General features: G+C 60.0%; 48 protein-coding genes (2 of these 48 running past the window's edge). 29 read left to right on the forward strand and 19 right to left on the reverse strand.

Annotation, left to right across the window (positions count from 1 at the left end):
• From purB to nuoN, 18 genes are all read left to right on the forward strand, one after another.
• Window positions 1–529 carry the 3' portion of an adenylosuccinate lyase gene (purB, locus tag AC1D2Q_RS01610; protein WP_007940861.1) on the forward strand. The gene continues 842 nt to the left of window position 1, outside the view, so the window shows 529 of its 1371 coding nt (coding positions 843–1371); the start codon falls outside the window, past its left edge; its stop codon occupies window positions 527–529.
• An 86-nt stretch (window positions 530–615) separates the two neighbouring features.
• Entirely contained in the window at window positions 616–1785 is a 1170-nt protein-coding gene (locus AC1D2Q_RS01615; protein WP_019580081.1) for a ribosomal protein uL16 3-hydroxylase, read from the forward strand.
• Window positions 1778–2203, forward strand: a complete 426-nt coding sequence (locus AC1D2Q_RS01620) for a GNAT family N-acetyltransferase (protein ID WP_019580080.1) — start codon at window positions 1778–1780, stop codon at window positions 2201–2203. Before AC1D2Q_RS01615 ends, AC1D2Q_RS01620 begins: the two co-directional genes overlap by 8 nt.
• Window positions 2204–2373: 170 nt before the next feature.
• Window positions 2374–3135, forward strand: coding sequence for a secretin N-terminal domain-containing protein (locus AC1D2Q_RS01625; RefSeq protein ID WP_477812026.1), 762 nt, complete (start codon window positions 2374–2376; stop codon window positions 3133–3135).
• A 515-nt stretch (window positions 3136–3650) separates the two neighbouring features.
• On the forward strand, window positions 3651–4976 hold the full coding sequence (gene aceA, locus AC1D2Q_RS01630; protein ID WP_018925513.1) for an isocitrate lyase: 1326 nt from the start codon (window positions 3651–3653) through the stop codon (window positions 4974–4976).
• Between the two features lie 557 nt (window positions 4977–5533).
• Complete coding sequence (locus AC1D2Q_RS01635; protein WP_007940868.1) at window positions 5534–5947, forward strand: NADH-quinone oxidoreductase subunit A; 414 nt, start codon at window positions 5534–5536, stop codon at window positions 5945–5947.
• 10 nt (window positions 5948–5957) lie between these two features.
• Window positions 5958–6632: a NuoB/complex I 20 kDa subunit family protein gene (locus tag AC1D2Q_RS01640; protein ID WP_007940869.1), complete on the forward strand. Its 675-nt coding sequence runs from the start codon at window positions 5958–5960 to the stop codon at window positions 6630–6632.
• Window positions 6633–6704: 72 nt separating this feature from the next.
• Window positions 6705–8489 (forward strand): NADH-quinone oxidoreductase subunit C/D, encoded by a 1785-nt coding sequence (gene nuoC, locus AC1D2Q_RS01645; RefSeq protein WP_019648471.1) that lies wholly within the window; start codon window positions 6705–6707, stop codon window positions 8487–8489.
• 2 nt (window positions 8490–8491) lie between these two features.
• On the forward strand, window positions 8492–8989 hold the full coding sequence (gene nuoE, locus AC1D2Q_RS01650; protein ID WP_007940871.1) for an NADH-quinone oxidoreductase subunit NuoE: 498 nt from the start codon (window positions 8492–8494) through the stop codon (window positions 8987–8989).
• Entirely contained in the window at window positions 8986–10341 is a 1356-nt protein-coding gene (nuoF, locus tag AC1D2Q_RS01655) for an NADH-quinone oxidoreductase subunit NuoF (protein WP_018925511.1), read from the forward strand. The genes nuoE and nuoF overlap by 4 nt, the downstream gene beginning before the upstream one ends.
• A gap of 137 nt (window positions 10342–10478) precedes the next feature.
• The gene (gene nuoG, locus AC1D2Q_RS01660) at window positions 10479–13193 is read left to right on the forward strand and encodes an NADH-quinone oxidoreductase subunit NuoG (protein ID WP_477812027.1); all 2715 of its coding nucleotides are present in this window, start codon (window positions 10479–10481) and stop codon (window positions 13191–13193) included.
• A complete protein-coding gene (gene nuoH, locus AC1D2Q_RS01665) occupies window positions 13190–14197 on the forward strand; it encodes an NADH-quinone oxidoreductase subunit NuoH (protein WP_477812028.1) in 1008 nt (335 codons plus the stop codon). The genes nuoG and nuoH overlap by 4 nt, the downstream gene beginning before the upstream one ends.
• Window positions 14198–14209: 12 nt before the next feature.
• Window positions 14210–14755, forward strand: a complete 546-nt coding sequence (gene nuoI / locus AC1D2Q_RS01670; RefSeq protein WP_007940875.1) for an NADH-quinone oxidoreductase subunit NuoI — start codon at window positions 14210–14212, stop codon at window positions 14753–14755.
• A gap of 9 nt (window positions 14756–14764) precedes the next feature.
• Window positions 14765–15268, forward strand: coding sequence for an NADH-quinone oxidoreductase subunit J (nuoJ, locus tag AC1D2Q_RS01675; protein ID WP_019580075.1), 504 nt, complete (start codon window positions 14765–14767; stop codon window positions 15266–15268).
• A 2-nt stretch (window positions 15269–15270) separates the two neighbouring features.
• Complete coding sequence (nuoK, locus tag AC1D2Q_RS01680; RefSeq protein WP_007940879.1) at window positions 15271–15579, forward strand: NADH-quinone oxidoreductase subunit NuoK; 309 nt, start codon at window positions 15271–15273, stop codon at window positions 15577–15579.
• Window positions 15576–17429 (forward strand): NADH-quinone oxidoreductase subunit L, encoded by a 1854-nt coding sequence (nuoL, locus tag AC1D2Q_RS01685; protein WP_477812029.1) that lies wholly within the window; start codon window positions 15576–15578, stop codon window positions 17427–17429. Before nuoK ends, nuoL begins: the two co-directional genes overlap by 4 nt.
• 40 nt (window positions 17430–17469) lie before the next feature.
• Window positions 17470–19002 (forward strand): NADH-quinone oxidoreductase subunit M, encoded by a 1533-nt coding sequence (gene nuoM / locus AC1D2Q_RS01690; RefSeq protein ID WP_028941267.1) that lies wholly within the window; start codon window positions 17470–17472, stop codon window positions 19000–19002.
• A 7-nt stretch (window positions 19003–19009) separates the two neighbouring features.
• A complete protein-coding gene (gene nuoN, locus AC1D2Q_RS01695) occupies window positions 19010–20473 on the forward strand; it encodes an NADH-quinone oxidoreductase subunit NuoN (protein ID WP_305409386.1) in 1464 nt (487 codons plus the stop codon).
• Window positions 20474–20540: 67 nt separating this feature from the next.
• Here the strand turns inward: nuoN and AC1D2Q_RS01700 are convergent, their stop codons facing one another.
• The 8 genes from AC1D2Q_RS01700 to AC1D2Q_RS01735 form a co-directional block, all read right to left on the reverse strand.
• Complete coding sequence (locus tag AC1D2Q_RS01700; protein WP_476212825.1) at window positions 20541–21005, reverse strand: GNAT family N-acetyltransferase; 465 nt, start codon at window positions 21003–21005, stop codon at window positions 20541–20543.
• 349 nt (window positions 21006–21354) lie between these two features.
• Complete coding sequence (locus AC1D2Q_RS01705; RefSeq protein ID WP_476212823.1) at window positions 21355–21555, reverse strand: co-regulatory protein PtrA N-terminal domain-containing protein; 201 nt, start codon at window positions 21553–21555, stop codon at window positions 21355–21357.
• 214 nt (window positions 21556–21769) lie between these two features.
• On the reverse strand, window positions 21770–23512 hold the full coding sequence (locus AC1D2Q_RS01710) for an ABC transporter substrate-binding protein (protein WP_477812030.1): 1743 nt from the start codon (window positions 23510–23512) through the stop codon (window positions 21770–21772).
• Window positions 23513–23559: 47 nt separating this feature from the next.
• Complete coding sequence (locus AC1D2Q_RS01715; protein WP_018925490.1) at window positions 23560–23832, reverse strand: DUF2160 domain-containing protein; 273 nt, start codon at window positions 23830–23832, stop codon at window positions 23560–23562.
• Between the two features lie 10 nt (window positions 23833–23842).
• The gene (locus tag AC1D2Q_RS01720) at window positions 23843–24643 is read right to left on the reverse strand and encodes a carbohydrate ABC transporter permease (protein WP_018925489.1); all 801 of its coding nucleotides are present in this window, start codon (window positions 24641–24643) and stop codon (window positions 23843–23845) included.
• An 8-nt stretch (window positions 24644–24651) separates the two neighbouring features.
• Window positions 24652–25518 carry a carbohydrate ABC transporter permease gene (locus AC1D2Q_RS01725; protein WP_477812031.1) on the reverse strand — a complete coding sequence of 289 codons (867 nt, stop codon included), beginning with the start codon at window positions 25516–25518 and terminating at the stop codon, window positions 24652–24654.
• Entirely contained in the window at window positions 25515–26612 is a 1098-nt protein-coding gene (locus AC1D2Q_RS01730) for an ABC transporter ATP-binding protein (RefSeq protein WP_477812032.1), read from the reverse strand. Before AC1D2Q_RS01730 ends, AC1D2Q_RS01725 begins: the two co-directional genes overlap by 4 nt.
• Entirely contained in the window at window positions 26612–27706 is a 1095-nt protein-coding gene (locus tag AC1D2Q_RS01735) for an ABC transporter ATP-binding protein (RefSeq protein WP_018925486.1), read from the reverse strand. The genes AC1D2Q_RS01730 and AC1D2Q_RS01735 overlap by 1 nt, the downstream gene beginning before the upstream one ends.
• 369 nt (window positions 27707–28075) lie before the next feature.
• On the opposite strand from AC1D2Q_RS01735, the gene AC1D2Q_RS01740 reads away from it, so the two are divergent.
• A complete protein-coding gene (locus AC1D2Q_RS01740; protein ID WP_477812033.1) occupies window positions 28076–29956 on the forward strand; it encodes a sigma-54-dependent Fis family transcriptional regulator in 1881 nt (626 codons plus the stop codon).
• A gap of 154 nt (window positions 29957–30110) precedes the next feature.
• Here AC1D2Q_RS01740 and cysS read toward each other — a convergent pair whose 3' ends face one another.
• Both cysS and AC1D2Q_RS01750 read right to left on the reverse strand, forming a co-directional pair.
• Window positions 30111–31493, reverse strand: a complete 1383-nt coding sequence (cysS, locus tag AC1D2Q_RS01745; protein ID WP_477812034.1) for a cysteine--tRNA ligase — start codon at window positions 31491–31493, stop codon at window positions 30111–30113.
• Window positions 31494–31513: 20 nt separating this feature from the next.
• The gene (locus AC1D2Q_RS01750; RefSeq protein WP_477812035.1) at window positions 31514–33211 is read right to left on the reverse strand and encodes a glutamine--tRNA ligase/YqeY domain fusion protein; all 1698 of its coding nucleotides are present in this window, start codon (window positions 33209–33211) and stop codon (window positions 31514–31516) included.
• A gap of 262 nt (window positions 33212–33473) precedes the next feature.
• Here AC1D2Q_RS01750 and AC1D2Q_RS01755 point away from each other — a divergent pair, with 262 nt between their 5' ends.
• Window positions 33474–33977 carry a peptidylprolyl isomerase gene (locus AC1D2Q_RS01755; protein ID WP_018925482.1) on the forward strand — a complete coding sequence of 168 codons (504 nt, stop codon included), beginning with the start codon at window positions 33474–33476 and terminating at the stop codon, window positions 33975–33977.
• A complete protein-coding gene (lpxH, locus tag AC1D2Q_RS01760; protein WP_477812036.1) occupies window positions 33974–34726 on the forward strand; it encodes a UDP-2,3-diacylglucosamine diphosphatase in 753 nt (250 codons plus the stop codon). Before AC1D2Q_RS01755 ends, lpxH begins: the two co-directional genes overlap by 4 nt.
• A 37-nt stretch (window positions 34727–34763) precedes the next feature.
• On the opposite strand, the gene AC1D2Q_RS01765 is transcribed toward lpxH, so the two are convergent.
• From AC1D2Q_RS01765 to AC1D2Q_RS01795, 7 genes are all read right to left on the reverse strand, one after another.
• Complete coding sequence (locus tag AC1D2Q_RS01765) at window positions 34764–36293, reverse strand: DHA2 family efflux MFS transporter permease subunit (protein WP_477812037.1); 1530 nt, start codon at window positions 36291–36293, stop codon at window positions 34764–34766.
• Between the two features lie 79 nt (window positions 36294–36372).
• Entirely contained in the window at window positions 36373–37569 is a 1197-nt protein-coding gene (locus tag AC1D2Q_RS01770; RefSeq protein ID WP_477812038.1) for an EmrA/EmrK family multidrug efflux transporter periplasmic adaptor subunit, read from the reverse strand.
• Window positions 37570–37584: 15 nt separating this feature from the next.
• Window positions 37585–39054 (reverse strand): efflux transporter outer membrane subunit, encoded by a 1470-nt coding sequence (locus AC1D2Q_RS01775; protein ID WP_477812039.1) that lies wholly within the window; start codon window positions 39052–39054, stop codon window positions 37585–37587.
• Entirely contained in the window at window positions 39044–39523 is a 480-nt protein-coding gene (locus tag AC1D2Q_RS01780) for a MarR family winged helix-turn-helix transcriptional regulator (RefSeq protein ID WP_223489863.1), read from the reverse strand. Before AC1D2Q_RS01780 ends, AC1D2Q_RS01775 begins: the two co-directional genes overlap by 11 nt.
• A 233-nt stretch (window positions 39524–39756) precedes the next feature.
• Window positions 39757–43431 carry a translocation/assembly module TamB domain-containing protein gene (locus AC1D2Q_RS01785; protein WP_477812040.1) on the reverse strand — a complete coding sequence of 1225 codons (3675 nt, stop codon included), beginning with the start codon at window positions 43429–43431 and terminating at the stop codon, window positions 39757–39759.
• A complete protein-coding gene (locus tag AC1D2Q_RS01790; RefSeq protein ID WP_477812041.1) occupies window positions 43428–45155 on the reverse strand; it encodes an autotransporter assembly complex protein TamA in 1728 nt (575 codons plus the stop codon). The genes AC1D2Q_RS01785 and AC1D2Q_RS01790 overlap by 4 nt, the downstream gene beginning before the upstream one ends.
• 65 nt (window positions 45156–45220) lie before the next feature.
• Window positions 45221–45871, reverse strand: coding sequence for a GNAT family N-acetyltransferase (locus tag AC1D2Q_RS01795; protein WP_428636168.1), 651 nt, complete (start codon window positions 45869–45871; stop codon window positions 45221–45223).
• A 229-nt stretch (window positions 45872–46100) separates the two neighbouring features.
• Here AC1D2Q_RS01795 and xthA point away from each other — a divergent pair, with 229 nt between their 5' ends.
• Window positions 46101–46913 (forward strand): exodeoxyribonuclease III, encoded by an 813-nt coding sequence (gene xthA, locus AC1D2Q_RS01800; RefSeq protein ID WP_477812042.1) that lies wholly within the window; start codon window positions 46101–46103, stop codon window positions 46911–46913.
• A gap of 152 nt (window positions 46914–47065) precedes the next feature.
• Window positions 47066–48406: a substrate-binding domain-containing protein gene (locus tag AC1D2Q_RS01805; protein ID WP_477812043.1), complete on the forward strand. Its 1341-nt coding sequence runs from the start codon at window positions 47066–47068 to the stop codon at window positions 48404–48406.
• A gap of 80 nt (window positions 48407–48486) precedes the next feature.
• Here AC1D2Q_RS01805 and AC1D2Q_RS01810 read toward each other — a convergent pair whose 3' ends face one another.
• Window positions 48487–49716: an acyl-CoA dehydrogenase gene (locus tag AC1D2Q_RS01810; RefSeq protein ID WP_008014296.1), complete on the reverse strand. Its 1230-nt coding sequence runs from the start codon at window positions 49714–49716 to the stop codon at window positions 48487–48489.
• Between the two features lie 220 nt (window positions 49717–49936).
• Between AC1D2Q_RS01810 and AC1D2Q_RS01815 the strand changes: the two genes are divergently transcribed.
• The 3 genes from AC1D2Q_RS01815 (at window position 49937) to AC1D2Q_RS01825 (ending at window position 52365) form a co-directional block, all read left to right on the forward strand.
• Entirely contained in the window at window positions 49937–50866 is a 930-nt protein-coding gene (locus AC1D2Q_RS01815; RefSeq protein ID WP_018925462.1) for a LysR family transcriptional regulator, read from the forward strand.
• 132 nt (window positions 50867–50998) lie between these two features.
• Window positions 50999–51400: a MerR family transcriptional regulator gene (locus AC1D2Q_RS01820; RefSeq protein ID WP_038982455.1), complete on the forward strand. Its 402-nt coding sequence runs from the start codon at window positions 50999–51001 to the stop codon at window positions 51398–51400.
• Between the two features lie 65 nt (window positions 51401–51465).
• Complete coding sequence (locus tag AC1D2Q_RS01825) at window positions 51466–52365, forward strand: hydroxymethylglutaryl-CoA lyase (protein WP_477812044.1); 900 nt, start codon at window positions 51466–51468, stop codon at window positions 52363–52365.
• A 579-nt stretch (window positions 52366–52944) separates the two neighbouring features.
• Here AC1D2Q_RS01825 and AC1D2Q_RS01830 read toward each other — a convergent pair.
• Window positions 52945–54639 carry an AMP-binding protein gene (locus tag AC1D2Q_RS01830; protein ID WP_477812045.1) on the reverse strand — a complete coding sequence of 565 codons (1695 nt, stop codon included), beginning with the start codon at window positions 54637–54639 and terminating at the stop codon, window positions 52945–52947.
• A 211-nt stretch (window positions 54640–54850) separates the two neighbouring features.
• On the opposite strand from AC1D2Q_RS01830, the gene AC1D2Q_RS01835 reads away from it, so the two are divergent.
• The 3 genes in view from AC1D2Q_RS01835 to AC1D2Q_RS01845 are tightly spaced (at most 13 nt apart) and all read left to right on the forward strand, a layout consistent with a single transcriptional unit that may run on beyond the window.
• The gene (locus tag AC1D2Q_RS01835; protein WP_007940933.1) at window positions 54851–56014 is read left to right on the forward strand and encodes an isovaleryl-CoA dehydrogenase; all 1164 of its coding nucleotides are present in this window, start codon (window positions 54851–54853) and stop codon (window positions 56012–56014) included.
• Between the two features lie 12 nt (window positions 56015–56026).
• Window positions 56027–57634: a carboxyl transferase domain-containing protein gene (locus AC1D2Q_RS01840; protein WP_477812046.1), complete on the forward strand. Its 1608-nt coding sequence runs from the start codon at window positions 56027–56029 to the stop codon at window positions 57632–57634.
• A 13-nt stretch (window positions 57635–57647) separates the two neighbouring features.
• Window positions 57648–57671: the beginning of a gamma-carboxygeranoyl-CoA hydratase gene (locus tag AC1D2Q_RS01845; protein WP_305409413.1), read on the forward strand. It continues 792 nt past the right edge of the window; the window shows 24 of its 816 coding nt (coding positions 1–24); its start codon is at window positions 57648–57650; the stop codon falls past the right edge of the window.

The following is a 57671-nucleotide window of genomic DNA, read 5'->3' on the forward strand; positions in this document are numbered from 1 at the left end:
CCTGGGTTATTTCAAACAGCGCACCATCGCTGGCGAAATCGGTTCGTCGACCATGCCGCACAAGGTCAACCCGATCGACTTCGAAAACTCCGAAGGCAACCTGGGCATCGCCAACGCACTGTTCCAGCACCTGGCGAGCAAACTGCCAATCTCCCGCTGGCAGCGCGACCTGACCGACTCCACCGTACTGCGCAACCTCGGTGTCGGCTTCGCCCACAGCGTGATCGCGTACGAAGCCAGCCTCAAAGGCATCAGCAAACTGGAGCTCAACGAGCAAAAGATTGCCGCTGACCTGGACGCTTGCTGGGAAGTATTGGCCGAGCCGATCCAGACGGTGATGCGTCGCTACAACATCGAAAACCCGTACGAGAAGCTCAAAGAGCTGACGCGCGGCAAGGGCATCAGCCCTGAAGCACTGCAAACTTTCATCGACGGCCTGGACATGCCAGCCGCCGCCAAGGCTGAGCTGAAACTGCTCACCCCGGCCAACTACATCGGCAACGCTGTGGCACAAGCCAAACGCATCTGATCGACCGCTCTACCCGTTTGAGACGCCCGGCGCCGCCGGGCGTTTTTATTCCCGTCTGAAAAGTGCATTTTTTCAATAGGTTACACATGAATCCTGATATTCCTCTTCAACTTCTGGGCGGCATCACGGCACGGGAATTCCTGCGCGACTACTGGCAGAAAAAACCGCTGCTGATCCGTCAGGCGATTCCTGATTTCGAAAGCCCGATCGACGCCGACGAACTGGCCGGCCTGGCGCTGGAAGAAGAAGTCGAATCGCGCCTGGTGATCGAGCACGGCGAGCGCCCTTGGGAATTGCGCCGCGGCCCGTTCGCCGAAGACGAATTCAGCAAACTGCCGGAACGCGAATGGACCCTGCTGGTGCAAGCCGTCGACCAATTCGTGCCGGAAGTTGCCGAACTGCTGGAAAACTTCCGCTTCCTGCCGAGCTGGCGCGTCGACGACGTGATGATCAGCTTCGCTGCCCCGGGCGGTAGCGTCGGTCCGCACTTCGATAACTACGACGTATTCCTGCTGCAAGGCCACGGCAAGCGCAACTGGAAAATCGGCCAGATGTGCGATTCCGAGAGCCCGCTGCTGCAACACGCCGACCTGCGCATCCTCGCCGATTTCGAAGCCACCGATGAGTGGGTGCTGGAACCGGGCGACATGCTCTACCTGCCACCGCGCCTGGCTCATTCTGGCGTGGCTGTCGATGATTGCATGACCTACTCGGTCGGCTTCCGCGCCCCGAGCGCCGCTGAAGTGTTGACCCACTTCACCGACTTCCTCAGCCAGTTCCTGACGGACGAAGAGCGCTACACCGACGCCGACGCCCTGCCGGCGGTCGATCCTCATCAGATCCAGCACGATGCCCTCGATCGCCTCAAAAGCCTGCTGGCCGAGCACATGAGCGACGAGCGCCTGCTGCTGACCTGGTTCGGCCAGTTCATGACCGAGCCGCGCTACCCGGAACTGGTGGTCGGCCCGGAAGAAGTCGAAGAGCAAGACTTCCTCAGCGCGCTCGAAGAAGGCGCCGTGCTGATCCGCAACCCGAGTGCGCGTCTGGCCTGGTCGGAAGTCGACGACGACCTGCTGCTGTTCGCCAGCGGCCAGAGCCGTTACCTGCCGGGCAAGCTGCGCGAGCTGCTGAAAATGATCTGCGCCGCCGACGCCCTGCATGTCGATAACCTCGGCCCATGGCTGAGCGACGAAGACGGCCGTGGCCTGCTGTGTGAACTGGTCAAGCAGGGCAGCCTGGGGTTTGCCGATGAATAAGATTCACGTACGTGTCGCAGACTGGCAAAAGGACAACGCTGAGATCCGGCGCATTCGTGAAGCGGTATTCGTCGCCGAGCAATCCGTTCCACCTGAATTGGAATGGGATGCCGATGACGCCACGGCGGTGCATTTCCTGGCCTTCGAAGGCGACTTTCCGATCGGCACCGCCCGCCTGCTGCCCGATGGCCACATCGGTCGGGTATCGGTGCTCAAAGACTGGCGCGGCATGAAGGTTGGCGATGCGCTGATGCAAGCGGTGATCGGTGAAGCCGAGAAGCGCGGGCTGAAGCAGCAGATGCTGAGCGCGCAAGTGCAGGCCACGGCGTTCTATGAGCGCCTGGGTTTCAGCATGGTCAGTGAGGAATTCCTGGAAGCCGGGATTCCGCATGTGGACATGGTGCGTCACTCGACTTGATTCCCTGTGGTGAGGGGGTTTGCCCCCTCACCACAAATACATATCAAGAAATCCACAAAACGCCCCGCCATTCTCGGATGCCGGGGCGTTTTGCTGTCTGTGATTCAACTCGCACCACGCCGGGCCGACAAACTGGCAATATCAAACCTTTGATTTGCGGAGAAATGGACATGTCCCTACGCACCCTGCTCACCACGCTGCTGCTGACCTGCAGTTTTTCGGTCATGGCCGCCACCGAGATCGTGCCCCTGAATTACCGCACCAGCGCCGACCTGCTGCCAGTAGCGCAGAATTTCATCGGCAACGATGGCAAGGTCAGCGCCTATGGCAACCAACTGATCGTCAATGCCGAACCCGGCAAGATCGACGAACTCAAGGCCTTCCTCGCGCAACTCGACACCGCCCCCAAACGCTTGCTGATCACCGTCGACACCAATGAAAACAACTTTCAGGGCGATCAGGGTTACTCGGTGAATGGCGCCGCACCGAATCAGACCCGCATCATCAATCGCAGCACCGACAGCCGTGAAGGCGGTATCCAGCAGGTTCAGGCCAGCGAAGGCGCACCGGCGCTGATCCAGGTCGGCCAAAGCGTACCGCTCACCAGCACCCAGACCGACAGCTACGGCGACCTGCGCAGCCAGACCGAATACCGCAATGTCACCCAGGGTTTCTACGTCACCGCCAGCGTCACCGGCGACATCGTTCACCTGGCTATCAGTACCAACCGTGACCGGATGAGCCAGGAACGTCCCGATGTAGTGAACGTGCAAAGTACCGACACAACTGTCAGCGGTCGACTGGGCGAGTGGATCACCCTGGCCGGCGTGAATCGTCAGACTCAGGCCGACAAACAGGGCCTGACCCGCAGCTACTCGACTCAGGGCCGGGATGACATGACTTTGCGGGTGAAAGTCGACACCTTGGACTAAAGCACCAAAAACTGACTGATTAGTCGTATTAGACTAAAGATGTAGTGCTTGAAAAAAAGCACTACAAAACGTTTGACGAGCCAAAAAAGCAAAGGCATGATGGCCTCGCTCCCGCTAATCAGAGGCCCTGGCAAGGGCTTTCGAGTCGCTGTTCGCACCCTACCCCGCGAGCCGATTCGTGTCTGTACCGCCCACAAGGTGTGTTTGACGAGGTTGCCGACTGGAACGAAGTTGTCCCGAGGGACGGAAGCGTAATTAGGTAACCCGGCTCCACACTGAAGTTCGCACCAAGGCCCACGACGCCCGAATGCGCTCGCCAGTTCGCCCTTACCTGCTCACCTCCCCCTCGAGCCCATCGTTCATCCCGTCGCCATCCCCGCCGAACCCGACTTGACCGCCTAAGCTTCTGGTCAGCGAGCAACCATGTACGCCCCCAACTGAATGAGCGTATTTGGCACGCAGGAATTGTTCACCCAGAACCATTTTCGATTAAAGACGCGACGAGGTTTATCTCCATGGCACTGACACGCGAACAGCAAATTGCAGCCCTCGAAAAAGACTGGGCTGAAAACCCACGCTGGAAAGGCGTGAAGCGCAATTACTCCGCTGCTGACGTCGTCCGTCTGCGTGGCTCGGTTCAACCTGAGCACACCTTTGCAAAAATGGGCGCCGAGAAGCTCTGGAACCTGGTGACCCAGGGCGCCAAGCCATCTTTCCGTCCTGAGAAAGATTTCGTTAACTGCATGGGCGCCCTGACCGGTGGCCAGGCGGTACAGCAAGTCAAGGCCGGCATCCAGGCGATCTACCTGTCGGGCTGGCAAGTGGCTGCGGACAACAACTCCGCCGAATCGATGTACCCGGACCAGTCGCTGTACCCGGTGGATTCGGTTCCAACCGTGGTCAAGCGCATCAACAACTCCTTCCGTCGTGCTGACCAGATCCAGTGGAAAGCCGGCAAGAACCCGGGCGATGAAGGTTACATCGACTACTTCGCCCCGATCGTGGCTGACGCTGAAGCCGGTTTCGGTGGCGTGCTGAACGCTTACGAGCTGATGAAAAGCATGATCGAAGCAGGCGCCGCCGGCGTTCACTTCGAAGACCAACTAGCCTCCGTGAAAAAATGCGGCCACATGGGCGGCAAGGTACTGGTTCCGACCCAGGAAGCCGTGCAGAAGCTGACCGCTGCTCGTCTGGCAGCCGACGTCGCCGGTGTACCGACCATTATCCTGGCCCGTACCGACGCCAACGCTGCTGACCTGCTGACGTCTGACTGCGACCCGTACGACCAGCCATTCGTGACCGGCACCCGTACCCAGGAAGGCTTCTACAAGGTTCGCGCCGGTCTCGACCAGGCCATCGCTCGCGGCCTGGCCTACGCGCCGTACGCCGACCTGATCTGGTGCGAAACCGCCAAGCCGGATCTGGACGAAGCCCGTCGCTTCGCCGAAGCGATCAAAAAGGAATACCCGGACCAACTGCTGTCGTACAACTGCTCGCCTTCCTTCAACTGGAAGAAAAACCTGGACGACGCGACCATCGCCAAGTTCCAGCGCGAACTGTCCGCCATGGGCTACAAGCACCAGTTCATCACCCTGGCCGGCATTCACAACATGTGGCACAGCATGTTCAACCTGGCGCACGACTACGCCCGCAACGACATGACTGCCTACGTGAAGCTGCAAGAGCAAGAGTTCGCTGACGCCGCCAAGGGCTACACCTTCGTGGCTCACCAGCAGGAAGTGGGCACCGGTTACTTCGACGACATGACCACCGTGATCCAGGGTGGCACGTCTTCGGTAACCGCACTGACCGGTTCGACCGAAGAAGAACAGTTCCACTGATCTGCTTCGCTTAAACAAACGGCCCTTGCGGACCGAATAAAAAGCTAACCGCAAAGCCGCTCATCTGACGCCCCGACTGGTTCGGGGCGTTTTTTTGCCTGCGATTTCTTGAACACCACAAAACCCTACAAGGGGAACGGCGGCAACCTGCGCAAAAACCTTGATCCAGAGCAGTTTCACGATCAGGAAAACAAGGTAAAACCACCCCGCGCGCTACTTGCAGTAACGCGCATATAAGACAACTTCCCGAACCGCTACCCGCTAAACAGTTTGAAAACCACGTCAAATAACATTGATTATCATTTAGCGCCAACTATGTTCGTTACATTCCCTACAAAACATATTTGACAAAACCCCCGCTAATGCCCTAACCGCATGGGCTGCAGGGCTTTGGAGGTGCGCCATGTCCTTATTCCAATAAATAATTTCGCTATAGGAATTTTACTTGCAGGGTGTTTAGCCATAAAATCAGCGGGATTGATTGCTGCGACATATCGTCACTGCCTTATTTCTTTATCAAGCTCAGAGACCTTTGCTCTCTGTTAAGGATTACCAGCATGCCCGAAGCGACCGGACTCATGGCCCACAACTGGGGCTTTGCCATTTTCCTTCTGGGTGTCGGCGGCCTTTGCGCCTTCATGCTCGGCGTCTCCAGCCTCCTCGGGTCAAAAGCCTGGGGCCGCAGCAAAAACGAACCGTTCGAGTCCGGCATGCTACCTACAGGTGGCGCCCGCTTGCGGCTCTCAGCCAAATTCTATCTGGTCGCGATGCTCTTCGTGATCTTCGATATCGAAGCCCTCTTTCTCTTTGCCTGGTCTGTGTCCGTCCGCGAAAGCGGCTGGACCGGATTCGTCGAAGCTCTCGTTTTCATAGCAATTCTGTTGGCAGGTCTTGTCTACCTATTTCGAGTGGGCGCCCTTGACTGGGCTCCGGCAGCTCGTCTTAAGCGGCAAGCGAAGCTGAAACAATGAGGCTTTGGCAATGCAATACAATCTCACCAGGATCGACCCCGATGCTCCTAACGAGCAGTATCCGATTGGCCAACGGGAAACCGTTTCCGATCCGTTAGAAGATCAAGTCCACAAAAACATTTTCATGGGCAAGCTCGAAGACGTGCTCAACGGCACGATCAACTGGGGGCGCAAGAACTCCCTGTGGCCGTATAACTTCGGTCTTTCGTGCTGCTACGTGGAAATGACCACCGCCTTCACGGCGCCCCACGACATCGCGCGCTTTGGCGCCGAGGTAATCCGGGCATCGCCGCGTCAGGCGGATTTCATGGTTATCGCCGGTACCTGCTTCATCAAGATGGCGCCGATCATTCAGCGTCTCTACGAGCAGATGCTCGAACCTAAATGGGTCATTTCCATGGGTTCGTGCGCCAACTCCGGTGGCATGTACGACATCTACTCCGTCGTTCAAGGGGTGGACAAGTTCCTGCCCGTGGACGTCTACGTGCCTGGCTGCCCACCCCGCCCTGAAGCTTTTCTGCAAGGCTTGATGCTGTTGCAGGAGTCGATTGGCCAGGAGCGTCGCCCACTTTCCTGGGTCGTTGGCGATCAAGGCGTTTACCGCGCCGAGATGCCTTCGCAAAAGGAACAGCGCCGCGAACAGCGTATTCAGGTAACCAACCTGCGCAGCCCCGACGAAGTCTGATCCAGATCTGCTTCTTTTATAGAACGAGAACCTGGCTTCATTCTTTACGTTGACCGAAAGCGATAAATAACCATGACTGCAGGCAGTGCTCTGTACATCCCGCCTTATAAGGCAGACGACCAGGATGTGGTCGTCGAACTGAACAACCGTTTTGGCCCGGAGGCGTTCACCGCCCAGCCTACCCGCACCGGCATGCCGGTGCTTTGGGTTGCCCGTGCCAAACTCGTCGAAGTCCTGACTTTCCTGCGCAACCTGCCCAAGCCGTACGTCATGCTCTATGACCTGCACGGTGTGGACGAGCGTCTGCGTACCAAGCGTCAAGGGCTGCCAAACGGCGTCGATTTCACTGTGTTCTATCACTTGATGTCGATCGAACGTAATAGTGACGTAATGATCAAGGTCGCCTTGTCCGAGAGCGACCTCAACCTGCCGACCGTCACCAGCATCTGGCCGAACGCCAACTGGTACGAGCGTGAAGTGTGGGACATGTACGGCATTCACTTTGCCGGCCACCCGCACCTGAGCCGCATCATGATGCCGCCGACCTGGGAAGGTCATCCGCTGCGCAAGGACTTCCCGGCCCGCGCCACCGAGTTCGATCCGTTCAGCCTGACCCTGGCCAAGCAACAGCTTGAGGAAGAAGCCGCGCGCTTCAAGCCTGAAGACTGGGGCATGAAGCGTTCCGGCCCGAACGAGGACTACATGTTCCTCAACCTGGGTCCGAACCACCCGTCGGCCCACGGTGCGTTCCGTATCATTCTGCAGCTGGACGGTGAAGAGATCGTCGACTGCGTGCCAGACGTCGGCTACCACCACCGTGGTGCCGAGAAGATGGCCGAGCGTCAGTCCTGGCACAGTTTCATTCCGTACACCGACCGTATCGACTACCTCGGCGGCGTGATGAACAACCTGCCGTACGTGCTCTCGGTCGAGAAGCTGGCCGGCATCAAGGTGCCCGAGAAGGTCGACGTCATCCGCATCATGATGGCCGAGTTCTTCCGGATCACCAGCCACCTGCTGTTCCTGGGCACTTACATCCAGGACGTCGGCGCCATGACTCCGGTGTTCTTCACCTTCACCGACCGCCAGAAGGCGTACACGGTGATCGAAGCCATTACCGGTTTCCGCCTGCACCCGGCCTGGTACCGCATCGGTGGCGTCGCCCACGACCTGCCGCGCGGCTGGGAAAAACTGGTCAAGGATTTCGTCGAGTGGATGCCCAAGCGTCTGGACGAATACCAGAAAGCCGCACTGGACAACAGCATCCTGCGTGGCCGGACCATCGGCGTCGCCGCCTACAACACCAAGGAAGCCCTGGAATGGGGCGTCACCGGTGCCGGCCTGCGTTCGACCGGTTGCAATTTCGACCTGCGTAAAGCTCGCCCCTACTCCGGCTACGAAAACTTCGAATTCGAAGTTCCGCTGGCGGCCAATGGCGATGCCTACGACCGTTGCATCGTTCGCGTCGAAGAAATGCGCCAGAGCATCAAGATCATCGAGCAGTGCCTGCGCAACATGCCGGAAGGCCCGTACAAGGCGGATCACCCGCTGACCACGCCGCCGCCCAAAGAGCGCACGCTGCAGCACATCGAGACCCTGATCACGCACTTCCTGCAAGTTTCGTGGGGCCCGGTCATGCCGGCCAACGAATCCTTCCAGATGATCGAAGCGACCAAGGGCATCAACAGTTATTACCTGACGAGCGATGGCGGCACCATGAGCTACCGCACCCGGATTCGTACCCCAAGCTTCCCGCACTTGCAGCAGATCCCTTCGGTGATCAAAGGCAGCATGGTCGCGGACTTGATCGCGTACCTGGGTAGTATCGATTTCGTTATGGCCGACGTGGACCGCTAAGCATGAACAGCCCGCTTATCCAGACAGACCGTTTCGCCTTGAGCGAAACCGAGCGCTCGGCCATCGAGCACGAGCTGCATCACTACGAAGACCCGCGCGCGGCGTCGATCGAAGCCCTGAAGATCGTCCAGAAGGAACGTGGCTGGGTGCCTGATGGCGCGCTCTACGCCATCGGCGAAATCCTCGGCATCCCGGCAAGCGACGTTGAAGGGGTGGCGACGTTCTATAGCCAGATCTTCCGTCAGCCAGTCGGCCGTCACATCATTCGCGTCTGCGACAGCATGGTCTGCTACATCGGCGGCCATGAATCGGTGGTCAGCGAAATCCAGAGCAAGCTGGGCATCGGCCTGGGTCAGACCACCGCCGACGGTCGTTTCACCCTGCTGCCGGTCTGCTGCCTCGGCAACTGCGACAAGGCGCCGGCGTTGATGATCGACGACGACACATTCGGTGATGTGCAGCCTGCCGGCGTTGCCAAATTGCTCGAGGGCTACGTATGACCCTGACTTCCTTTGGTCCTGCCAACCGCATCAAGCGTTCGGCCGAGACTCACCCGCTCACCTGGCGTCTGCGTGACGACGGCGAAGCCGTATGGCTCGACGAGTACCAGGCCAAGAACGGTTACGCCGCTGCGCGCAAGGCCTTCGCCGACATGGCCCAGGACGACATCGTCCAGACCGTGAAAGACTCCGGCCTCAAGGGTCGCGGCGGTGCAGGCTTCCCCACGGGCGTGAAGTGGGGCCTGATGCCCAAGGACGAATCCATCAACATCCGCTACCTGTTGTGCAACGCGGATGAAATGGAGCCGAACACCTGGAAAGACCGCATGCTGATGGAGCAACTGCCCCATCTGCTGATCGAAGGCATGCTGATCAGTGCTCGCGCGCTGAAAACCTACCGTGGCTACATCTTCCTGCGTGGCGAATACACCACCGCCGCCAAGCACCTCAACCGTGCCGTGGAAGAAGCCAAGGCAGCAGGCCTGCTGGGCAAGAACATCCTGGGCAGCGGCTTCGATTTCGAGCTGTTCGTCCACACCGGCGCCGGGCGTTACATCTGCGGTGAAGAAACCGCACTGATCAACTCCCTCGAAGGCCGCCGCGCCAACCCGCGCTCCAAGCCGCCCTTCCCTGCCGCCGTGGGCGTGTGGGGCAAGCCGACTTGCGTGAACAACGTCGAAACCCTGTGCAACGTGCCGGCGATCATTGCCGACGGCGTGGACTGGTACAAATCGTTGGCCCGCGAAGGCAGCGAAGACATGGGCACCAAGCTCATGGGCTTCTCCGGCAAGGTCAAGAACCCGGGCCTGTGGGAATTGCCGTTCGGCGTCACCGGTCGCGAGCTGTTCGAAGACTACGCCGGTGGCATGCGCGACGGTTACAAGCTCAAGTGCTGGCAGCCAGGCGGCGCCGGTACCGGCTTCCTGTTGCCGGAACACCTGGACGCACAAATGTACGCCGGCGGCATCGCCAAAGTGGGCACCCGTATGGGTACCGGCCTGGCCATGGCGGTGGACGACAGCGTCAACATGGTGTCCCTGCTGCGCAACATGGAAGAGTTCTTTGCCCGTGAATCGTGCGGTTTCTGCACCCCGTGCCGTGACGGTCTGCCGTGGAGCGTCAAGCTGCTGCGCGCGATCGAGAACGGTGAAGGGCAAGCCGGCGATATCGAGACCCTGCTGGGTCTGGTCGGTTTCCTCGGCCCAGGCAAGACCTTCTGTGCTCACGCACCGGGTGCCGTGGAGCCGTTGGGCAGTGCCATCAAATACTTCCGTCCAGAGTTCGAAGCCGGCATCGCGCCTACCCGCGCCGTCGTCCCGCCTCTGGCAAAGCCGATCGTAGTCGGCGCTTAACGCTTTAAAAAAGGCGAACGGTCCGTGCCGTTCGCCTTTCGTCCGATGACGCCTTTCGAGGCTGTTTGGATTTGGACGGATAACAAGATTCCATTAGCCACGCCCGCTGACACCGGGCCAACGAAGAACTTTGAACCATGGCCACTATCCACGTAGACGGCAAAGAGCTCGAAGTCGATGGGGCAGACAACCTGTTACAGGCATGTCTGTCGCTAGGCCTCGATATCCCTTATTTCTGCTGGCACCCAGCCCTTGGCAGCGTTGGCGCTTGCCGCCAGTGCGCGGTCAAGCAGTACACCGACGAGAACGACAAGCGTGGTCGGATCGTCATGTCCTGCATGACCCCCGCCACCGACGGCAGCTGGATCTCCATCGACGACGAAGAAGCGAAAGTGTTTCGCGCCAGCGTCGTCGAATGGCTGATGACCAACCACCCTCACGACTGCCCGGTCTGTGAGGAAGGCGGTCACTGCCATCTGCAAGACATGACGGTGATGACCGGCCACAACGAGCGCCGTTATCGCTTCACCAAGCGTACCCACCAGAACCAGCAACTGGGCCCGTTCATTTCCCACGAAATGAACCGCTGCATCGCCTGCTATCGCTGCGTGCGCTTCTATAAAGACTACGCTGGCGGCACCGATCTCGGTGTGTTCGGCGCCCACGACAACGTGTACTTCGGTCGCGTTGAAGACGGCACCCTGGAAAGCGAGTTCTCCGGCAACCTGACCGAGGTCTGCCCGACCGGTGTGTTCACCGACAAGACTCACTCCGAGCGCTACAACCGCAAGTGGGACATGCAGTTCTCGCCGAGCATCTGCCATGGCTGCTCCAGCGGTTGCAACATCTCCCCGGGCGAGCGTTACGGCGAACTGCGCCGCATCGAAAACCGCTTCAACGGTTCGGTGAACCAGTACTTCCTGTGCGACCGTGGCCGTTTCGGCTATGGCTATGTCAACCGCAAGGATCGTCCACGTCAGCCACTGCTGGCCAACGGCGCGAAACTGAGCCTGGACGAAGCACTGGATAAAGCCGCCGACCTGCTGCGCGGTCGCAACATCGTCGGTATCGGTTCGCCGCGCGCCAGCCTCGAAAGCAACTACGCGTTGCTTGAACTGGTCGGCGCCGAGCACTTCTACTCCGGTATCGAAGCCTCGGAGCTGGAACGCATTCGTCTGGTCATGCAGGTGCTCAAAGACAGCCCGCTGCCGATCCCGAACATGCGCGACATCGAAGACCACGATGCGATTTTCGTCCTCGGCGAAGACCTGACCCAAACCGCTGCGCGCATGGCCCTGGCCCTGCGTCAATCGGTCAAGGGCAAGGCCGAAGCCATGGCCGACGCCATGCGCGTTCAGCCATGGCTCGACGCAGCTGTGAAGAACATCGGCCAGCACGAGCTGAACCCGCTGTTCATCGCCAGCCTGGCTGAAACCAAGCTCGACGACATCGCTGAAGAATGCGTTCACGCCGCACCGGACGACCTGGCCCGCATCGGTTTCGCCGTGGCTCACGCCCTCGACGCCAGCGCACCGGCCGTTGAAGGTCTGGACGCCGAAGCTCTGGCATTGGCCAAGCGCATTGCCGACGCCCTGCTCGCCGCCAAGCGTCCGCTGATCATTGCCGGTACCTCGCTGGGTTCCAAGGCGCTGATCGAAGCGGCGGCAAACATCGCCAAAGCCCTGAAGCTGCGCGAGAAGAACGGTTCCATCAGCCTGATCGTGCCGGAAGCCAACAGCCTCGGCCTGGCCATGCTCGGCGGCAACTCGGTCGACGAAGCACTGCAAGCTGTAATCGACGGTAAGGCCGACGCCATCGTCGTGCTGGAAAACGATCTGTACACCCGCACCGACAAAGCCCGTGTCGATGCTGCCCTGAGCGCCGCGAAAGTGGTGATCGTGGCGGACCATCAAAAGACCGCCACCAGCGATCGCGCGCACCTGGTACTGCCAGCGGCCAGCTTCGCTGAAGGCGACGGTACCCTGGTCAGCCAGGAAGGCCGCGCCCAGCGCTTCTTCCAGGTCTTCGACCCGACTTACCTCGACGCGAGCATTCTGGTTCACGAAGGCTGGCGCTGGCTGCATGCCCTGCGTTCGACCCTGCTGAACCAGCCGATCGACTGGACCCAACTGGACCACGTCACCGCTGCCGTTGCTGCAAGCACGCCGCAACTGGCGCGTATCGTCGATGCCGCACCGTCCGCCGCATTCCGGATCAAAGGCCTGAAACTGGCGCGCGAACCGCTGCGTTACTCCGGTCGTACCGCCATGCGCGCCGACATCAGCGTGCACGAACCGCGTACTTCCCAGGATAACGACACCGCGTTCTCGTTCTCGATGGAAGGTTACTCGGGCTCCGCCGAACCGCGCCAGCAAGTGCCATTCGCCTGGTCTCCGGGCTGGAACTCACCACAAGCCTGGAACAAGTTCCAGGACGAAGTCGGTGGTCACCTGCGCGCTGGCGACCCGGGCACTCGCCTGATCGAAAGCACCGGTGATTCGCTGAACTGGTTCGCCAGTGTTCCGCGTGCGTTCAACCCGGCGCCAGGCACCTGGCAGGTCGTACCGTTCTTCCACCTGTTCGGCAGCGAAGAAAACTCTTCCAAAGCCGCACCGGTACAGGAGCGCATCCCGGCCGCCTACGTGTCGCTGGCCAAGTCCGAAGCCGATCGCCTGGGCGTCAATGACGGCGCCCTGCTGAGCTTGAACGTTGCTGGCCAGACTTTGCGTCTGCCGCTGCGCATCAACGAAGAGCTGGGTGCCGGTCTGGTCGCATTGCCTGCAGGTATCGCCGGCATTCCACCAGCCATCTTTGGCAAATCCGTTGACGGTCTGCAGGAGGCAGCGCTATGACCTTGTTCACTCCTGAAGTGATCGACGTAATCATCGCGGTCCTCAAGGCCATCGTGATTCTGCTCGCCGTAGTGGTTTGCGGCGCGCTGCTGAGCTGGGTCGAGCGTCGTTTGCTCGCCCTCTGGCAGGACCGTTACGGTCCGAACCGCGTTGGCCCGTTCGGCGCGTTCCAGATTGCGGCCGACATGATCAAGATGTTCTTCAAGGAAGACTGGACCCCGCCGTTCGCCGACAAAGTGATCTTCACCCTGGCACCGGTCGTGGCCATGAGCGCCTTGCTGATTGCCTTCGCGATCATCCCGATCACCCCGACCTGGGGCGTGGCGGATATCAACATCGGCATCCTGTTCTTCTTCGCCATGGCGGGTCTGTCGGTTTACGCGGTGCTGTTCGCCGGCTGGTCGAGCAACAACAAGTTCGCCCTGCTGGGCAGCTTGCGGGCCTCGGCACAAACCGTGTCGTACGAAGTGTTCATGGGCCTGTCGCTGATGGGCATCGTGATCCAGGTTGGCTCGTTCAACATGCGCGACATCGTTGAATACCAAGCGCAGAACATGTGGTTCATCATTCCGCAGATCTTCGGTTTCCTGACCTTCTTCATCGCTGGCGTCGCCGTGACTCACCGTCACCCGTTCGACCAGCCGGAAGCGGAACAGGAACTGGCCGACGGTTACCACATTGAATACGCCGGCATGAAATGGGGCATGTTCTTCGTGGGTGAGTACATCGGCATCGTGTTGATTTCGGCGCTGCTGGTGACTTTGTTCTTCGGTGGCTGGCACGGTCCGTTCGATATTCTGCCGCAGATCCCGTTCATCTGGTTCGCACTGAAAACCGCGTTCTTCATCATGTTCTTCATCCTGCTGCGCGCCTCGATTCCGCGCCCACGGTATGACCAAGTGATGGACTTCAGCTGGAAGTTCTGCCTGCCGCTGACCCTCGTCAACATGCTGGTGACCGCTGCGATCGTGTTGCTCAACACGCCCGCCGTCGCGGCTCAGTGAGGATAGAGAATCATGAAGTACATTTTTGACATCGTGCATGGCTTCTTCACCCAGCTTCGCAGCCTGGTGATGATCTTCGGCCACGCCTTCCGCAAGCGCGACACGCTGCAGTACCCGGAAGAACCCGTGTACCTGCCGCCGCGTTTCCGTGGCCGTATCGTCCTGACCCGCGACCCCGACGGCGAAGAGCGTTGTGTAGCCTGCAACCTGTGCGCCGTGGCGTGCCCGGTGGGTTGCATCTCGCTGCAGAAAGCTGAAACCGAAGACGGTCGCTGGTACCCGGACTTCTTCCGCATCAACTTCTCGCGCTGCATTTTCTGTGGCCTCTGCGAGGAAGCCTGCCCGACCACCGCGATCCAGCTGACACCGGATTTCGAAATGGCCGAGTTCAAGCGGCAGGACCTGGTTTACGAGAAAGAAGATCTGCTGATCTCCGGTCCCGGTAAAAACCCTGACTACAACTTCTATCGTGTTGCAGGTATGGCGATTGCCGGTAAGCCAAAAGGCGCCGCGCAGAATGAAGCCGAGCCGATCAACGTGAAGAGCTTGCTGCCTTAAGGAAGAACGATGGAATTCGCTTTCTATTTCGCATCGGGTATCGCTGTTGTGTCCACGCTTCGCGTGATCACCAACACCAACCCCGTGCACGCCCTGCTCTACCTGATCATTTCGCTGATCGCCGTGGCCATGACGTTCTTCGCCCTTGGCGCACCGTTTGCCGGTGTACTGGAAGTGATCGCCTACGCCGGCGCCATCATGGTGCTGTTCGTGTTCGTGGTGATGATGCTGAACCTGGGCCCGGCCTCGGTTCAGCAAGAGCGCGTCTGGCTCAAGCCCGGTATCTGGCTGGGCCCGGTCGTACTCGGCGCCCTGCTGCTGGCTGAACTGCTGTATGTGCTGTTCAGCCACTCCAGCGGCCAGGCCCTCGGCCACACCACCGTAGACGCCAAGGCCGTGGGCATCAGCCTGTTCGGTCCTTATCTGCTGGTGGTCGAACTCGCCTCGATGCTGCTGCTCGCCGCAGCCGTCACGGCGTTCCACTTGGGCCGCAACGAAGCCAAGGAGCAATGACGATGCCTGCTATCCCTTTGGAGCATGGTCTGGCGGTCGCCGGCATCCTGTTCTGCCTCGGTCTGGTCGGCCTGATGGTCCGGCGCAACATTCTCTTCGTGCTGATGAGCCTGGAGGTCATGATGAATGCCTCCGCACTGGCGTTCATCGTTGCCGGTAGCCGCTGGGCGCAGCCGGATGGACAGATCATGTTCATCCTGGTGATCAGCCTGGCAGCCGCCGAGGCCAGTATCGGCCTGGCGATTCTGTTGCAGCTGTATCGCCGCTTCCACACTCTCGATATCGACGCTGCCAGCGAGATGCGCGGATGAACCTTCTCTATCTGACTTTCCTGTTCCCCCTGATCGGTTTTGTGCTGCTGGCGTTCTCCCGGGGACGCCTCTCGGAAAACCTCTCGGCGCTGATCGGCGTCGGTTCCATCGGCTTGTCGGCGATCGTCGCGGCCTATGTGATCTGGCAATTCAACGTTGCGCCACCGCAAGGTGGTCACTACAGCCAGGTGCTGTGGCAATGGATGGCGGTGGAAGGCTTTACGCCGACCTTCACCCTCTACCTGGACGGCCTGTCCGTGACCATGCTCGGCGTGGTGGTGGGCGTGGGCTTCCTGATCCACCTGTTCGCGTCCTGGTACATGCGTGGTGAAGCCGGTTACTCGCGCTTCTTCGCCTACACCAACCTGTTTATCGCCAGCATGCTGTTCCTGGTCCTGGCCGATAACCTGCTGTTCGTGTACTTCGGCTGGGAAGGCGTGGGCCTGTGCTCGTACCTGTTGATCGGTTTCTACTACAGCAACCGCAACAACGGTAACGCGGCACTCAAAGCCTTCATCGTGACCCGTGTCGGCGACGTGTTCATGGCCATCGGCCTGTTCATCCTGTTCCAACAGTTGGGCACGCTGAATATCCAGGAACTGCTGGTCAAGGCGCCTGAGCACTTCAAGGCCGGTGACTTCTGGATCGTTCTGGCGACCCTGATGCTGCTGGGCGGCGCTGTCGGTAAATCCGCGCAACTGCCGCTGCAAACCTGGCTGGCGGATGCGATGGCCGGCCCTACGCCGGTTTCGGCACTGATCCACGCCGCGACCATGGTAACCGCCGGTGTCTACCTGATCGCCCGTACCCACGGCCTGTTTGCACTGGCGCCGGATATCCTGCACCTGGTAGGTGTCGTGGGTGGCGTGACGCTGGTGCTGGCAGGTTTTGCCGCACTGGTTCAGACCGACATCAAACGTATCCTCGCCTACTCGACCATGAGCCAGATCGGCTACATGTTCCTGGCCCTGGGCGTGGGTGCATGGGATGGCGCGATCTTCCACCTGATGACCCACGCCTTCTTCAAGGCGCTGCTGTTCCTTGCATCCGGTGCGGTGATCGTTGCCTGCCACCACGAACAGAACATCTTCAAGATGGGCGGCCTGTGGAAGAAACTGCCACTGGCCTACGCCAGCTTCATCGTCGGCGGCGCGGCCCTGGCGGCCTTGCCTCTGGTGACCGCGGGCTTCTACTCCAAGGATGAAATCCTCTGGGAAGCGTTTGCCAGCGGTAACGAAGGCCTGCTGTATGCCGGTCTGGTCGGTGCCTTCATGACCTCGCTGTACACCTTCCGCCTGATCTTCATCACGTTCCACGGTGAAGCGAAGACCGAAGCCCATGCCGGTCACGGCATTGCTCACTGGCTGCCGCTGTCGGTGCTGATCGTACTGTCGACGTTCGTCGGCGCGATGATCGTTCCACCGCTGCACGGTGTACTGCCGGAAAGCGTCGGCCATGCCGGCGGCGAAGCCAAGCACAGCCTGGAAATCGCTTCGGGCGCCATCGCCCTGTCCGGTATCCTGCTGGCCGCGCTGCTGTTCCTCGGCAAGCGTCGCTTCGTCACGGCCATCGCCAACAGCGGCATCGGCCGCTTCCTTTCGGCCTGGTGGTTCGCTGCCTGGGGCTTCGACTGGATCTACGACAAACTGTTCGTCAAGCCATACCTTGCGATCAGCCACATTCTGCGCAAAGACCCGCTCGACCAGACCATCGGTCTGATCCCGCGTATGGCCAAAGGCGGTCACACCGCCCTGAGCCGCACCGAGACCGGTCAACTGCGTTGGTATGCCGCCTCGATGGCTGCTGGTGCCGTGCTGGTAATCGGCGCCGTCGTGCTGGTAGCGGTCTGACTATGAACCTTGCGAACTTGCGAAAGGAAACGAGCCCGTCATGATTCTGCCATGGCTAATCCTGATCCCCTTCATCGGCGGCCTGCTGTGCTGGATGGGTGAGCGCTTCGGCGCCACCCTCCCCCGCTGGATTGCGCTGATCACCATGTCCCTGCTGCTCTCCCTCGGCCTCTGGCTGTGGGCCAACGGTGACTATTCATTTGCACCAAAGCCTGGTGCCGATCCGACCTGGGCGCTTGAGTTCAAACACGTCTGGATCCAGCGCTTCGGCATCAACGTGCACCTGGCCCTCGACGGCCTGTCGCTGTTGATGATCCTGCTGACCGGCCTGCTGGGTGTCCTCTCGGTACTCTGCTCCTGGAAAGAGATTCAGCGTCATGTGGGCTTCTTCCACCTGAACCTGATGTGGATCCTGGGCGGTGTCGTTGGCGTGTTCCTCGCCCTCGACCTGTTCATGTTCTTCTTCTTCTGGGAAATGATGCTGGTGCCGATGTACTTCCTCATCGCGCTCTGGGGTCACAGTTCTTCGGACGGCAAGAAAACCCGGATCTACGCGGCGACCAAGTTCTTCATCTTCACTCAGGCTTCCGGCCTGATCATGTTGGTGGCGATCCTGGGCCTGGTACTGGTCAACTTCAACGACACCGGCGTGATTACCTTCAACTACGCCGATCTGTTGAAAACCAAGATGTCGCAGACCACCGAGTACATCCTGATGCTCGGCTTCTTCATCGCCTTCGCGGTCAAGCTGCCCGTCGTACCGTTCCACTCCTGGTTGCCTGACGCTCACGCCCAGGCACCGACCGCGGGTTCCGTGGACCTGGCCGGTATCTTGCTGAAGACTGCTGCGTACGGCCTGCTGCGTTTCGCCCTGCCGCTGTTCCCGAATGCCTCGGCCGAGTTCGCGCCGTTCGCCATGACCCTGGGTCTGATCGGGATCTTCTACGGTGCGTTCCTGGCCTTCGCGCAAACCGACATCAAGCGTCTGATTGCCTTCTCGTCCGTTTCCCACATGGGCTTCGTGTTGATCGGCATCTACTCCGGCAGCCAACTGGCGCTGCAAGGCGCAGTGATGCAGATGCTGGCTCACGGTCTGTCGGCCGCGGCACTCTTTATCCTCTCCGGTCAGCTGTACGAGCGCACCCACACCCGCGATATGCGCGAGATGGGTGGCCTGTGGTCGAAGATTGCCTACCTGCCAGCCCTCAGCCTGTTCTTCGCGGCGGCGTCGCTGGGCCTGCCGGCGACCGGTAACTTCGTCGGTGAGTTCCTGATCCTGATCGGCACCTTCGCCAGCGCGCCATGGGTCACCGTGATCGCCACCTCCGGCCTGGTGTTCGGTTCGGTCTACTCGCTGATCATGGTCCACCGTGCCTTCTTCGGCCCGTCGAAATCCGACGCGGTGCTGCATGGCATGGACGGTCGCGAACTGATCATGGTGGTTGGGCTTGCGGCACTGCTGCTTTACATCGGCGTGTACCCGCAACCGTTCCTCGATACCTCTGCCGCGACGATGCATGGCGTGCAGCAGTGGCTCGGCTCCGCCTTCACTCAACTCGCTTCGGCCCGGTAAGAGCGCTATGGAATTCACGACTCAACACTTTATCGCGCTTGCGCCGTTGTTGATCACCAGCGCCACGATCATCGTGGTGATGCTGGCTATCGCGTGGCGCCGCAACCACTCGCAAACCTTCCTGCTGTCGGTGGCAGGTCTTAACCTGGCCTTGCTGTCGATCCTGCCAGCCCTGAAAGTCGCGCCATTGGCCGTGACCCCATTGCTGCAGATCGACACCTTCGCTTGCCTGTACATGGCGCTGATCCTGGTCGCCACCCTCGCCTGTGTGACCCTCGCCCACGCCTACCTGGGCGATGGCGGTACGGGCTACCCGGGCAACCGTGAAGAACTTTACCTGCTGATCCTGATGTCCGCCGCCGGTGGCCTGGTGTTGGTCAGCGCGCAGCACCTGGCCGGTTTATTCGTCGGTCTGGAACTGCTTTCGGTACCGGTCTACGGTCTGGTGGCTTACGCCTTCTTCAACAAGCGTTCGCTGGAAGCCGGCATCAAGTACATGGTGCTGTCGGCCGCCGGTTCCGCGTTCCTGTTGTTCGGCATGGCCCTGCTCTACGCCGAAGCCGGAAGCCTGAGCTTCAACGGCATCGGTCAGGCCCTGGCGGCCACCGGCCTGCCTAGCCCGATCGCGCAACTGGGCCTGGGCATGATGCTGATCGGCCTGGCGTTCAAACTGTCGCTGGTACCGTTCCACCTCTGGACCCCGGACGTTTACGAAGGGGCTCCGGCACCGGTGGCGGCGTTCCTGGCCACGGCTTCCAAAGTGGCGGTGTTCGCGGTGATGGTGCGTCTGTTCCAGATCTCGCCAGCGGCGAGCAGTGGCGTGCTGAGCAACGTGCTGACCATCATCGCCATCGCGTCGATCCTGTTCGGTAACCTGCTGGCACTGACCCAGAGCAACCTCAAGCGTCTGCTGGGTTACTCGTCCATCGCGCACTTCGGTTACCTGCTGATCGCCCTGGTGGCGAGCAAGGGCCTGGCCGTGGAAGCCATCGGCGTATACCTGGTCACCTACGTGATCACCAGCCTCGGCGCGTTCGGTGTGATCACCCTGATGTCCTCGCCGTACAGCGGCCGTGACGCGGATGCCCTGTACGAATACCGCGGCCTGTTCTGGCGCCGTCCGTACCTGACCGCCGTCCTGACCGTGATGATGCTGTCCCTGGCCGGTATTCCGCTGACCGCGGGCTTCATCGGCAAGTTCTACATCATCGCCACCGGCGTCGAGTCGCACCAATGGTGGCTGGTCGGCTCCCTGGTACTGGGCAGCGCCATCGGCGTCTTCTACTACCTGCGTGTGATGGTCACCCTGTACCTGATGGAACCGAACCTGCGTCGCCACGACGCGCAACTGCACTGGGAACAACGTGCAGGCGGCGTGATGCTGCTGGCGATCGCCGTACTGGCGTTCTTCCTCGGCCTGTACCCACAACCACTGCTGAACCTGGTTCAACAGTCGGGGTTGACGGGTTGATCGCTTAAGCGATACTCGGTAGAAAACAGAAACGGCACCTTCGGGTGCCGTTTTTGTTTTTGGGCCATTAGAGTTTTTTTACCATCGGCACGCAGGCCAGTTGCAGACCTGAAGGTGATTGGTAAATCGCACTCCCCTCCCCGATGTATCCGCAGCGTCTATAGAAATCGGCGGCATTCAACGTCGCATCAAGACACACCTCGGTCAGCCCCAAATCCCGCGCCCGATCTTCAAGAAAACACAAAACACGCTTGCCCAGCCCGCGCCGCATGAAATCCGGGCGAATGAAGATTGCGCCGATTTCACGGTGCTCCAGATCGAGCATGCCGGTCGCCACAGGCTCGCACTCAACGCAGCCCAGATAGAAGTGCTTCTCCATCAGTGTGTCGTAGCCGTCTTCGGCCGAGCCTTTGGTCCAGTCGAGCATTTGCTGTTCGCTGTAGGCACCGATGCATTGATGTCGAATAGCTAACCGACGGATATCAAATGCAACCTGGGCGTCGCTTGGGGTGGATCTTCTAATCTCGAACATATCTCTCTCCATGAGCCATGTACGGACAGGGCATGAAAAAGCCCCGTCCATCTCTGGCGGGGCTTTGGGTACACGTCAAATGACAAACACGTATGACCTATGGCCCGCCGGAAGCGGTCATAGAGGAGCACATCATAGTCATTCGATATTGGGTATTCATGGCTGGATAGTGCTGTGGATTGTTCCGACACGTCAATCGAAGCCGCCAAATGCGACTGGCGCCTACATTGGAATGGTGTGCGCTCTGTAGGAGATGCCGAAGGCTGCGATCTTTTGATTTTGCTTTTCAAGATCAAAAGATCGCAGCCTTCGGCAGCTCCTACAGGGGGATCCGATGTCAGTTGCCCGCTTACAAGTCTTTGGTCTTGTCGTCCTTCTTCTCATTCACGACGACGGGATCACGTGCCTGTTCTTTGGCGACAAACAGCTCCACCGAGCGGTCATTGGCCGCCATCATTTTTTCAAAGGCTCTGTCGCCGCCGCCTTCAGCCATGACCAGAGAAGACATCACCAACGCCGCTGCAAACGCACTCAGTTCCGCAAATTTCATGTTTGATTCCTCGTTTAATTAACTAACGAGGTCAAGGTAACAATCCGAACCTTTCATGACGGTGGCGCGCAAATTACATATCCGTTATGTAGCCTGGAAGGTATCTGTGGCAAAGGAGCTTGCTCCGCTGGGTCGCTTGCTCGCGAATGCGGTCCATCAGGCACACAGTAAAACGGCACCTTACGGTGCCGTTGGCATTTCACATGACAGACGATTACTTACGCGCATCCGCCCACGATTTCAGCAGTTCGTTGTAGCTCACGGTTTCACCCTTGGGCTTCTCGTTGGCCAGTTTCGGCTTCGGTGCGCCCGGTTGGTCGAACCAGTATTGCGCATCGCGTTCGGCGTTCATTTTCGGCGCGCAAGTGGCCTGGGCCTTGGAGCGTTCCAGACGGGTCATGATCGCGTCCTGATCCTTGGCCAGACCATCGAGCGCCTGTTGCGGGGTTTTCTCGCCGCTGGCGGCTTCGGCGATGTGGCTCCACCACAACTGCGCCAGACGCGGATAGTCCGGCACGTTGGTGCCGGTCGGGGTCCATTGCACCCGCGCCGGGCTGCGATAGAACTCGACCAGGCCACCGAGCTTCGGCGCGAGGTCGGTCATGGCTTGAGAGTTGATGTCCGACTCGCGGATCGGTGTCAGGCCGACGATGGTTTTCTTCAGCGACACGGTTTTCGAGGTCACGAACTGCGCGTACAGCCAGGCCGCGAGCTTCTGTTTCTCAGGCGTGGACTTCATGAACGTCCAGGAACCCACGTCCTGATACCCCAGCTTCATGCCCTCTTCCCAGTACGGCCCTCTCGGCGACGGCGCCATGCGCCACTTCGGCGTACCGTCGGCATTCACCACCGGCAGCCCCGGTTTGGTCATGTCGGCGGTGAACGCGGTGTACCAGAAAATCTGCTGGGCAATATTGCCTTGGGACGGCACCGGGCCGGATTCGGAGAAGGTCATGCCCGCCGCTTCCGGTGGCGCATATTTCTTCAGCCAGTCGACGTATTTGGTGGTGGCAAAAACCGCTGCCGGGCCGTTGGTGTCGCCTCCGCGGGTCACGCTGGAGCCGACTGGATGACAGTCTTCGACACGAATGCCCCACTCATCCACCGGCAAACCGTTGGGCAAGCCCTTGTCACCGCCGCCGGCCATGGAGAACCAGGCATCGGTAAAGCGCCAGCCCAGGGACGGGTCTTTTTTGCCGTAGTCCATGTGCCCGTAGACCCGCTTACCGTCGATTTCCTTGACGTCTTCGCTGAAGAACTTGGCGATGTCTTCATAGGCAGACCAGTTCACCGGCACGCCCAGTTCATAGCCATACTTTTCCTTGAACTTGGCTTTCAGCTCCGGGCGCTCGAACCAGTCGGCGCGGAACCAGTAGAGGTTGGCGAACTGTTGATCGGGCAATTGATAGAGCTTGCCATCGGGCGCGGTGGTAAAGGAGGTGCCGATGAAGTCCTTGATGTCGAGGGTTGGCGAGGTGAAGTTTTTACCTTCATTGGCCATCAGGTCGGTAATGGCTTCTGTCTTGCCGTAACGGAAATGGGTACCGATCAGGTCCGAATCGTTGACCCAGCCGTCATAGATGCTCTTGTCCGACTGCATCACGGTCTGCAGCTTTTCCACCACATCGCCTTCTTGCAGCAGGTCGTGGGTAACTTTGATCCCGGTGATCTCGGTGAAGGCCTTGGCCAGCACCTTGGACTCGTACTCATGGGTGGTCAGGGTTTCCGAGACAACCTTGATGTCCATCCCGCGAAACGGCTCGGCAACCTTGATGAACCACTTCAATTCCGCGAGTTGCTGATCGGCCGTCAGGGTGGACGGTTTGAATTCGCTGCCGATCCACTTTTTCGCAGCGTCTTCGTAGGCATCAGCCCAGGCCGATGCGCTCAAACCGCTGAGTGCCAGCATGGCTGCCAATGAAATGCTATGTCGCAGCTTATTGTTTTTGTCGAACATAGAGACCTCCTGTTTAGGTTTTGGAGCGCGATTGCCGAGCGATTCGACTAGCCCCAACGCATCACAGCCAACAGCCACACCAGGGACAACGCGAACGCTATCCAGATGCTCCAGTCGGTGACGCCGATTACCAGCAAATGCAGGTAGGCGCTGCCGAGAAGACCGATAAACAGCCGATCGCCACGGGTGGTGGTAATCGGCAGAAAACCTTTTCGAAGAATGCTTGGCGAACGCAACTCCCAGGTCGTCATGCCCACCAGGATCAAGGCAATGACGCCGAAGAACGCCGCCGTGGGGCCAGTCCAGCTCATCCATTCCATCATCAGTTCCTCATACCCGGCCCAGGGCAAAGCCCTTGGCCACGTGGTTGCGAACAAACCAGATCACCAGCATGCCCGGCAGGATGGTCAACACCCCCGCCGCTGCCAGCACGCCCCAGTCGATGCCCGACGCCGAGACCGTACGGGTCATCACCGCGGCGATGGGTTTGGCGTTCACCGACGTCAGGGTTCGCGCCAGCAACAGTTCGACCCAGGAAAACATGAAGCAGAAAAACGCCGTGACACCGATCCCGGAACCGATCAGCGGGACGAAAATCTTCACGAAGAACTTGGGAAAGCTGTAGCCGTCGATGTAGGCCGTTTCGTCGATTTCCTTGGGGACACCAGACATGAAGCCCTCAAGAATCCACACCGCCAGCGGCACGTTAAACAGACAGTGAGCCAACGCCACCGCGATGTGCGTGTCGAACAACCCGATCGAGGAATACAGCTGGAAGAACGGCAGCAGGAACACCGCTGGCGGTGCCATGCGGTTGGTCAGCAGCCAGAAGAACAGGTGCTTGTCGCCGAGGAAGCGATAACGCGAAAACGCATAGGCCGCCGGCAACGCCACGGTCAGGGAAATGATCGTGTTCATGCTGACGTAGTACGCCGAGTTGAGGTAGCCGGTGTACCAGCTCGGGTCGGTGAAGATCACCTTGTAGTTGGCGAAGGTGAAATCCTGGGGAAACAGCGTCAGGCCGCCGAGGATTTCGGTGTTGCTCTTGAAGGACATGTTCAACAGCCAGTAGATCGGCACCAGCAGGAACAGGATGTAGACCAGCAGTGGAATCAGCTTTCTCTTGCTCATGGCAGGCCTCACCGATTGGCGTCAGAGTGAGTCATGGCGGTGTAGAACAGCCACGACACCAACAGGATGATCAGGAAGTACACCAGCGAGAAAGCCGCCGCCGGACCGAGGTCGAATTGCCCTACGGCCATCTGGGTCAAGGTCTGACTCAGGAAGGTCGTGGCATTGCCCGGACCGCCACCGGTCAGCACGAACGGTTCGGTGTAGATCATGAAACTGTCCATGAACCGCAGCATCACCGCGATCAGCAGCACGCTCTTGAGCTTGGGCAACTGGATGTGCCGGAACACCGCCCAGGCCGACGCCCGATCGATCCGCGCCGCCTGGTAGTACACGTCCGGAATCGCCCGCAGCCCGGAGAAACACAACAGCGCCACCAGCGATGTCCAGTGCCAGACGTCCATCACCAATACCGTGACCCAGGCGTCCATGGTGTTGGCCGCATAGTTGTAGCTGATGCCCATGCCGTTGAGGCTGGACCCGAGCAAGCCGATGTCGGCCCGGCCGAAAATCTGCCAGATGGTGCCGACCACGTTCCATGGAATCAGCAATGGAATCGCCAGAATGATCAGCACCAGCGACGACCAGCGGCCCTTGATCGGCATGGTCAGGGCGATGGCGATGCCCAACGGGATTTCGATCAACAACACGCAGCCGGAATAGATGAACTGACGCAGCAAAGACGCATGCAGGCGTGGATCGAGCAGTACCTGCTTGTACCAGTCGGCGCCGACGAAGTAGCGGCTGGACTGGTCGAAGATGTCCTGCACCGAGTAGTTGACCACGGTCATCATCGGGATCACCGCACTGAATGCCACCAGCAGGAACACCGGCAACACCAGCCACCAGGCCTTGTTGTTCTGCACCTTGTTCATGGCAGCACCTCCAACAGGTAATCATCGGCATAGACCATCAACCACTGGGCCGGAAAACTGATGTACGCCGTGCCATCGGGCACTGGTTTGTCTTCGGCCAGGCGTACTTTCAGCGGTACGCCGTCGAGGTTCAGGGTCATGATCTTGTAGGTGCCCAGGTCTTCGACGTGTACGACCTGAGCCTGCATCGCTTCATCAAAGGATTCTTCCCACACATGAACGAACTCCGGACGGATGCCGACCTTCAGGGTTTTCCATTCGGACTCGGCGATGCGTTTCTGCATCGCGTCGGACAACGGCAAGTGGGTACCGGCAAAACCGACACCGCCAGGTTGTGGTTGAACCTCGATCAGGTTCATCCCCGGGCTGCCGATGAAATAGCCGACAAAGGTGTGGCTTGGCCGCTCGAACAATTCCCGTGGCGTACCGAACTGCACGATCTGCCCGCCATACATCACTGCGATCTTGTCGGCGAAGGTCGAGGCTTCGAGCTGATCGTGGGTGACGTAGACCATGGTGATGTTGAACTGCTCGTGGATCTGCTTGAGCTTGCGCCGCAGCTTCCACTTCAGGTGCGGGTCGATCACCGTCAGCGGCTCATCGAAGAGGATCGCCGACACGTCATCGCGCACCAGCCCACGGCCCATGGAGACTTTCTGCTTTTCATCGGCGGTAAGGTTGCGCGCCTTCTTATGCAGCAATGCCTGAAGGTCGAGGACTTCGGCGATTTCATGCACCTTGCTGTAAATTTTCGCTTCCACCATGCCTTGATTGCGCAGCGGGAAGGCCAGGTTGTCGAACACCGTCATGGTGTCGTAGACCACCGGAAACTGGAAAACCTGGGCGATATTGCGCTTTTCCGGGGTCAGTTCGTTGACCACTTTGCTGTCGAACAACACCTGGCCCTGGGACGGGCTGAGCAACCCGGAAATGATGTTGAGCAAGGTCGACTTGCCGCACCCCGAAGGGCCGAGCAGCGCATAAGCGCCGCCCTGCTCCCAGACGTGATCCATTTCGCGGATCGCGTAATCCTCGGGGCCGGCCGGCGTGTGGGTATAGCTGTGGGCAAGGTTCTGCAATCGGATTTCGGCCATCAGGCAACCCTCGCAATGCGGCGACCGGGCGCCTGGACCAGCCGCCCCTGCATATCGAACACAAACAGTTTATGGGTCGGTATATAGATGCGGATCGGCGCATCGACGTCGTATTCGTGCACCCCCGGCAGGTGCAGCACCAACAGGAAATACTCGTTGCGCACGTGCAGGAAGGTTTCCGAACCGCTGATCTCGGCCACCTCGACGGTCACCGCCAGTTCCAGATCGTCGTCGTTGCTCGGCACCAGTGAGATATGACTGGGGCGCACGCCAAAACGGAACTCGCCCTCGCCCACCGGACGCAGATCGACGTTCAACGGGAAGTGCACAAAATTGGCGAAACTGACTTCGTTGCCGGCAATGCGCCCCGGCATCAGGTTGATCGGTGGCTCGGAGAACAATTCCGCCGCCAGCACGGTTTGCGGCTGGTGATAGACCTCGGAGGACTTGCCGCTCTGAATCACCCGACCTTCGTGAAGAATCGTCGTGGTGCCGCCCAACGCCAGGGCTTCGTTGGGTTCGGTGGTGGCGTAAATCGCGATGGTATTGCGCGCCTTGAACAGCTCGCGCATTTCCTGGCGCAGCTCTTCGCGCAGCTTGTAGTCGAGGTTGACCAACGGCTCGTCGAACAGAATCAGCTCGGCGTCCTTGACCAGCGCCCGGGCCATGGCCGTGCGTTGTTGCTGGCCACCGGAGAGTTCCAGCGGGTGGCGCTGGAGGAACTTCTCGATGCGCAGCATCTTCGCGGTTTCCAGCACTTTGCTCTGGATCAGCTCATTGGCAACGCCGCCCTGACGCAGCGGCGAGGCGATGTTCTCGAACACCGTCATGGTCGGGTAATTGATGAACTGCTGATAGACCATCGACACGTTGCGCAAACGCACTGGGCGCTGCGTGACGTCGACGCCGTTCATCAGGATGCGGCCGCTGTCAGGCTTGTCCAGACCGGCCATCAGGCGCATGAGGCTGGTTTTGCCGGACAACGTGCGACCGAGCAAAACGTTGAACGATCCGGGTTCGAAATTAAGGCACGCATCGTCGATCCAGGTCTGGCCTTCGATGGTGCGGCTGACGTGTTCCAGGATTAGTGACATGGCTCGGCCTTTTTTTATTTTTTGAGTCAAGCGACCGGAGCACTACAGCGACATTCGTGCCAGAAATTGCAAGCCGTTGATCCGGCTTGAAAATCCTTGAAGTGAAAGAAAAACCGCGTTCATTGCTGAACAGAAATGAACAACCGCGACTGAACAATTGAACAGTTCAACGATTGACAATGAACAAATGTGAACAACACTCTATGGATGTTTTTGCGTGACCCTCATGTGATGGACGCAATCACTCGCATTCATCTGGTGATGTACGCGGTCCCCGGTAGGTATTGTTTTCGACGCGATATCGCGGCAGTGCTGAACGTGATGCAAAACACATAAAAACAATAAAAGCTTGCTCAGAGATCGACCGCCATGGCCGTACCTGTCTCAAAGCTCTCCCACGACGCCATCATCCAGGACTCCTGGTCCCGCTGCCGCGCGTTCGGGCTTAATCATCAGAGTGCTCCGGCGTTCGACCAACTGCCGGCAGACGGCATCGCCCAATTGCTGGAGAGCCAGCATTCCCTGGTGCAGACCACCCATCAGGAAGTCCTGCCGTATTACGAAAACATCCTCAGCAACTCCAATTGCCTGATCATGCTCGCCGACAATCAGGGCCAGGTGCTGACGTCCTGGGGCACCCAGCGTTTCATCGAGCCGAGCCTGACTCGCGGTTTCAGCGTCGGCGCCAGCTGGATGGAGCATTGCAGCGGCACCAATGCGATCGGCACCGCGTTGGCCTGCGAGCAGGCCGTGCACATCGAGCATGATGAACATTTTCTCAAGGCCAACCGCTTCATGACCGGTTCCGCCGCGCCGATTTTCGATGCCGAGCGCAAGGTGATCGCGGTACTGGATGTGTCCAGCGACAGCTACCTGCCGCCCTCCCACACCCTGGGCATGGTCAAGATGATGAGCCAGACCGTGGAGAACCGGCTGATCCTCAACCTGTTCCACGGCCAGCATTTCCAACTGACCTTCAACACCGGGTTGAACAACCTCGACAGCCAATGGGCCGGGATGCTGATCTTCGATGAAACCGGTCAGGTACTGTCGGCCAACCGCCGGGCCGACAATCTGCTGGGCATCAGCCTGTCGCGGGTCAGCGTCGAAAGCCTGTTCAAAGTCTCGTTGATGGAACTGCTGAATCAGCCGGACGGCCTGCCGTTTTCCCTGCAAGCCTCGGGAAGCAACCGTTTCCAGTGCGTGCTGAAACGACCGAAACAGGCGTCGATTCAGGCGCGGCTGTTTGCAGAAAAAAAGAGCACTGAAACGAAAAGCCCTGAAATAAAGTGCACTGAGCCCGCCCTGGCAGCGCCCGCCGCGATCAGCCTCAACACCCTGCACTTTGGCGACAGCCGCGTGGAAAAAGCCGTGCGCCAGGCCGAGCGCTTGCTGGAAAAGGACATTCCATTGTTGATCCATGGGGAAACCGGGGTCGGCAAGGAAGTCTTCGTCAAAGCCCTGCACCACGCCAGCTCACGCAGCAAACAACCGTTCATTGCCATCAACTGTGCAGCGATCCCCGCCGAACTGGTGGAGTCCGAGCTGTTTGGCTATGAGAAAGGGGCGTTCACTGGCGCCAACCAGAAAGGCAGCATCGGGCTGATCCGCAAGGCCGACAAAGGCACCCTGTTCCTCGATGAAATCGGCGATATGCCGTTGCCGACCCAGGCCCGGCTGCTGCGGGTATTGCAGGAGCGTTGTGTGCAACCGGTGGGTAGCAGCGAATTGTTCCCGGTGGACATCCGGATCATCTCGGCGACCAACCGTTCGTTGCGCGAGCAGGTGCAGTTGGGGCGGTTTCGTGAGGATTTGTATTACCGCATCGGCGGTTTGACCCTGGAACTGCCACCGCTCAGGGAACGCAGCGACAAGCAGGCGCTGTTCAAGCGCTTGTGGGAACAACACCGTGAACCGTCGCAATGGGCCGGGTTGAGCCCCGAGGTGCTGGAACTGTTCAGCCGTCATCCGTGGCCGGGGAATTTGCGTCAGGTCAGCAGCGTGATGCAGGTGGCGTTGGCCATGGCCGAAGAGCAACCCGTGCGGCTGGAGCATTTACCGGATGATTTTTTTGTCGATCTGGAGATGGAGCCGGTGGATACGCCGGAGCCGATAGCCGTTGATTTGAATGATTCCGAGGCATTGAATCGGCAGTTGCAGGCGGCAGGGGGAAATATTTCGCACCTGGCGCGGCGGCTGGGGGTGAGCCGCAATACCCTTTACAAGCGGTTACGTCAGTTGGAGGGGTAAAAAGCCCAAGATCAAAAGATCGCAACCTTCGGCAGCTCCTACAGGGTGTACGCCGATATCCTGTAGGAGCTGCCGAAGGCTGCGATCTTTTGATTTTCAACCAAACCAACAAAAACCCGCACAAGGCGGGTTTTGTTTGTAGCAAACGCAGTGATCAGTCAGCCAGACGCCAAGTCGTCCCGCCCTTGCCGTCTTCCAGCACCACGCCCATGGCGGTGAGCTGGTCGCGGATGCGGTCGGATTCGGCCCAGTCCTTGTTGGCACGGGCAGTCAGGCGCGCCTGGATCAGTGCATCAACCTCAGCCGCATCGACCCGCCCTTCGGCACCGGCCTGCAGGAAGTCATCGGCTTCAAGCTGCAACACGCCCAGCACGCTGGCCAGTTCCTTCAAGCGCGCCGCCAGACCGGCCGCCGCATCCAGATCGCTCTCGCGCAGACGGTTGATCTCGCGGACCATCTCGAACAGCACCGCACAGGCTTCCGGCGTGCCGAAGTCGTCGTTCATCACCTGGGTGAAACGCTCGACAAAGGCTTCGCCGCCAGCAGGTGCCACGCTCGGCAGGCCTTTCAACGCATGGTAGAAACGCTCGAGGGCGCCCTTGGCGTCCTTGAGGTTGTCTTCCGAATAGTTGATCGCGCTGCGGTAGTGGCTCGACACCAGCAGGTAACGCACGACTTCCGGGTGGTACTTGTCGAGCACGTCGCGAATGGTGAAGAAGTTGTTCAAGGACTTGGACATCTTCTCGCCATTGATGCGAATCATGCCGCAATGCATCCACGCGTTGGCGTAGGTCTTGCCGGTGGCCGCTTCGCTCTGGGCGATTTCGTTTTCGTGGTGCGGGAACTCCAGGTCGCTGCCGCCGCCATGAATATCGAAGGTCTCGCCCAGGCAGCAGGTGGACATCACCGAGCACTCGATGTGCCAGCCCGGACGACCGTCACCCCACGGCGATGGCCAGCTCGGCTCGCCCGGCTTGGCGCCTTTCCACAGCACGAAGTCCAGCGGGTCCTGTTTCGACTCGTCGACTTCGATCCGCGCGCCGATACGCAGGTCTTCGATCTTCTTGCGCGACAGCTTGCCGTAGCCCATGAACTTGGCGACGCGGTAGTACACGTCGCCATTGCCCGGTGCGTAGGCGTAGCCCTTGTCGATCAGGGTCTGGATCATCGCGTGCATGCCAGCGATGTGGCCGGTGGCACGCGGTTCCATGTCGGGCTTGAGGATGTTCAGGCGCGACTCGTCTTCGTGCATCGCCGCGATCATGCGCTCGGTCAGCGCTTCGAACGACTCGCCGTTTTCACGGGCGCGATTGATGATCTTGTCGTCGATGTCGGTGATGTTGCGCACGTAGGTCAGGTCGTAACCGCTGAACCGCAACCAGCGGGTCACCAGGTCGAACGCGACCATGCTGCGGCCGTGGCCCAGGTGGCAGTAGTCATATACGGTCATCCCGCAGACGTACATGCGCACCTTGTTGCCATCCAGCGGCTTGAAGACTTCTTTGCTCTTGGTGAGCGTGTTGTAGATCGTAAGCACGACGGTTCCTTAAGACTTGATCACTGGCCCCACGAATCACGCAGGGTCACGGTACGGTTGAATACCGGAGCGCCCGGTTTCGAGTCCTTGATATCCGCGACGAAGTAACCTTCGCGCTCGAACTGGAAACGGTCTTCCGGCTGTGCGTTGCCCAACGAGGGTTCAGCACGACAACCGGTGAGGACTTGCAGTGAGTCAGGGTTGATGTTGTCCAGGAAACTGGCGCTGTCTTCGGCCTTCTCCGGGTTCGGAGAACGGAACAGACGATCGTACAGACGCACTTCGCACTCGACGCTGGCCGCAGCCGGCACCCAGTGGATCACGCCTTTGACCTTGCGGCCTTCGGGGTTCTTGCCCAGGGTTTGCGGATCGTACGAGCAACGCAGCTCGACGATGTTGCCATCGGCGTCCTTGATCGCTTCGTCGGCACGGATCACGTAGCTGCCGCGCAGACGCACTTCGCCGTTCGGCTCCAGGCGCTTGTAGCCTTTTGGCGGCTCTTCCATGAAGTCTTCACGGTCGATATAGAGCTCACGGGCGAACGGCAGGACGCGCACGCCCATGTCTTCTTTCGGGTGGCACGCCAGTTCGAGGTTTTCGACCTGACCTTCCGGGTAGTTGGTGATCACGACTTTCAGCGGACGCAGCACGCACATGGCGCGTGGGGCGCTGTGGTCGAGGTCGTCACGGATGCTGAATTCGAGCATGCCGAAATCCACCACGCCGTCGGAACGGTTGGTGCCGATCATTTCGCAGAAGTTGCGGATCGATTTCGGCGTGTAGCCACGGCGGCGGAAGCCCGACAGCGTGGACATGCGCGGATCGTCCCAGCCATTGACGTGTTTCTCGTCCACAAGCTGCTTGAGCTTGCGCTTGCTGGTGATGGTGTAGTTCAGGTTCAGGCGGCTGAACTCGTACTGGCGCGGGTTGGCCGGCACCGGCAGGTTTTCCAGGAACCATTCGTACAGCGGACGATGGCTTTCGAACTCCAGGGTGCAGATCGAGTGGGTGATGCCTTCGATGGCGTCCGACTGACCGTGGGTGAAGTCATAGTTGGGGTAGATGCACCACTTGTCACCGGTCTGGTGGTGATGCGCGTGACGGATGCGATACATGATCGGGTCGCGCAGGTTCATGTTTGGCGATGCCATGTCGATCTTGGCCCGCAGCACACGTGCGCCGTCCTTGAACTCGCCGGCTTTCATGCGGGCGAACAGGTCGAGGTTTTCCTCAACCGAGCGATCGCGGAACGGGCTGTTCTTGCCCGGCTCGGTCAGGCTGCCACGGTATTCCTTGGCCTGTTCAGGGGTCAGGTCGTCGACATAGGCCTTGCCGGCCTTGATCAGCTCTACCGCCCAGTCGTGCAACTGGTCGAAATACTGCGAGGCATAGCGCACTTCACCGGACCATTCGAAGCCCAGCCATTTGACGTCGCTTTCGATCGCGTCGATGTATTCCTGGTCTTCCTTGGCCGGGTTGGTGTCGTCGAAACGCAGGTGCGTGACGCCGCCGAATTCCTGGGCCAGGCCGAAGTTCACACAGATCGACTTGGCGTGACCGATGTGCAGGTAACCGTTGGGCTCAGGCGGGAAACGGGTAACGATCTGCGTGTGCTTACCCGAGTCCAGGTCCGCCTGGATGATCGGGCGCAGGAAATTGACCGGCACGGCAGGGCCGGTCTTGGAATTCGAGGTAGGGTCGACAGTGGGCTTGCTCATAGGATCCTTGAACGTACAAGTGCGCGGCCAGTTGGCCAAATCAAAGCGGCTGTTATAAATCAAAGGGGCTTATCATAGCCGATGCTGTCAAGTGGCTGACAGAGCAGGCCGGCAATCGGTTGCATTTAATCGGCCGGCGATGAAAAACAGCCTCGAAATTCGCGTCCGGCACGCTAAACCGCCTGCCTTGGCCGACACTGGCCGGACTGGTTGAGGGCCTGAACGCCCCGAAACCCACGAATTCTTAGAATGAGTACCCATCATGACCCAAGTCAAACTGTCTACCAACTTCGGCGACATCGTCCTGAAACTGAACGCTGAAAAGGCACCGCTGACCGTTGCCAACTTCATCGAGTACGTCAAGGCCGGTCACTACGAAAACACCGTTTTCCACCGCGTCATCGGCAACTTCATGATCCAGGGCGGCGGTTTCGAGCCAGGCATGAAAGAAAAGAAAGACAAGCGCCCAAGCATCCAGAACGAAGCCGACAACGGCCTGCCGAACAAGAAGTACAGCGTTGCCATGGCCCGCACCATGGAGCCGCATTCGGCTTCCGCGCAATTCTTCATCAACGTGGCTGACAACAGCTTCCTGAACCACAGCGCCAAGACCGTTCAGGGCTGGGGCTACGCGGTATTCGGCGAAGTAGTCGAAGGCACCGACGTCGTCGACAAGATCAAAGGCGTGGCCACCACCTCCAAGGCCGGTCACCAGGACGTACCTGCAGACGACGTGATCATCGAGAAAGCCGAGATCATTGAGTGATACTGCTGATTTCAGACTTGCATCTGGAAGAGGAGCGCCCGGACATTACCCGGGCGTTTCTGGATTTGCTCGCTGGACGCGCCCGCTCGGCGAGTGCGTTGTACATTCTGGGCGACTTTTTCGAGGCGTGGATTGGCGACGATGCCATGACAGCCTTCCAGCGTTCCATCTGCCAGGCCCTGCGCGATCTCAGCGACAGCGGCACGGCCATTTTCCTGATGCACGGCAATCGCGACTTCATGCTCGGCAAGGCCTTCTGCAAAGCGGCCGGCTGTACCTTGCTCAAAGATCCGAGTGTCGTGCAGTTTTACGGCGAGCCGGTGCTGTTGATGCACGGCGACAGCCTTTGCACCCGCGACGCAGGTTATATGAAGCTGCGGCGCTACCTGCGTAACCCGATCACCCTGTTCATCCTGCGCCATCTGCCTTTGGGCACCCGGCATAAACTGGCGCGCAAGTTGCGCAGCGAAAGCCGTGCGCAGACGCGGATGAAGGCCAATGACATCGTCGATGTCACGCCGGAAGAAGTGCCGCGGGTCATGCAGCAATATGGTGTGAAAACCTTGATCCACGGCCACACCCATCGCCCCGCCATCCACAAGTTGCAGATTGGCGAGCAGGCGGCCAAACGTATTGTGCTGGGGGATTGGGACCGTCAAGGCTGGGCGTTGCAGGTGGATGAGCAAGGGTTTGCGTTGGCGCCGTTTGATTTCACCCCGCCGCCGCAATTGGCAGCACCTTCAGCCTGATCGTTCCCACGCTCTGCGTGGGACCGATCTTCCTGCCTCAGTGGCCGGAAGCAGCCGGCCCCGCCTTCGCCGCAAACGGCGGTTTCGCCAGCCACACCAGCAGAATCAAGCCCATGAACGCCCACCCCAGCAACGTGAAGTAATCCACGGTGGAGAGCATGTACGCCTGGCTGGTCAGCACATGATCCAGTTGCGCGTAGGCCGGGTTACCCGCCCCGCCCAGCGTGTTCAATGCCTCCCGGGTCGCCGGCTCATAGGTGGTGATGCTTTCACTCAAGTAAGCATGGTGCTGATCGGCCCGGCGAATCCAGATCCAGGTGGTCAGCGATGCCGCAAAACTACCACCCAGGGTCCGCAGGAAGGTCGCCAGCCCCGCGCCGTCGGCAATCTGGCTCGGCGGCAGGTCCGACATCAAAATGCTCAGGGTCGGCATGAAGAACAGCGCCACGCCAATACCCATGAAGAGCTGCACCAGGGCGATGTGCTGGAAGTCCACTTCGTTGGTAAACCCGGCGCGCATGAAGCAACTCAAACCGATGCAGAGGAACGCGCCACCGGCCAGTAGCCGCAGGTCGAACCTGTGCGCGTACTTGCCGACAAACGGCGACAGCACCACCGGCAGAATACCGATCGGCGCCACCGCCAGGCCAGCCCAGGTGGCGGTGTAGCCCATCTGGGTTTGCAGCCATTGCGGCAGGATCAGGTTGATGCCGAAGAACCCGGCGTAACCGCCCACCAGCACGATGGTGCCGATGCGGAAGTTGCGATAGGCGAACAGCCGCAGATTGACCACCGGGTGTTTGTCGGTCATTTCCCAGATCACGAACACCGCCAGCGCAATTACCGAAATAGCGGCACCGATGATGATGAAGTTCGACTCGAACCAGTCCAGGTCATTGCCCTTGTCGAGAATCACCTGCAACGCGCCAACGCCAATGATCAAGGTGATCAGACCCACGTAATCCATCGGCTGGTAACTGGTCTCCACCGGACGCGCCTTGAGTTGCTGGCGCACCACCATCACGGCGAAGATCCCGATCGGCACGTTGATGAAGAAGATCCACGGCCAGCTGTAGCTGTCGGTAATCCAGCCACCGAGAATGGGACCTGCAATCGGCGCCACCACCGTGACCATCGCCAGCAACGCCAGGGCCATGCCGCGCCTCGCGGGCGGATAGACCGCGATCAACAGCGTCTGGGTCATCGGGTACAACGGTCCGGCCACCAGGCCTTGCAGTACCCGAAAGCCGATCAGCTCCGGCATCGAGGTCGAGATACCGCACAGAAACGACGCCAGCACGAACAGCATCGTCGCCCACAAAAACAGTTTCACTTCACCAAAGCGTCGGCTGAGCCAACCGGTCAGCGGCAGCGCGATGGCATTGCTCACGGCAAACGAGGTGATCACCCAGGTGCCCTGCTCCGAACTCACGCCCAGGTTACCGGAAATCGTCGGCAAGGCCACGTTGGCGATGGTGGTGTCGAGCACTTGCATGAACGTCGCCAGCGACAGGCCGATGGTGCTGAGCACCAGGCTGGGCGGCGAGAAAGAGGCGTTATGGCTCATCGCGAATCCTTTGGAGCTGAATTTTTTGGAGCCGGGCTGGCGCTGCGCCCGTTACAGGCGCAGCTGACGGATAGGCGAATCAGCGATGTGCGGTTTTGCTGACCGCGGCGCTGTTATCGTGGATCAATTGGGTAATCATCGCGTCGGCCTCGACCAACTGACGGTCATACACATTGGTGCTGAACGAAGCCTTTTGCGGTGGCTGTTGCGCCAGTACCGGACCGCTCTGGTCGCGCAGGTTCACCTCGACCTGAGTCGACAGGCCGACCCGCAATGGGTGTTTGGCCAGCTCTTCGGCATTGATGTGAATCCGCACCGGCACCCGCTGCACGATCTTGATCCAGTTACCGGTGGCGTTCTGCGCCGGCAGCAAGGCAAACGCGCTGCCGGTCCCGGCGCCGAGGCTGTCGATGGTGCCGCTGTATTTGACGTTGCTACCGTAGAGATCGGCTTCAATGTCCACCGGCTGACCGATGCGCATGTCACGCAGTTGGGTTTCCTTGAAGTTCGCGTCGATCCACAGCTGATCCAGCGGGATCACCGCCATCAGCGCGGTGCCCGGCTGGACACGCTGACCGAGTTGCACGGTACGTTTGGCGACATAACCGGTGACGGGTGCGATCAAGGTGCTGCGGGCATTGTTCAGGTACGCCTGACGCACTTGCGCAGCAGCCGCCATCACATCCGGGTGCGACGACACCACAGTGTCATCGACCAGCGCGCTGGTGGTCTTGAGCTGTTGTTGGGCGTTGGCCAGGGCGTTCTGCGCCGAGGTCAGGTCATCACGGGCGTGGGACAGTTCTTCCTGGGAAATCGCCCCGCCGGCGGCGAGATTTTTCCGACGATTGAAGTTGTCCTGAGCCTTTTGCACTTCAGCCTGCTGCGCATTGACCTGGGCTTTCATGCCGTCGACGTTGCTGTACAACCCGCGCACCTGGCGCACGGTGCGGGCCAGGTTGGCCTGGGCATTTTGCAGACCGACTTCGGCGTCGTTCGGGTCGAAGTTGACCAGCACCTGGCCTTCGTGGACCAAATCGCCATCGTCAGCGCCGATGCTGACCACGGTGCCGGTGACCAGCGGCGTGATTTCCACCACGTTGCCGTTCACGTAGGCGTCGTCGGTGCTTTCACTCCAGCGACCGAAGAATTGGTGATAACCCCAGACGCCGGCTCCGGCGAGGATCACCATGATCGTCAGGACCACCAGCATCACTTTGCGCTTGCGCGGGTTGCTCGTGCCTTGAGTGTCGTCAGGGGTTGTATCTGCAGTGGCCATGACAAGTACCTTGAATTAGTTGTGCTGCGTGGCTGGGGATGCGTTGGCGGCGGTCAGGGTTTCGCCCTGAAATCCGCCACCCAGCGCTTGCATCAGTTGGATCGACAGGTCGATCTGCTCGGCATTCAGGTTGGCCAGCTGACGCTGGGCCTGGAGCAATTGCTGCTCGATGCTGAGCACGTCGAGGTAGTTGCCGATGCCGGAACCGTAGCGCTGGACCACGGTGTTGTAAGAATCCTGGGCGATGTCGGTGGCGTGTTGCTGGGCACCGATTTGCCGGCCGATATCGTGCAACTGGTTGATGGTGTCGCTGACATCGCCTAAAGCTTTCACCAGGCTTTTGTTGTACTGCGCCACCGCGAGGTCGTAATCGGCGTCGCGGGAATCGAGGTCGGCACGCAGGCGGCCGCCGTCGAAAATCGGCACCGAGATCGTCGGCGCGATGTTGAAGAAACGACTGGCGGAACCGAACATCGCATCCCCCAGCAACGACTCGACACCGGCCGCCGCGCTCAGGTTGAGGTTGGGGTAGAAACGGGTCTTGCTCGCCGCGATATTTTTGCTCGCAGCCTCAACCCGCCAGCGTGCCGCCACCAGGTCCGGGCGACGACCGAGCAATTCCGCTGGCAACACCGATGGCAACGCCACGGCGCTGGCCTGAAGGACTTTCGGCCGGGCGATTTCGTTGCCGCGATCCGGGCCTTTGCCCAGCAGTACCGCCAAGGCGATTTTTGCGCTTTGCAGGCGTTTCTCGGCATCGATCAGGCTGGCTTCAGCGCTGGCTTCAAGGCTTTCGGTTTGCTGGAACTGGTACTGACTGTCGATCCCCGAGCTCAGGCGACGCTGGCTGAGGTCGAGCATTTGTTTGGTGCGTTTGAGGTCTTCGCTGGCCAGGTCATGGATGATGTGCGCCTGCCCCAGATCGCTGTAGGCGCGGGCGACGTCGGCAGACAAGGTCAGTTGCGCGGCCTGCTGATCGACTTCGGCGGCGCGGGCCTGGCCCAATGCGGCTTCCCAGGCATCGCGTTGCCCGCCCCAGAGGTCGAAGGTGTAATTGAAGCTGGCACCGAGATTACGCACGGTGGAATACGTTCCACCCTGCCCGCTCGGGTCTTTATCGCGAGCCAGACGCGAACGGCTGACACCCGCGCTGGCATCAAGGGTCGGCATCCGCGCAGCATCGGCGGCATACGCGGCAGCGCTGGCCTGGTGAGCGCGGGCGTCGGCGATTTGCATGTCCGGGCTGTCGTGCAGGGCTTCGCGGATCAGGCCGTCGAGCTGCGGGTCGCCGAGGCTTTTCCACCAGTCGCTTTTCGGCCATGCGGCAGGCGAAAGGGTCACGCCGTTGAGCGACTGGCCGGCCTTGAGGTTCTTCGCATCGAGGCTGACGCCTTCGGTGGTCAGGCCGCTGTAACTGGCGCAACCGGCGACGCTCATGGCCAACAGCACCAGGCTCAGTCCGGTACGCAGACGCTTACTGTTCATCGCCACCTACCCGCAGCAAGGTGATCGAGTCACCCGCCGCTACCAGAATTTTCTTCAGGATCTGTTCCAGGGTTTTCAATTCTTCCGGGGTGATGGCGCCGGCCAGTTCGTTCATGGCATCGGCGCCGATCTGCGGTAGCTGGTCAGTCAATTGTTGGCCTTGTTCGGTCAACACCAGTTGCACCTGACGGCGGTCTGCTTCGGAGCGTTGGCGGGCAAGGAAACCTTTCTGTTCCAGACGATCGAGCATACGGGTCATCGAACCGCTATCCAGCGACAGGTGACGGCACAGCTCGGCCGGGGTATCGACGCCGAACTGGGCCATGATGATCAACACTTTGAACTGCGCGGCGGTGATGCCGTGGGGTTCCATATGCGTGTCGATGATCCGGTCCTTGAGCAGCGCGGCGCGTCCTAGCAAAAGGCCGAGATGGCAATTGTGGAAATCGTATGAGGAGAAATGTTTCATCTGACCACCAATTAGCTGCCTAGGCAGTGAATGTATGTCGAGATATTACTGCTTAGGCAGCCAATGTCAACGTAATAGTTAGGATGCTTTGTATTTGACTGATAAATGGTGGGACTGAAAGCAAAAAGATCGCAGCCTTCGGCAGCTCCTACGGAATCGCGTACACCCTTAAATACGGTGAGAACACTTCTGTAGGAGCTGCCGAAGGCTGCGATCTTTTGATCTTGGAGAGTTTAGAAATCCCGCTTGTAGAAGATGTCCAGCGAACTGGCCACGCCGCTGGCGGCTTCGAGGTAGACTTTTTTGCTCAGTTTGTAACGCAAGGCGATGGTGTTGGCCGGCTCGAATACGCCGACGCCGTAACGAAGGCTGAGCTTCTCGGAGATGTTGCCGCTGGCTACCACACTGGTGGTATTGCCGCTGCCTTGGGTATCGAGCTGGAAGTCCTGAATGCCCAAATCCTTGGCCAACCCGCTGGTGACCCCGGAGCTGCCCATCAGACCCAAGCCAAGGGCGGCCTGGGCGAGCATGTTGTTGTCTTCACCGGTGGTGCTCAGCGGACGCCCCAGCACCAGATAGGACAACGCCTGCTCCTGGCTCATCGCCGGCTCGGAAAAGATCTGCGTGGTCGGCTGTTCGGCACTGCCGCTCAAGCGAATGCCGGCGATCACGTCGTCGGTCTGGCGAATCGCCTCGATGTCCAGGTACGGCTGATCGATGGGACCGGCAAACAACAGGCGCGCCCGGCGCACCGTCAGCCGCTGGCCGTAGGCGCGATAACGCCCGTCGTTGAGCCAGAGCTCGCCGCGTGTGTCCATGTTGTCGCCGATGTGCACGTGACCTTGCAGGTTGGCGGTCAGGCCGAAGCCGGCAAAGCTCAGCTTGTCCTCCCCCACCACCACATCGATGTCCATCGCCATGGCCATCGGCGGTTTGCCCTCTTCGGTCTGCTGACCGACGATCACCGTGTCATTGGAGACCTTGACCGTCGACGGCGGCAGCTCGCGCACGGTGATTTCGCCCTTGGGCACCAGCACCTTGCCGACGATCGCCAGTTTGTCGTCCTTCATGGAGATCTTCAGGTCCGGTGCCACTTCCAGCGCGGCGTAGGGTTCGACGGTGACCGGCAACTGCGAGCCCTTGAGCGCCAGATCCACCACCAGTGCCTGGCCCCAGGCGATGTTGCCATTGAGGCTGCCCTGCCCGGCCTTGCCGCTTTTCCAGCCGCCGTTCAGCTGTACGGTTTCACCGGCAATCACCGCTTGAAGTTGCAGGGCCTGGAGCGCCATCGGCAGTTCCGGCCCGGAGATTTCACCGTCGCGCAGCTCAAGGTTGCCGTTGACCTGCGGCGCCAGCAACCCGCCGGACAGCGTGCCGCTGCCGTTCAAATGCCCGGTGAGTTTCTCGACCATCGGCACAAACGGCCGCGCCACCGACAAATCCAGGCCATTGAGGCGGAATGAGCCGGTCAGCGGTTTGTTCTTCGGCAACGGGTTGATCTGCGCCTGCAGCATCAGTTCACCGAGCTTGCCACCGACGAAGTTGAGGTCGGTGTCGATGCGTTTTGGCGTGAGTTTGCTGGTGAGTTTCAGGGTCTGGTAGGGGAAATCCAGCCACTGATCCTTTTCCTTCATGCGCAATGTGCCGCCGCTGGCATCGACACTGATCTGGCCGTTCGGGCCGCTGGCCGGCAAGTCCAGTTGCAGGTCGGCGTTGAGCCGGCCCTGCCAGGCGAAATCCTTCGGCAGCCATTGCGCCAGGCTGTCGATCGGGAACTGCTTGAGGTGGTAACGCAGCTTCGGCTCCGGCATCAAGCGCTGGTCTTCGCCGCACAGGCTGGCCGGGCCGGACATCCAGCAATGGGCGCCGAAGTTGATTTTGCCGTCCGACAGTCGCTCAAGCTTCGCCGGGTTTTGCAGCTTCCAGTCCTGACCACCGGCCTGGATATCGCCACTGGCCAGACGCCCGCGCCAGTTACCTTTATCCAGCGTGCCGTCGAGACCGAGCGCCAGTTTCAGTTTCGGTCCTTGCAGGTCGAGGGTCAGCTTCTGGTTTTTGATGTCGCCCTGGCCGCTGGCGGTCAAGGTGCCCAGTGACGTGTCGCCGGTCTGAATGCCGCTGCCCTTGAGGTCGATCCTGGCCCGTTGGGCGCTGTCGAGGGTGGCGTCGAGATTGAGGCTTTGCAGGCGGTTGTCTTCGAAGACCAGTTGTGTGCCTTGCAGGGCGAGTTTGCCTTGCGGTGCCTTGAGCGTGCCGGCGACATTGACCCGACCATTGAGCTGACCGCGCAGTTGCGGCCAGAGCTGGGCCAGACGTGGCATCTTGATGTCGATCCGGCCGGCGAGCTTCTGTTGCAGACTGCCTTGGCCGGTGATGCTGTTGTCACCGAGGCGAATCTGTAACGCGCTGAGGTTCCATTGCTCGCCGCCACCCTCGGCTTTGGCTTGCAATACGGCCGGTTGCCCGCGCAGCTTGCCTTTCAGGTCCAAGTCAGCGGTCAGGCTGAGCCTTTCATTCTTCATCTCGCCTTTGCTGCGTAACGGACCCGCCAACGTACCCGGCAACTCCGCGAGCCAGTACGCCGGGTTGATCGCCGAGAGGTCCAGCGCGGTATCCCAGGCGATGCCGTCGGCAAACTTCAGGTTCAGGTGCCCTTCGGCCTTGCCCTGCCCGGCTTCGAGCTTGAATTGCGGCAGATGGATTTGGCTCAGGTCGCCGCTGAACGGGCTGTTCAGGCTGAACGCCCCGGCCGGGCCATCCAGTGCGGCCTTGAAGTTACCGATGTAGTTGCCGTCGGTGTAGGAAACTTCACCGTTGAAGCTGCGCAGTGCCACTTGCGGCTCGTCGATCAGCGGATAGAGGCGGTGCCAGGGGAAGTCCAGCCAGTCGATTTTCGCTTCGGCACTGAGGCCTTTGCTCCAATCCAGTTGCCCGGTGAGCTTGAGGCTTTGTTTGTCATTGGCGGTCAGGTCGAGCCCCGCGATTTGCGCGCCCTTGGCGTCGACCTTGCCTTGCAGCAACAACGCGACCGGGCCAAGCTCTGCGGGCAACGTGGCTTTGCCGAGCAACTGGTAGCCGTTTTTCAGGTCGCCGTCGCCGGTGAGTTCCAGTTGATTGAGTTGCAGGGTGTCCGGCAGCTCGGCGCTGGCCTTGAAGCCGTCAGCGGTGATGCGCACTTTTGCCGGCAGGTTTTCCATCAGCGGCTGCAATTCGCCAATCAACTGCCCGTTCAGGTAACCGCTGCTGTCGGCTTTCAGCTTCAGGGTTTTCAGCAGATCGCCGTCGACCTTCAAAACCAGTGCCCAGGGTTCGGTGCCCGGCGCCGGCAGGGTCAGTTTGCCTTCGGCGGTCAGCGGCCAGTTGCCGCTCGGTTGCAACAGGCCGGACAGGTTCAGGCTCAGCTCATCACGCTGCAAGTGCACCGAGTCGATCTGCAGACCCTTTTCGGTCCAGTGCGCCGCCAGTTGCAGGCCTTTGAGCTCTTCGCTGCCATTGAACAGCAAACGGCCGACCTTGATGTCACCCAACTCGATGGCCAGCGGCAATTTCAAATCCGGAAGACTGATCGGCCCGCTGCTTTGCTCTTCCGCGTCCGGCGGGAATTGCAGGCTGACCTGCTCGACCTGCAATTGCTCGATGCACAGCGTCATGCGCGTCAGGCACAGCGGCGACCAGGCGAAAATCGCCTGGTTCAGCTCAACCCGGCTGTTGTCCTGCTGCCACAGCAGATGGTCGGCGCTCCACTGTCCACCCAAACGGCCCTGGAAATTCTCCACGGTCAAACCCGGCACAAACCCGAGCGCCCAGCGACTGCCCGTCGCCGTACCCAGCACGGTAATCAAGGCCAGCACGACCAGCATCAGCAGCGCCGGGATCGCCAGCAGCGTTATTTTCAAACCACGCTTCACAGCTCAGGCCCCATGGAAAAGTGCAGTCGAATGCCGCCGTCGTCGTCCATCGCGTGGGCCAGGTCGAGGCGAATCGGCCCTACCGGCGAAACCCAGCGCACGCCAATACCGACGCCGGTCTTGAGGTTCGGCAATTCAAGGGTGTTGAAGGAGTTGCCCTGGTCGATGAAGGTTGCGACCCGCCACTTTTCGACGATGGAGTATTGATACTCGACGCTGCCGGCCACCATGTAACGGCCACCAATACGGTCGCCCTCGGAGTTCTCCGGGGACAGGCTCTGGTAGTCGTAACCGCGCACGCTCTGATCGCCACCGGCGAAGAAGCGCAGAGACGGCGGCACGGATTTGTAACCGTTGGTGGCGCTGCCGCCGACCTGCACCCGACCGAGGAAGCGGTGTTTATCGAAGACCGTGGTCAGGCCTTTGACCAGTGCCGTGCCATACACCAGGTTGGTGTCCGAACCCAATCCTTCCTTGGCCACCTTGGTTTCGAATTGCAGGCGATAGCCGTTGTGCGGGTCGATGCGGTTGTCGCTTTTCAGGTACGAATAGCTCACGCCGGGCATCAGCAAGGTGCTGAGCCCCGAGTCGTCACCGAGTGTGTATTCCTCGCGTTGCCACTTGAGCGACACCACCCGCTGCCAGCCGCTGGGCAACTTGCTGTGCCATTCGGGGCCGAGGGTCAGCAATTTGCTGCGGGAGTCGGTGCCAGCGATATCTTCATATTGATAGCCAGCGGCCCAGCGCAGTTTGTCGGTCAGCGGTGGGTCCAGGGGAATGTCGTAAAACACCCCGACGTTCTGCCGCGGTGCCGACAGTTCGGCTTCCCAGCCATAGCTGTCGCCTTGCGGGTTGACCCAGTGCCGGGTCCAGTTGGCCTTGATTCGCGGGCCGACGTCGGTGGAAAACCCCAGACCCAAGCCCATGGTCCGAGGCTTGCGGGTGTCGAGCTTGACCGCCACCGGGATCACGTCGTCCTTGGACGCGGTGGGCGCCGCGTCGACGCGCACGCCTTCGAAATAACCGCTCGATTGCAGCGCCTGATTGAGTTCGGCGATCAGTTCGGAGTCATAGGGCGTACCGGCCTTGAACGGCACCATGCGTTGCAACAGGTCTTCGTCGAACGGTGTATCACCTTCAAAACTGACCTTGCCCAGCGTATAACGCGGCCCGCTGTCGTAGATCAATTCGATGTCGGCGACACCCGCACGTGGATCCACCAACAGCTTCTGGCGAGTGAAGCGCCCACTGAAAAAGCCGAAGCGCGAGGCCTGGTTCTGGATCATCCGCTTGGCGTCTTCGTAACGGCCATGGTTAAGCACCGCGCCTGGTTTCAACAGGTCGCTTTTCGGTACACGAAAGGATTTGAGGTCGGCCGCAGGCCCCTCGATACGCACCGTGACGTTGCGCAGATGGATCGGCTCGCCGGGATCGATGTTCAGCACCAGGCGCGGTGTCTTGCCGCCCTTTACGTCGCTGTCGATTTGCGGCTGGTAATACCCCAAGGCCTGGGCGGCCTTGCGCGCCTGTTCTTCGGCACCGCGACTGAAGCGCAGCAAGGCTTCTTCATCGCGATCGCCGAGGCTACCGATATAGCCCTCTATATTGGCCTTCAGTTCATCGTTGGACGGTTTGATCCGCACATCCAATTCACTTTGCGCCAGCGCCGCGCAGCTGGATAACAGCATCAACAGGCCGCTGGTGATTCTTCCTGGAACATTCATAGGCGCGGATGCTATCACGAGCTTGGGAGCCTGATAGAGCCGGACTTGTCCCATAAGTTCGGCGATTACGCTGTTGCCGTTTGTAACACCTGCGGGTTGGCGTGGAAAAACACGTGCTCACGAATCGGTCCTACGGCCACTTCGCCGATTTCCTCATAGCCCTGACGCTTATAGAACTCCAGATAGCGAGGATTCCCGGTGTCGAGGATCACGCCCTGAGAATGCTCATCGACTGCGCACCAGTTGTGCACCGCTTGCAGCAATTGTTCGCCAAAGTGCTTGCCCTGGAATTGCGGGTGAACTCCCAGCAACGGCAGGATGTGCACCGAATCGGACGGCACGCACGCCATCACAGCGGCGTGGTAATCGAGGTAGCGTCGGGTACAGCGAAACCCGGTGCTGAGCACCATCCGCAGGCGCCAGGCCCAGCTTTCGGTGATGCCCAGGCGGCGTTGCGGCGGCGCGATCAGGGCGATACCGATCAAGCGGTCATTCACCAGCAGGCCGATGGCCGGTAAATCCTGCAGAAAGTGTTGTTTGATCAGTTCGCGCACCGTCGCCCGGACCCGCTGTTCATAACCGGGGCGTTCGGCTTCGAACAGGTAGCCGAACGTCGGCTCGTGCCGGTACGCCTGGTACAACAGGGAACGCGCTTCGCGGGAATAGCCGCTGTCGAGCATGTGAATATCGGCGATGGCGGTCGAGGTTTCGGGCATAACGGCGGATCTCCCTGGGGCACAGCTCAGATGGCCGCGCTCTTCTTGGTACGAGCCTTGGGGTGGCTTCACAGTTCCCCAGACAGGTATAGACCAAGCCAGGATCTTCATCGACTGGGCGTGCCCGCGCCAACGCATCTCTGACAGAACACAACGAATCCCCTCACCCCAAGGCTGGCCCCAGTCCTACATGTCAGCTAGCATCGCACTTTTGCCAGGACTGCCGACCATGAAGATCGTCTCCTTCAACATCAACGGGCTGCGCGCTCGCCCGCATCAGCTGGCGGCGCTGATCGAAAAGCATCAACCGGACGTGATCGGGTTGCAGGAAACCAAGGTCCACGACGACCAGTTTCCCCTGGCCGAGGTGCAGGCGCTGGGGTATCACGTGTATTTCCACGGCCAGAAGAGTCACTACGGCGTGGCCCTGCTCTCGCGCCAGGAGCCGATCGCGCTGCACAAAGGTTTCGCCACTGATGAAGAAGACGCTCAACGGCGCTTTATCTGGGGCACGTTCGCCGATGCCAATGGCGTGCCGGTGACCATCATGAACGGCTATTTCCCACAAGGCGAAAGCCGCGATCACCCCACCAAGTTCCCGGCCAAGGAACGTTTCTACGGCGATTTGCAGCAGTTGCTGGAAAGCCAGTTCAGCAACGACCAGCCAATCGTGGTGATGGGCGATGTGAACATTTCCCCGGAAGACTGCGACATCGGCATTGGCCCGGACAACATGAAACGCTGGCTGAAAACCGGCAAATGCAGCTTCCTGCCCGAAGAACGCGAATGGATGGCCCGCCTGAAGAACTGGGGTCTGGTGGACAGTTTCCGTCACCTGAACCCGGACATTGCCGACCGTTTCAGCTGGTTCGACTACCGCAGCCGCGGTTTTGAAGATGAGCCCAAGCGCGGGCTGCGGATTGACCTGATCATGGCCTCCAACGGGTTGTTGCCGCGGGTTAAAGACGCAGGCGTGGATTACGAACTGCGCGCAATGGAAAAGCCTTCCGATCACGCGCCAATCTGGCTTGAGTTGAGCTAAGAGCAAAAGATCGCAGCCTTCGGCAGCGCCTACATGGGTTCGGCGTACATCCTGTAGGAGCTGCCGAAGGCTGCGATCTTTTGATCTGTCATCGTTCAGAAACCTTACTGACTTATTCTCCCGGCACTTTCTTTGGCTTATAAGGTGCCGGCATGACCCTGCGTGTGTTGTTCCTGCTGCTGCTCGGCGCCGTGCTGCCGTTGACGGTGTCGGCCGGCGATCTGCCGATGCCCGAACATGGCCCGGCGCTGCGCATCCAGGGTTCCAACACCATTGGCGCGGCGTTGGGGCCGGCGCTGGTCGAGGGGTTGATGCATGAACAGGGCCTGCTCAAGGTGCACCGCGAAGCCCCGGACAAGGCCAACGAACAACGCATCGTCGGAGAAACCGCTCAGGGCCGTCGGGTCGAGGTGGAAGTCGCGGCCCACGGTTCCAGCACCGGGTTCAAAGCCCTGAAAATCGCCTCCGCCGATCTCGCGGCCTCGTCACGGTCGATCAAGGACAGCGAACGGCTGGATCTCGAACCGCTGGGCGACCTGAAAAGCCCGGTTGCCGAACAAGTCATCGCCATCGACGGGCTGGCCATCATCCTTCATCCGCACAATCCGCTGAAGCAGCTCAACACCGAGCAACTAGCGCGAATCTTCAGCGGCGAAACGAAAACCTGGGAAGAACTCGGCGGCACCGGTGGGACGATTCATCTCTACGCGCGGGATGACCAATCGGGCACCTACGACACGTTCAAGGAGTTGGTCCTCAGCCCGCGTGGGAAAATGCTGAGCGGCAACGCGAAACGCTTCGAATCCAGTGAGCAATTGTCCGACGCGGTCAGTCTGGACCCGCAAGCCATCGGCTTCATCGGTTTGCCTTATGTGCGCCAGGCCAAAGCCGTGGCCATTGTCGATGGAGACTCCCAGGCCATGCTGCCGCTCAATAGCCTGATCGCGACGGAAGATTACCCGCTGTCCCGTCGGCTGTTCTTTTACCTGCCGCCGAACGGGAAAAATCCCTGGGCCAAGGCGCTGGTGAAGTTCGCCCAGAGCAGCAATGGCCAGGCGATTGTCGCGGCCAATGGTTTTATCGCGCAAACCGTTCAGGCCATGGCCGTCACGCCGAATGCGCTGATGCCCGAGGGTTATCAGGCACTCAGTCGGCATGCCCAGCGACTGACGGTGAATTTTCGTTTCGAAGAAGGCAGCGCGACGCTGGACAACAAGGCCCGCCAGGACCTGTCGCGGGTGCTCGACTATATAAGGCAGCACGACAAAACCAATCGGCAGGTGACGCTGGTAGGGTTTGGCGATGCCAAGAGCGACCCCGCGCGGGCCGACCTGCTGTCGAAACTGCGGGCCATGGCGGTGCGGCGAGAACTGGTGAAAAGCGGCGTGGTGTTTCGCGAGATTCGCGGTTTTGGCGCCGAGATGCCGGTGGCGGCCAACAGCGGGGATGAAGGGCGGATCAAGAATCGGCGGGTTGAGGTTTGGGTGTATTGAAAAGATCGCAGCCTGCGGCAGCTCCTACATTGTTTCGGCGTACTTCCTGTAGAGTCGCCGAAGGCTGCGATCTTTTGCTTTTAATGACCGCTACGCATCATTTCTTTAGGCACGTACTTGCCGATCTCGAACTTGCCGATCGCCGCGCGGTGCACTTCGTCCGGACCGTCGGCCAGGCGCAAGGTGCGTTGCATGGCATACATGTAGGCCAGCGGGAAATCGTTGGACACCCCTGCCCCGCCATGGATCTGGATCGCCCGGTCGATCACCCGCAACGCCACGTTCGGGGCAACCACTTTGATCTGCGCGATCTCGCTCTTCGCCACTTTGTTGCCGACGGTGTCCATCATGTACGCCGCTTTCAACGTCAGCAGTCGCGCCATGTCGATCTCCATCCGCGAGTCGGCGATTTTGTCGATGTTGCCGCCCAGACGCGCCAGCGGTTTGCCGAACGCAGTGCGGTTGACCGCCCGTTTGCACATCAGCTCCAGCGCACGTTCAGCCATGCCGATCGAACGCATGCAGTGGTGAATCCGGCCCGGGCCGAGACGGCCCTGGGCGATTTCGAAGCCGCGTCCTTCGCCCAGCAGGACGTTTTCATACGGCACCCGGACGTTTTCGAACAGCACTTCGGCGTGGCCGTGAGGTGCGTCGTCGTAACCGAACACCGGCAGCGGGCGCACAATCTTCACGCCAGGCGTATCCACCGGCACCAGAATCATCGAGTGCTGCGCATGGCGCGGCGCATCCGGGTTGCTCAGGCCCATGAAGATCAGGATCTTGCAGCGCGGGTCGCAGGCCCCTGAAGTCCACCATTTCTTGCCATTGATCACCCACTCGTCGCCGTCACGCACGGCACGGGCGGCCATGTTGGTGGCATCGGACGAGGCCACGTCCGGTTCGGTCATGGCGAACGCCGAGCGGATCTCGCCGCGCAGCAGGGGTTCGAGCCAGCGTTGTTTCTGCTCTTCGTTGGCGTAACGCACCAGCACTTCCATGTTGCCGGTGTCGGGCGCCGAGCAGTTGAACGGCTCGGGGCCCAGCAATGAGCGGCCCATGATTTCCGCCAATGGCGCGTATTCGAGGTTGGTCAGGCCGGCACCCAGTTCGGACTCAGGCAGAAACAAATTCCACAGGCCTTCAGCCTTGGCCTTGAGTTTGAGCTCTTCCATGATTGCTGTCGGCTGCCAGCGATCGCCCTCGGCGACCTGGCGTTCGAACACCGCTTCGGCGGGGTAAACGTAGGTGTCCATGAACGCAGTCACGCGCTCACGCAGTTCCTGGACCTTGGGCGAATAAGCGAAATCCATGGCAGCTCTACCTTTTTATCTGGGGTTCAGAGGAGTTGTTCAGGTCATGCAATCGATGCTAGAACAGCTACGAAAATTTACCTAACCTATTCTCGGCGTGTATTAACATTCATCACCGATATATGATCGGCTGATTGCCAAGGCCCTCGGGTCCGATCAAGACGCCGCTAAAAACAGATGCCCCTATAAAAAAATGCCCCTATAAAAAAGAGTGCAGCGCATGAATCTGAGCAAGGTCGACCTCAACCTTTTCATCGTCTTCGACGCGATCTACACCGAAGCCAACCTGACCCGCGCCGGGCAGATTGTCGGCATTACTCAACCGGCGGTGTCGAACGCCCTGGCCCGCCTGCGCGAAACCTTCAACGACCCGCTTTTCGTACGTACCGCCCAGGGCATGGTGCCCACACCGATGGCGCAGAACATCATCGGCCCCGTGCGTAACGCCCTCTCCCTGCTGCGGGTGTCGGTACAGGAAAGCCGCATCTTCAACCCGTTGCAGGCGGTCAAGACCTACCGCATCAGCATGACCGACCTCACCGAAGCGGTGATCCTGCCGCCATTGTTCCAGCGCCTGCGCCGCCTGGCGCCGACGGTGATCATCGAAAGTTTCCTGTCCAAACGCCGCGAAACCACCAAGGAACTGGCGGCCGGGCGCCTGGATTTCGCGGTGGATGCGCCGCTCAACACCGACCCGCAGGTGCGCCACGTCAAGTTGATGGAAGACCGTTATGTGTGCGCCATGCGCAAGGGCCATCCGCTGGCGGGCAAAGAGAAATTCACCCTCGACGATTACCTGTCCCTGACCCACATCCATATCTCCAGCCGCCGCAGCGGCCTGGGCTATGTCGACCTGGCCCTGGGCAAAATGGGCATCCAGCGCAAGATCGCCCTGCGCTCTCAGCATTACCTGATGGCGTCCCAAGTGTTGCAGCAGACCGACATGGTCATGACCGTGCCGGAACGCTTCGCCCGTCGCCATGATTTGTACTCGGTGAACCTGCCGGTCAAAGAAGTTCCGCCGGTGGAAACCCATCTCTACTGGCACGAAAGCACCGACCAGGACCCGGCCAACCGCTGGATGCGCGAGCAGATGATCGAGTTGTGCCAGCAGGTCACGGCGCACGAGAAGAAGCTGGATACGGTGTAGGACGTTACCGTGTCATTGTTCTTCGCGGGCAAGCCCGCGAAGACGCCGGTGATACCAACGAAGATCCATGCCCCTTGACGTAAACGTCAACCTGCCATTAGCTTAGCGCCATGACCTTTTTCGAGCGCTTCCATGAGCAGCCAGACCTATAGCATTTCCGACCTCGCCCGCGAGCTCGACATCACCACCCGGGCCATTCGCTTCTATGAAGAGCAAGGCCTGCTCAGCCCCGAGCGTCGCGGTCAGGAACGCATTTATTCGCCCCGTGACAAGGTCAGTCTGAAGCTGATCCTGCGGGGCAAGCGCATTGGTTTTTCCCTGGCCGAATGCCGCGAGCTGATCGAGCTCTATGACCCCTCCAGCGGTAACACCAAGCAATTGCACAGCATGCTGGCGAAAATTGCCGAGCGTCGGGAACAACTCGAGCAGCAACTGCTGGACATCGAACAGATGAAGCTGGAACTCGACACGGCCGAAGAGCGCTGCACCCAGGCGCTGGAGCAAACGATCAAGAGCCAGGAATCAGTCCAGTAGATCTACACGAGCCCGCTCCCACAGGGTTCTCTCAGCATTCAGACAATCAGCACAGGTCAATTCCCATGCCTCTCCCAACCCACGTACGCCTGGTCGAAGTCGGCCCCCGCGACGGTCTGCAAAACGAAGCCCAACCCATCAGCGTCGCGGACAAGGTGCAACTGGTCGATGCGCTCACCGCCGCTGGCCTCGGCTATATAGAAGTCGGCAGTTTCGTCTCGCCCAAATGGGTGCCGCAAATGGCCGGTTCCGCCGAGGTCTTCGCACAGATCCGGCGCAAGCCGGGGGTGACCTATGGCGCCCTCGCCCCCAACCTCCGGGGCTTTGAAGACGCCATAGCCGCCGGGGTCAAGGAGGTCGCCGTGTTCGCCGCAGCGTCCGAATCGTTTTCCCAGCGCAACATCAATTGCTCGATCAGCGAGAGCCTCGAGCGCTTCGTACCGATCATGGACGCCGCCAAGCAACATGGGGTCAGCGTGCGCGGTTATGTGTCCTGTGTGCTTGGCTGCCCTTATGAAGGTGACGTTGCGCCTGAGCAAGTCGCCCGGGTCGCTCGCGAGCTCTATGCCATGGGCTGCTACGAAGTGTCGCTGGGAGACACCATCGGCACCGGCACCGCCGGCGCGACCCGCAAGATGTTCGAAGTGGTTTCGGCCGACGTGCCGCGGGAAAAACTGGCCGGGCACTTCCACGACACCTATGGCCAGGCCATGGCCAATATCTATGCCAGCCTGCTGGAAGGCATTGCGGTGTTCGACAGCTCCATCGCCGGTCTCGGTGGCTGCCCGTACGCCAAGGGCGCCAGCGGTAACGTCGCGACCGAAGACGTGGTTTACCTGCTCAACGGCCTGGGCATCGAGACCGGCATCGACCTGGACGCCTTGATTCGCGCCGGCCAGCAGATTTGCGCGGTGCTGGGGCGCCCTACCGGTTCTCGCGTGGCCAAGGCCCGCAGCGCACAGTGACAGTGTGGATGTGTCCGGGTGTTACCGCGTGCTCTGGCACGTGGGGCGGAAACGAGTAACACGGAAACAAATTGTCAGGTTTGACACGGATGAAAAATCTCACAAAAAATCAAATCATTGATTTTAAAGGACTTTCTAAAGTTGGCACGGCTTCTGCTATCTCTATGGCATAACAAGAATAAAAAGCTGCAAACCAATAAAAATAAGACGTAACGACTCTGACATAACAAGAACAACACGGCAGAGACGCAGCTAACAGATTTTTTTGGAGAAGATGTGCTTTTCAGGGTGCTTTTCGGAGTAACCCGCAACCGGGCAGAGAACAATAAAACTACCTTCAGGTAGCTCCCGAACTGGTTGGATCGCTTGGCGAAAAAGTAGATCAGCGCTCAAAAAAATACGTTTGCTCTTGATCCCGGATGGGGATCGACAAAAACAGCGGTAAAGGGCCACGGTTGCCAAAAACAACAACAGACCGCCCCTCAATAATAAAAAAAGAGCACGTAACGACAAAATTAAAGGGGAGCTTCGGCTCCCCTTTGTGCTTTCCTGTCTTCCGGTTTTTTCCTCTTTTGATTTTCAACGCATCGCTTTGAGCTCTTCGATGCTGATCTCGCGCATCCGAAACTTCTGGATCTTGCCGGTCACGGTCATCGGAAACTCCTCGACGAACTTGAAGTAACGCGGCGTCTTGAAGTGCGCAATACGCTCCTTGCACCAGGCCTGCAGCTCCTGCTCGGTGGCGCTGTGACCCGGGTGGAACTTGATCCAGGCGACGATCTCTTCACCATAGCGGGGGCAAGGAATGCCGATCACCTGCACATCGGCAACCGCCGGGTGGGTGAAGAAGAACTCTTCCAGTTCCCTTGGGTAAATATTCTCACCGCCGCGAATGATCATGTCCTTGTTACGCCCGGCGATGCACACGTAGCCTTCGTCGTTCATGCTCGCCAGGTCGCCGGTGTGCATCCAGCCTGCTTCATCGATAGCCTCGGCGGTGCCTTGCGGGTTATTCCAGTAGCCGAGCATTACGCTGTAACCCCGAGTGCACAGCTCGCCAATGGTGCCGCGTGGCACCAGATTGCCCGCCTCGTCGATGATCTTGCTTTCCAGTTGCGGCTGGGTGCGGCCGACCGTGGTGACGCGCAATTCCAGGTCGTCTGCCGGACCGGTCTGCAAAGACACGGGGCTGGTTTCCGTCATGCCGTAGGCAATCTGCACTTCGCTCATGTGCATTTCACTGATAACCCGACGCATCACCTCGATCGGACACGTCGCCCCAGCCATGATCCCGGTGCGCAGGCTCGACAAATCAAATTCGGCGCGCTTGGGCTGATCGAGCATGGCGATGAACATGGTCGGCACGCCATAAAGCGCGGTGGCTTTTTCTTCGGCGACGGTGGTCAGGGTCAGCAACGGATCGAAGGCATCGTTGGGGTAAATCATGGTGCTGCCATGGGTGACGCAGCCGAGGTTGCCCATGACCATGCCGAAGCAGTGATACAGCGGCACCGGAATCACCAGCCGATCATCGGCGGTCAGGCCGAGGCTTTCGCCGACCATGTAACCGTTGTTGAGAATGTTGTAGTGGCTGAGGGTCGCGCCCTTGGGAAAACCGGTGGTGCCGGAGGTGTACTGGATGTTCACCGCCTGATCGAAATGCAGGCTGTCCTGGCGTTCGTGCAATTGCTCGATCGACACACTGGCCGCCAGATCGGCCAATTGCGACCACGGCAGGAAACCCGAGGGTGGCTGCGCATCCAGGCTGATGACCCCACGCAGTTCCGGCAGGCGTTCGCTCTGCAAGCGGCCGATGGATTGCTCCGCCAATTCCGGCACCAACCCTTGCAGCATGCCGTGATAGTCGGAGGTTTTGAAGGCCCCGGCGCAGACCAGCCATTGGCAACCGGATTGCTTCAACACGTATTCGAGTTCGGAACTGCGGTAAGCCGGGTTGATGTTGACCAGGATCACGCCGATTTTCGCACTGGCGAACTGGCTGATGCACCACTGGGCACAGTTCGGAGCCCAGATGCCGAGCCGGTCACCGGTCTGYAAACCCAACGCCAGGAATGCTCTGGCGTGCAGATCAACAGCATCCGACAGCTGCTGCCAGGTGTAACGCAGCTGTTGGTGGCGCACGACCAGCGCCTCCCCGTTCGGTTGTTGCGTGACGGTGTTATCAAATGCCTGGCCGATGGTCATCGCCAGCAAGGCTTTGTCCTGGGAACCACGGGTATAGCTGCGCTGCGGGTTTGCACTGGGTTGATCCATGACGACCCCTATTGTCTTTATTGTAGGAGCGAGGCTTGTGTGGCAAGCCACATAAGGCGACGCTGGTCTTTCAGAACTGGCTCTACTCTCGCTCAAGTTGACGTTAACGTAAAGGGTGATTGACAGCCATTCGTCACAGGCTTACGTTAACGTAAAGGTGAGAGCCGAATCACTGCCCTCCCCACCCTACAAAAAAGCCAAAAGGTGCCCCATGAGCTACCCATCCCTGAACTTTGCCCTCGGTGAAACCATCGACATGCTGCGCGATCAGGTTCAGTCCTTCGTCGCCAAAGAGATCGCCCCGCGCGCCGCTCAGATCGACATCGACAACCTGTTCCCGGCCGACCTGTGGCGCAAATTCGGCGACATGGGCCTGCTGGGCATCACCGTGCCGGAAGAGTACGGCGGCGCCGGCCTGGGTTATCTGGCACACGTGGTCGCCATGGAAGAAATCAGCCGCGGTTCGGCGTCGGTCGCCCTGTCCTACGGCGCGCACTCCAACCTCTGTGTCAACCAGATCAACCGCAACGGCACTCACGAACAGAAAAGCAAATACCTGCCGAAACTGATCAGCGGCGAGCACATCGGCGCGCTGGCCATGAGCGAGCCGAACGCCGGTTCCGACGTGGTCTCGATGAAGCTGCGCGCCGATAAGCGCGGTGACCACTACGTCCTCAACGGCAGCAAAACCTGGATCACCAACGGCCCGGACGCCAACACCTACGTGATCTACGCCAAGACCGACCTGGAAAAAGGCCCGCATGGCATCACCGCGTTCATCGTCGAGCGTGACTGGAAAGGTTTCAGCCGCAGCAACAAATTCGACAAGCTCGGCATGCGTGGCTCGAACACCTGCGAGCTGTTCTTCGATGACGTCGAAGTGCCGGAAGAAAACATCCTCGGCGTACTCAATGGCGGCGTGAAAGTGCTGATGAGCGGCCTCGACTACGAGCGCGTGGTGCTTTCCGGTGGCCCGACCGGGATCATGCAGGCCTGCATGGACCTGATCGTGCCGTACATCCACGACCGCAAACAGTTCGGCCAGAGCATCGGCGAATTCCAGCTGATCCAGGGCAAAGTCGCCGACATGTACACCCAACTCAATGCCAGCCGCGCTTACCTGTATGCCGTGGCCCAGGCCTGCGAACGTGGCGAAACCACTCGCAAGGACGCTGCCGGGGTGATCCTCTACAGTGCCGAGCGCGCCACGCAAATGGCCCTCGACGCGATCCAGATTCTCGGCGGTAACGGCTACATCAACGAATTCCCGGCCGGTCGTCTGCTGCGTGACGCCAAGCTGTATGAAATCGGCGCCGGCACCAGTGAGATCCGTCGCATGCTGATCGGTCGCGAACTGTTCAACGAAACCCGCTAAACGGAGCTGTCCATGGCTATCCTGCATACCCAGCTCAACCCCCGTTCGGCAGAGTTCGCGGCTAACAGCGCGGCGATGCTCAAACAGGTCGACGCCCTGCACACCCTGCTCGCGCAAGTGCAGCAAGGTGGTGGCCCGAAGGCGCAAGAACGTCACACCTCGCGGGGCAAACTGCTGCCCCGTGAGCGGATCAATCGCCTGCTCGATCCGGGTTCGCCGTTTCTCGAGATCAGCCAACTGGCGGCCTACGCGGTGTAYGGCGAAGACGTTCCCGCCGCTGGCGTGATTGCCGGGATCGGCCGGGTGGAAGGCGTCGAATGCATGATCGTCGCCAACGATGCCACCGWGAAAGGTGGCTCGTACTACCCGCTGACGGTGAAAAAACACCTGCGTGCGCAAACCATCGCCCAGCAGAATCGCCTGCCGTGCATTTATCTGGTGGACTCCGGGGGCGCCAACCTGCCGCGTCAGGATGAAGTGTTCCCGGACCGCGAACACTTCGGGCGGATCTTCTTCAACCAGGCCAACATGAGCGCCATGGGCATTCCGCAGATTGCGGTGGTCATGGGCTCTTGCACCGCCGGGGGCGCCTACGTTCCGGCGATGGCCGACGAGGCGATCATGGTGCGTCAGCAGGCCACGATTTTCCTCGCCGGCCCACCGCTGGTGAAAGCCGCGACTGGTGAAGTGGTCAGCGCCGAAGACCTCGGCGGGGCCGATGTGCACTGCAAGATTTCCGGGGTCGCCGACCACTACGCCGAAAGTGATGAACATGCCCTGGCATTGGCCCGGCGCAGCGTGGCCAACCTCAACTGGCGCAAGCTCGGCGAACTGCAACAACGTGCGCCGATCGCGCCGCTATATAGCAGCGACGAGTTGTACGGTGTGGTCTCGGCCGACGCCAAGCAACCGTTCGATGTGCGCGAAGTGATCTCACGACTGGTGGACGGCTCGGTGTTCGATGAGTTCAAGGCGCTGTTCGGGACGACGTTGGTGTGCGGCTTCGCCCACCTGCACGGCTACCCGATTGCGATCCTCGCCAACAACGGCATCCTCTTCGCCGAAGCCGCACAGAAAGGCGCGCACTTTATCGAACTGGCCTGCCAGCGCGGCATTCCGTTGCTGTTCCTGCAGAACATCACCGGGTTCATGGTCGGCCAGAAATACGAGGCCGGCGGCATCGCCAAGCACGGCGCGAAATTGGTGACCGCCGTGGCGTGTGCCAAGGTGCCGAAATTCACCGTGATCATCGGCGGCAGCTTCGGGGCCGGTAACTACGGCATGTGTGGCCGGGCCTACGATCCACGCTTCCTGTGGATGTGGCCGAACGCGCGAATCGGCGTGATGGGCGCCGAACAGGCGGCGGGTGTGCTGGTGCAGGTCAAGCGCGAGCAAACCGAGCGCAGCGGGCATCGTTTCAGCGCCGAGCAGGAAGCCGAGATCAAGCAACCGATCCTCGATCAGTACGAAGAACAGGGTCACCCCTACTACTCCAGCGCCCGGCTATGGGACGACGGTGTCATTGACCCGGCGCAGACCCGCGACGTGTTGGCCCTGGCCTTGTCGGCGTCGCTGAACGCACCCATCGAACCGAGCCGCTTCGGCGTGTTCCGGATGTGATCTGGAGAAAACCATGAGCGACTTCAACACCCTCGAG

It is taken from the genome of Pseudomonas sp. P1_A1 (assembly GCF_056406935.1).

Excerpts from the sequence above, each read along its gene's own strand:
- AC1D2Q_RS01615 (WP_019580081.1), top strand. The coding sequence starts at position 616 with ATGAATCCTGATATTCCTCTTCAACTTCTGGGCGGCATCACGGCACGG.
- AC1D2Q_RS01620 (WP_019580080.1), top strand. The coding sequence starts at position 1,778 with ATGAATAAGATTCACGTACGTGTCGCAGACTGGCAAAAGGACAACGCT.
- AC1D2Q_RS01625 (WP_477812026.1), top strand. The coding sequence starts at position 2,374 with ATGTCCCTACGCACCCTGCTCACCACGCTGCTGCTGACCTGCAGTTTT.
- aceA (WP_018925513.1), top strand. The coding sequence starts at position 3,651 with ATGGCACTGACACGCGAACAGCAAATTGCAGCCCTCGAAAAAGACTGG.
- AC1D2Q_RS01635 (WP_007940868.1), top strand. The coding sequence starts at position 5,534 with ATGCCCGAAGCGACCGGACTCATGGCCCACAACTGGGGCTTTGCCATT.
- AC1D2Q_RS01640 (WP_007940869.1), top strand. The coding sequence starts at position 5,958 with ATGCAATACAATCTCACCAGGATCGACCCCGATGCTCCTAACGAGCAG.
- nuoC (WP_019648471.1), top strand. The coding sequence starts at position 6,705 with ATGACTGCAGGCAGTGCTCTGTACATCCCGCCTTATAAGGCAGACGAC.
- nuoE (WP_007940871.1), top strand. The coding sequence starts at position 8,492 with ATGAACAGCCCGCTTATCCAGACAGACCGTTTCGCCTTGAGCGAAACC.
- nuoF (WP_018925511.1), top strand. The coding sequence starts at position 8,986 with ATGACCCTGACTTCCTTTGGTCCTGCCAACCGCATCAAGCGTTCGGCC.
- nuoG (WP_477812027.1), top strand. The coding sequence starts at position 10,479 with ATGGCCACTATCCACGTAGACGGCAAAGAGCTCGAAGTCGATGGGGCA.
- nuoH (WP_477812028.1), top strand. The coding sequence starts at position 13,190 with ATGACCTTGTTCACTCCTGAAGTGATCGACGTAATCATCGCGGTCCTC.
- nuoI (WP_007940875.1), top strand. The coding sequence starts at position 14,210 with ATGAAGTACATTTTTGACATCGTGCATGGCTTCTTCACCCAGCTTCGC.
- nuoJ (WP_019580075.1), top strand. The coding sequence starts at position 14,765 with ATGGAATTCGCTTTCTATTTCGCATCGGGTATCGCTGTTGTGTCCACG.
- nuoK (WP_007940879.1), top strand. The coding sequence starts at position 15,271 with ATGCCTGCTATCCCTTTGGAGCATGGTCTGGCGGTCGCCGGCATCCTG.
- nuoL (WP_477812029.1), top strand. The coding sequence starts at position 15,576 with ATGAACCTTCTCTATCTGACTTTCCTGTTCCCCCTGATCGGTTTTGTG.
- nuoM (WP_028941267.1), top strand. The coding sequence starts at position 17,470 with ATGATTCTGCCATGGCTAATCCTGATCCCCTTCATCGGCGGCCTGCTG.
- nuoN (WP_305409386.1), top strand. The coding sequence starts at position 19,010 with ATGGAATTCACGACTCAACACTTTATCGCGCTTGCGCCGTTGTTGATC.
- AC1D2Q_RS01700 (WP_476212825.1), bottom strand. The coding sequence starts at position 21,005 with ATGTTCGAGATTAGAAGATCCACCCCAAGCGACGCCCAGGTTGCATTT.
- AC1D2Q_RS01705 (WP_476212823.1), bottom strand. The coding sequence starts at position 21,555 with ATGAAATTTGCGGAACTGAGTGCGTTTGCAGCGGCGTTGGTGATGTCT.
- AC1D2Q_RS01710 (WP_477812030.1), bottom strand. The coding sequence starts at position 23,512 with ATGTTCGACAAAAACAATAAGCTGCGACATAGCATTTCATTGGCAGCC.
- AC1D2Q_RS01715 (WP_018925490.1), bottom strand. The coding sequence starts at position 23,832 with ATGGAATGGATGAGCTGGACTGGCCCCACGGCGGCGTTCTTCGGCGTC.
- AC1D2Q_RS01720 (WP_018925489.1), bottom strand. The coding sequence starts at position 24,643 with ATGAGCAAGAGAAAGCTGATTCCACTGCTGGTCTACATCCTGTTCCTG.
- AC1D2Q_RS01725 (WP_477812031.1), bottom strand. The coding sequence starts at position 25,518 with ATGAACAAGGTGCAGAACAACAAGGCCTGGTGGCTGGTGTTGCCGGTG.
- AC1D2Q_RS01730 (WP_477812032.1), bottom strand. The coding sequence starts at position 26,612 with ATGGCCGAAATCCGATTGCAGAACCTTGCCCACAGCTATACCCACACG.
- AC1D2Q_RS01735 (WP_018925486.1), bottom strand. The coding sequence starts at position 27,706 with ATGTCACTAATCCTGGAACACGTCAGCCGCACCATCGAAGGCCAGACC.
- AC1D2Q_RS01740 (WP_477812033.1), top strand. The coding sequence starts at position 28,076 with ATGGCCGTACCTGTCTCAAAGCTCTCCCACGACGCCATCATCCAGGAC.
- AC1D2Q_RS01750 (WP_477812035.1), bottom strand. The coding sequence starts at position 33,211 with ATGAGCAAGCCCACTGTCGACCCTACCTCGAATTCCAAGACCGGCCCT.
- AC1D2Q_RS01755 (WP_018925482.1), top strand. The coding sequence starts at position 33,474 with ATGACCCAAGTCAAACTGTCTACCAACTTCGGCGACATCGTCCTGAAA.
- AC1D2Q_RS01765 (WP_477812037.1), bottom strand. The coding sequence starts at position 36,293 with ATGAGCCATAACGCCTCTTTCTCGCCGCCCAGCCTGGTGCTCAGCACC.
- AC1D2Q_RS01770 (WP_477812038.1), bottom strand. The coding sequence starts at position 37,569 with ATGGCCACTGCAGATACAACCCCTGACGACACTCAAGGCACGAGCAAC.
- AC1D2Q_RS01775 (WP_477812039.1), bottom strand. The coding sequence starts at position 39,054 with ATGAACAGTAAGCGTCTGCGTACCGGACTGAGCCTGGTGCTGTTGGCC.
- AC1D2Q_RS01780 (WP_223489863.1), bottom strand. The coding sequence starts at position 39,523 with ATGAAACATTTCTCCTCATACGATTTCCACAATTGCCATCTCGGCCTT.
- AC1D2Q_RS01790 (WP_477812041.1), bottom strand. The coding sequence starts at position 45,155 with ATGAATGTTCCAGGAAGAATCACCAGCGGCCTGTTGATGCTGTTATCC.
- AC1D2Q_RS01795 (WP_428636168.1), bottom strand. The coding sequence starts at position 45,871 with ATGCCCGAAACCTCGACCGCCATCGCCGATATTCACATGCTCGACAGC.
- xthA (WP_477812042.1), top strand. The coding sequence starts at position 46,101 with ATGAAGATCGTCTCCTTCAACATCAACGGGCTGCGCGCTCGCCCGCAT.
- AC1D2Q_RS01805 (WP_477812043.1), top strand. The coding sequence starts at position 47,066 with ATGACCCTGCGTGTGTTGTTCCTGCTGCTGCTCGGCGCCGTGCTGCCG.
- AC1D2Q_RS01810 (WP_008014296.1), bottom strand. The coding sequence starts at position 49,716 with ATGGATTTCGCTTATTCGCCCAAGGTCCAGGAACTGCGTGAGCGCGTG.
- AC1D2Q_RS01815 (WP_018925462.1), top strand. The coding sequence starts at position 49,937 with ATGAATCTGAGCAAGGTCGACCTCAACCTTTTCATCGTCTTCGACGCG.
- AC1D2Q_RS01820 (WP_038982455.1), top strand. The coding sequence starts at position 50,999 with ATGAGCAGCCAGACCTATAGCATTTCCGACCTCGCCCGCGAGCTCGAC.
- AC1D2Q_RS01825 (WP_477812044.1), top strand. The coding sequence starts at position 51,466 with ATGCCTCTCCCAACCCACGTACGCCTGGTCGAAGTCGGCCCCCGCGAC.
- AC1D2Q_RS01835 (WP_007940933.1), top strand. The coding sequence starts at position 54,851 with ATGAGCTACCCATCCCTGAACTTTGCCCTCGGTGAAACCATCGACATG.